Origin of the sequence: Nocardia sp. NPDC059228, assembly GCF_042754245.1 — a bacterium.
Taxonomy (GTDB): domain Bacteria; phylum Actinomycetota; class Actinomycetes; order Mycobacteriales; family Mycobacteriaceae; genus Nocardia.
Genome location: NZ_JBHZAL010000003.1, coordinates 152993 through 209467 on the forward strand (window position 1 = coordinate 152993; position 56475 = coordinate 209467).

Sequence of the window (56475 nt, forward strand, 5' to 3'; positions counted from 1 at the left end):
GGCCGACGCGGACGCGGGCATGTACGCCGAATTCGGTTACGCCCGTGACCTGTTCGACCAGGAGACGGTGGAGGGCTTCGCGCAGCGGTTCCTCCGCCTGCTCGGCGAGATCATCGCCGCGCCGCGCACCGCGGTCGGCGACCTGGAGATCCTGGCCGCCGACGAGCGCGCCGACCTGATCTCCCGCACGGGCGGTCCGGCCATCGAGCCGCGCGTGCTGCCCGAGCTGCTGGCCGAGGCCGTCGCCAACAACCCGGTCGGCGAGGCGGTCGTGTTCCAGGGCCAGGCCCTGGGCTACGCCGAACTCGACGCGGCCTCCTCGCGCCTGGCGCGCGTGCTCATCGAGCGCGGCGCCGGACCGGAAACCCGTGTCGCCGTGGCCATCCGGCGCTCCTTCGAATCGGTGCTGGCCATCTGGGCCGTCGCCAAGTCGGGTGCGGCCTTCGTGCCGGTCGATCCGTCCTACCCGGCGGACCGCATCGCGCACATGGTCAACGACTCCGGCGCGGTGCTCGGCCTCACGGTCGACGCCGAGCTCGAGGGGCTGCCGCCGGTCAAGAGCCTGGCGGGCTGGATCTCGCTCGACGATCCCATGGTGCAGGCCGAGATCGCCTCGCACTTCGCCGAACCCGTCACCGACGCGGAGCGGTGGGCGCCGGTCCGGCCGGACCACGTGGCCTACGTGATCTACACCTCGGGTACCACGGGCATGCCGAAGGGCGTCGTGGTGACGCACTCCGGTCTGGCCAACTTCGCGACCGAGCAGATCGTGCGCTACCACCTCGACTCCGGCTCGCGGGCACTGCATTTCGCGTCGCCGTCGTTCGACGCGTCGGTGCTGGAGTACCTGCTCGCCATCGGCGCGGGCGGCACCCTCGTGGTGGTCCCGCCGGGCGTCTACGGCGGCGAGGAACTGGCCGAGCTGATCAAGCGCGAGCGGGCCACGCACGCCTTCATCACCCCGGCCGCGCTCGCCACCCTCGACCCGAAGGGGCTGGACTCGCTGCGGGTGCTGGTCGCCGGTGGTGAGGCCGTGCCGGCCGATCTGGTCGAGAAGTGGGCGATTCCGTTGGAGAACCGCACGATTCGTGCGTTCCACAACGGCTACGGCCCCACCGAGACCACGATCATGACCAACATCAGCGATGCGCTGGTGCCGGGCGATCTGGTCACCATCGGCGGTCCGATCCGCGGCATGCAGGCCCTGATCCTGGACGCGCGCCTGCGTCCGGTGCCGGTGGGCGTCGCGGGTGAGCTGTACCTGTCGGGTATCCAGCTCTCGCGCGGCTACCACGACCGCCCGGGCCTGTCGGCCGAGCGGTTCGTCGCCAACCCGTTCGTGGCCGGCGAGCGCATGTACCGCTCCGGTGACGTGGTCCGCTGGACACCCACCGGCGAGGTGGAGTACGTGGGCCGCAACGACTTCCAGGTGAAGGTGCGCGGCTTCCGCATCGAGCTCGGTGAGATCGACGCCGCGCTGGCCTCGCACGAGACGGTCGACTTCGCGGTCACGGTCGGTCACAAGACCGACGCCGGGGCCACCATCCTGGCGGCCTACGTGCTGCCGGTGGCGGGCCGGACCATCGACATCCCGGCGCTGACCGAGCATGTCGCGGGCCGCCTGCCGGAATACATGGTGCCGACGGCGATCACGATCCTGGACGCCATCCCGCTGACCCCGGTCGGCAAGCTGGATCGCCGGGCGCTGCCCGAGCCGGTGTTCACCGCGCGGGACTTCCGCGCGCCGGTCACCGAACTGGAAGCGACCATCGCCGAGGTCTTCGCCGACGTGCTCGGCGTCGAGCAGGTGGGTGCGGACGACTCGTTCTTCGCGCTCGGCGGCGACTCGATCCTGTCCATCCAGCTGGTCTCGCGGGCCAAGGCGCGCGGCATCGTGTTCTCGCCGCGCGACGTGTTCGAGAAGCGGACCGTCGCCGGACTGGCCGAGGTCGCCACGCTGGGCGGGGATACCGCACAGGAGAAGCTGGCGGAACTGCCGGGCGGCGGGGTCGGCGACATTCCGCTGACGCCGATCATGCACGCGATCCTGTCGAGTGGGTCGTCCTACGAACGGTTCTCGCAGACCATGCCGCTGCGACTGCCGGACGGCATCACGCGGACGGTGCTGGTCGGGGCCATCGGCGCGCTGTTCGACCACCACGATGTGCTGCGGTCGCGACTCCTCGGAAACGCCACGGAGGGCTTCGAATTCGAGGCGCTGCCGCGCGGGGCCGTCGACGTCGACGCGCTGGTGCGCCGGGTCGAGCTGGCCGCGGACATCTCCGACGAGGAGCTGACCCGGGTCGGCAGCATCGAATTCGATGCGGCGCTGGGCCGTCTGGATCCGGCGAATGCCGCCATGGTGCAGTTCGTCTGGTTCGCCTTCGCCCCCGAGGGTTCCGACGAGGCACGCGTTCGCCGGGACGTGCTGCTCATCGTCGCGCACCACATGGTGGTCGACGGCGTCTCCTGGCGCATCCTGATTCCGGACCTGGGCCTGGCCTGGTCCCAGGTGGCGTTCGAGCAGCCGCTGGCGCTGCCCGAGACCGGCACCTCCATGCGGCGCTGGGCGCACGCCCTGGTCGAGGAGTCGCGCAGCGAGGCGCGGGTCGCGGAACTGCCGTTCTGGCAGCGGGTTACCGAGACTCCGGATCCGCTGCTCGGGTCGCGGGCGTTCGACCCGAAGGTCGACACCTTCGCCACCGTCGAGCGGATCGAGGTCACGGTGCCGGCATCGGTCACCGAGGCCGTGCTGACCGCCGTCCCGGGCCTGTACCGGGGTGGCGTCAACGACGGTCTGCTGTCGGCGCTGGCCCTGGCGGTCGCGCGCTGGCGCGGGGAGGCCACCGGCGGTTCGGCGTTGATCAAGCTCGAGGGCCACGGCCGTGAAGAGGAGATCGTTCCGGGCGCGGATCTTTCGCGCACGGTCGGCTGGTTCACCGCCGCCTTCCCGGTGCGACTGGACCTGAACGACGCGGATCTCGCCGATGCCTTCGAGGGCGGAAACGCCCTGGGCGACATCGTGAAATCGGTCAAGGAACAGCTGCTGGCGCTGCCCGACAAGGGTCTGGGCTGGGGTCTGCTGCGCTACCTCAACCCCGAAACCGCCACGCAGCTGCGCGATGTCGGCCAGATCAGCTTCAACTACCTGGGCCGGATGTCCGCGGGCGAGGTGCCCGAGGGCATGGCCGAACTGGGCTGGGTGCCGGTCGACGACCTGGGCCGCCTCGACGGCGACATGGACGCCGACATGCCCGCCAACGCCACCCTCGACATCAACGCCATCGTCACCGACGGCGCGGACGGCCCGGAGCTGGGCGCGGCCTTCTCCTACCCGAGTGGGCTGCTCGAGCGCGAACGGGTGCAGGAGTTCGCCGACCTGTTCGTGGCGGCGCTGACCGCGCTGGCCGCGCACGCCAAGCGGCCGGAGGCGGGCGGCTTCACGCCGTCCGACCTGCCGCTGGTGCGGGTGGACCAGTCCGATATCGAGGTGTGGGAGCGGACGTACCCGGCGCTGTCCGATGTGTGGCCGCTCTCGCCGCTGCAGTCGGGTCTGCTGTTCCACGCGCTGCTCACCCAGAACACGGTGGACGTCTACACCATTCAGACCGTGCTCGACCTGAGCGGTGTGGTGGACGCGGATCGGCTGAAGGTGGCCGCGCAGGCCATCCTGGACCGGTACCCGAGCCTGCGGACCGCGTTCGTCACCGACGCCGACGGCCAGGCCCACCAGGTGGTGCTGGACCATGTCGAGGCGCCGTTCACCGTCATCGATCTCACGGATCTGCCCGAGGCCGAACGCAATCCGCGCATGCGGGAGATGATCGAGGCCGATCGCGCCGATCACTTCGATCTGTCCGCGCCGCCGCTCATGCGGTTCACCGTGTTCCGGATCAGCGACGACCTGGTGCACCTGGTCATCACCACCCACCACATCCTGGTGGACGGCTGGTCCATGCCGCTGCTCATGCAGGACCTACTGGTGCTGTACGCGGTGCGCGGCGACATGTCGGTGCTGCCGCGGGTGCCGTCGTTCCGGAACTACCTGGCCTGGCTGGCCGGACGGAACCGGGACGAGTCGATCGAGGCGTGGAAGCGCGCCCTGGCCGGCGTCAGCGAGCCCACCCAGCTCGCGCCCGCCGCGACCCGGGACGAGAACTACGAAATCGGCCGCTACACACTGGATATCGACGCCGATCGGACCCGCGCGCTCACCAAGCGCGCCGGTGAACTCAACGTCACGCTGAACACGCTGATCCAGACCTCCTGGGCGGTGCTGATCGGCCGCCTCACCGGGCGCAGCGACGTGGTGTTCGGCGCGACCGTCTCCGGCCGCCCCGGCGACCTGCCGGGCGTCGAATCCATGGTGGGTCTGTTCATCAACACGGTGCCGGTGCGCATCCGCGTCGATGACCGTCTGACCATCGGCGGGCTGCTCCAGCGGGTCCAGCACGATCAGGCCGACCTGCTCGAGCACCACCACATCGGGCTCACCGAAATCCAGCAATTGGCCGGTGCCGGAGCGGAATTCGACACCATCATGGCGTTCGAGTCCTACCCGGTGGACAAGGACGCCATCGCCGCGGCCAGCTCCATCGACGGCATGTCCGTCAGCGGTGTGGGCATCAACGACAACACCCACTACCCGATGAGCCTGGTCATCATGGCGGGCGAGACCATCGACATCTCCATGCGCTACCTGGGCAGCCGGTTCACCGCCGACGAGGTCGCCATCCTCGCCGCGCGCTTCAACCGGATCCTGGACGCACTGGTCGGAGACGCCGATGGCCTGGTCGGTGACATCGACATCCTCGATGCCACCGAGCGCGCCCGCATCCTCGCCGAAAGCGCCGTCACGCCCGCCGATTCCGCGGCGGACGCGGCGCGCGTCGGCACCGCGACCGTGGCCAATGTGCTCGCCGAGGTCGTCGAAGAGGATCCGCAGGCGCCCGCCCTGCTGTCCGACGGCCAGGAGATCGCGTACGCCGTCCTGGACCGCCGCAGCTCCCAGCTGGCCCGCCTGCTCATCGAGCGGGGTGCGGGCCCCGGCGACGTCGTCGCCGTGGCTCTCCCGCACACGGTGGACGCGGTGGTCGCGGTCTGGGCCATCCACAAGGCGGGTGCCGCGGTGCTCTTCGCCGACGGCCTCTCGTTCGGCGACATCCTCGCCGCCGGAGCCGGTTTCGGCATCGCCCAGGAACCGGCCGCCAGCTCGATCCGCTGGCTGGTCCCGTCGGACCCGAAGGTCCAGTCCGACCTGGCCACCCGCCCCGCGCACCCGGTCTCCTACACCGACCGCGTCCGCCCCCTGTCCGAATCCGACCCCGCCTTCGTCTACCGCGACGGCGACACCTGGGCCACCCTCACCCAGTCCGAGGCCCTCGACCGCGCAGCCACCCTGCGCGCCGACAACGACGTCGACTACGAGTCCACGACGTACACCACCGCCTCCACCGACCAGCCCGCGATCGACGAATTCCTGGCCTCCGCCACCGCGGGCGCCCTCTCCGTCCTCCCCACCGGCCACACCCCCGCCGACCTGGAAGACGGCGAAGTCACCCACTGGTTCACAACCCCGGGCGACCCGAGAGACGAAGCAGGCGAAGGCATCCGCCTCATCGACTGACCCCCGCCCCGCCGGTGACGAACGTCCCGTTCGTCACCGGCGGCAAACGGCCTGTGGGTACGGTCGGGTTGTGGAGAGTGAGAGCGTCGCGGCGGCGGATGCTGGGGGCGAGGCGGCGTTCGCGGGGTTGGCTGAGCGTTACCGCTGGGAGTTGCGGGTGCACTGCTATCGGATGCTGGGCTCGTTCGACGAGGCCGAGGACCTGGTGCAGGAGACGTTGCTGCGGGCGTGGCGCTATCGAGGAAGTTTCCAGGGCCGCTCCACGTTTCGGGCGTGGCTGTATCGGATCGCGACGAACGCGTGCCTGGACTTCCTCGACCGGCACCCACGGCAGCCGGCGGCGGGTGAGGCCGGCGGACCGGCGGAGGTGGGATGGTTACAGCCGTTTCCGGATCGGTTGCTGGAGCCGCCGGCCGACCCGGAGGCGGAGCCGGAGGCCGTGGTGGTCGCGCGGGAGACCATCGAGCTGGCATTCCTGGTGGCGATCCAGCACTTGCCGGCTCGGCAGCGCGCGGTGTTGATCCTGCGAGACGTGCTCGGGTGGTCAGCGGCGGAGACCGGTGAGTTGCTGGGCATGAGCGTGGCCGCGGTGAAGAGCGCGTTGCAGCGGGCACGACCTGTGCTGAGGGCGCATCTGCCGCAACGCGGCTCCGGGCAGGCTCTGGTCCCGACTGCGCAAGAGCGGGAGTTGCTGCGGCGTTTCATGACCGCCCACGAGCGCGCCGATATCGCGGCGTTCGCGCAGCTGTTGAGCGCGGATGTGCGGCTGTCCATGCCGCCGTTGCCGTACTCCTTCGTCGGCCGTTCGGAGGTCGCCGCGTTCGCCGGGAACGCGCTGGGGCCGGGCTCGGCCTTGCATCAGGGGCGGTGGCGGGGCGTGCCGGTTCGGGCGAACCGGCAGCCGGCCATGGCCGGCTACCTCTGCCGACCGGATGAGCAGGTCTACCGGGCACAGGTGCTCAACGTGGTGCGTGTCGAGGACGGTCAGATCGTCGAGATCACCGCGTTCGGGCCCGAGGTGTTCGCCGCGTTCGGTCTGCCCGCGGCCCTGCCCTGATTCGGCTCCGATTCCTTTTTCGCGCACTGCCGGTCTCACAGGGGCACGACCGCGACCGGCGCGGTCGATGAGCCCGAGGAGCTGATTGTGCACATGTTGACGCGCGAGGAACTGGCGGCGCTGCCGCAAGGCGATATCCGCCTGCTGGACAGCGACATCGCACAGGACCTGCTGACCTCGACCGAGCTGGCGCGCGTGGCGTATGCGGCCGCCGACGGCACCCCACGCGTGTTTCCGATGCTGTTCCACTGGACCGGCCAGGAAGTGGTCCTGTCCACATTCGTCCCCGCCCGCAAGATCGAGGCACTGCGAACCAGACCCGACGTGGCGATCACGATCGACGCCGCCGGAACCCCACCGCGGGCGCTGCTGCTGCGCGGTCGTGCCGAGGTCACCGTGATCGACGGGATCGTGCCGGAGTACGGGCTGGCCCTACGCCGCTACGGAGGTGCCGAGCAGGCCGCGGCCCAGGTCGCGGCCGTCGACGTCCCCGGGGTACGGATGGCCCGGATCGCGGTGCGGCCGACCTGGGTGGGGGTGCTGGACTTCCAGGCCCGGTTCCCCGGCGGCTCCACAGCGGCCGAGTTCGCGCAGCGGGGGCAGGCGTGACCGAGTACGTGTTCATCCCCGGGGCCGGGTCCGATTCCTGGTACTGGCACCGGCTCGCGAGCGAGCTACGGTCCCGCGGCCACCGCGTGGCCACTCCCGACCTGCCCTGCGACGACGACGCGGCCGGGCTGCCCGAGTATGCCGACACCGTGGCCGCTGCCATCAGCGATCACACCGACACCGTGCTGGTTGCCCACTCCTTCGGCGGGTTCACCGCACCGCTGGTCTGCCGGCGCGTCCCGGTCCGGCGACTGGTGCTGTTGTCCGCGATGATCCCGCGGCCCGGAGAAGCCCCCGGTGAGTGGTGGGCCAATACCGGTTACGAGCACGCCCGCCGCCGGCAGGACGAATGCGACGGCCGACACCCCGACGACGAGGATGCTCTGTTCTTCCATGATGTCCCGCCCGAGTTGGCAGCCCAGGCCAGGGAACACAGCCGTCGGCAATCCGCCACGCCGTTCACCGAACCCTGGCCCCTGCCCACATGGCCGGCGACACCGACGACCTTCCTGCTCTGCCGCCATGACCGCTTCCTGCCCGCTGCCTTCATGCGCCGTATCGTCGCCGAACGCCTCGGCGTCGTTCCCCACGAGATCGACGGCGGCCACATGATCCCGCTCGCCCACCCCCGACAACTCGCAGATCAACTGGAGGCATCTCCCCACGAACTCGACACCACCGTGAACACCACGGGCTGCGATCGAGATCCTCGCCGTCCCGAGTAACCCGTGTCCTGTCCTGTTGCCGGATGGTTTGTGTACCAAGCCCTCTCATCCAGCTGGCCGCGATAGTCAGCGGCCAAGCCTTCGAGGAACTCGATTGATTCAAGATCAGGGAGCTCTGGGTGCGGGATTTTGTCCGGCGATCTCCCGCGCGGGGGCTCCCTGATCTTGTTCAACAGCGGGTTGGATCGTTGGTGGTGGATGGGCTGGGCGTTGTGGAGGTGTACTGAAGGAACGCGGTGGTGAACATGGTTCTCACCACCTTGCACGGCTGACCTCCGGGCGGTGCGGTGCGGGGAATAACGAATTGTCGTGATGTGGAGGGCCCCTCTTTATCGGAAAGCTCGATGTCATGAGCGACAACGGCATTCGCCCCTTCCGCATCGACATCCCGCAGGCCGAACTCGACGACCTGAACCAGCGCCTGACTCGCACCCGGTGGATCGACGAGGTGCCGGGCGCGGGCTGGGAACGCGGCGTTCCCACCTCGTACCTGCGTGAACTTGCCACCTACTGGGCCGAGAAGTTCGACTGGCGGGCCATCGAAGCCGCGTTGAACGCCCACCCGCAGTTCTCCACCACCATCGACGGGCAGCACCTGCACTTCCTGCACATTCGCTCCGAACGGGACGACGCGACACCGCTGCTGCTCATCCACGGCTGGCCCGGCACGCCTGCCGACTTCCTGGACATGATCGGCCCGCTGACCGATCCGGCCGCCCACGGCGAGGCCGACGCCCCGGCCTTCCACCTGGTCATCCCGACCCTGCCGGGGCACGGCTTCTCCGGGCCGCTGACCGAAACCGGTTGGGACGACGGGAAAGTCGCTGCCGCGCTGGCCGAGCTCATGACCCGGCTCGGGTATGAGCGGTTCGGGGTACACGGCGGAGACCACGGCGCATTCGTGGCGCCGCGTGTGGCCCGCGATTTCAGCGACCGGGTGATCGGGGTGCACGTCAATGCGCTGGTCACCTTCCCGACGGGCGACCCGGCCGACATGGCCGCGCTCACCGAGGCGGAACAGCAGCGATTGGCGGCGATGAAGCAGTTCCAGGACGACGGCTCCGCCTACATGAACCTGGCCGGGTCGCGACCGAACACGATCGCGCAGCTGCTGGCGGATTCGCCTGCGGGACAGCTGGGTTGGATCGTCGAGAAGTACAAGGAGTGGACCGACGCCGGCCACGAGCTGCCCGAGGACGCGATCGATCGGGACAAGATCCTGACCACCGTCGCGATCTACTGGCTCACCGACACCGCCCGCAGCGTCGCCAACTACTACTACGAACGCTTCCACGACTACACGATGTTCGCCCCGAAGCCGAGGGGCACGGTCCCGACCGGCGTCGCGGTGTTCACCACCGCGGACTTCGCCATCCGCCGCTTCGCGGAGAAGGCCCACAACATCGTGCACTGGTCGGAGTTCTACTCCGGCGGCCACTTCCCCGCCCTGGAAGTCCCCGACCTGCTCACCGGCGACATCCGCGAATTCTTCACCACCCTCACCCGCTGAACCCTGGTCGCGAGGCTCGACGCACTCTGCGCCGGGCCTCGCGAGGTGTCAAGGGTTTTCGAGGCCGCCCCGGGGAACGACCCAGCGGTGGTCGAGGTCGATGACGGAGGCGATCGTCTCGAAGTCCGCGTCGTAGTGGATCAGGACGAGTCGGTGCTGGCTTGCAAGGACGGCGGTCAAGAGGTCCGGCATGCCGACCGCGCGATGGCGGCCGGTGCGGGCCAATTCTCGCTGGATGGTGAACGCGCACTGCCAATGTTCGTCGTCGGTCGGGAGGTACTCGTAGGCGATACGTCGACGGGACTTGATCTGTTCGTACTCGGTGGGGGTCCTGGCGCTGAACAGAGCCTCGGCGTCCAGTGTGGCGCAGGTGGCTGCCAGGCCGTGCTCGATCAGTGGCTCGAGCTCGCGTGCTACGGCGGGATGCCTCATCCGGGCCGCGGCGCTTGTGTCGATGAGAAACCGCGCGGTCAGCGCCACACTTCGCCTCTCTTGTCCGGGTCGGCCATCGACTCCATGCCGCCGCCGACGAGCCATTCGATCTCGCGGAGCCGGGCGCCCTTCGCAACCGCGTCCCGCAGGGCCGCGCGCACGGTATCCGACACACCGGTCGTGCCCAGCTCACGCTGGGCTGAGTCGAGTAGCTCGTCATCGATCTCGATCAGTCGCTTTGTCATGTCAGCTCCTTATATCGACGGCGTTGTCGAGTATATATTCGCGCGCTTCGTTGCGTAGTCGAGTTCTGCGGCGATGACTCTTTGAACAGCGGGCTCGTACGTATCGTGGGCAAGGTGCCGCCGGAGCGCTTCAAGGAGGGGACATGATTACCAACGGGCAACTGGCGCTCGAGTTGGACGGGCTCTACAAGAAGTTCGGCGGGCCCTGGGTGGTCGAGGGGGTGAGCCTGGCGGTGCCGCCCGGGTCGTTCTTCGGGCTGGTGGGGCCGAACGGGGCGGGGAAGACGACGACCTTGTCGATGGCGGTGGGGTTGTTGCGCCCGGATCGTGGGGCGGCCCGGATCTTCGGGCACGAGGTGTGGGCGGATCCGGTGCGGGCGAAGACCGTGGTGGGGGTGTTGCCGGATGGGTTGGCATTGCCGGAGCGGCTCACCGGACGAGAGTTGTTGAACTTCACCGGGTTGCTGCGCGGGATGGACAAGGCGACCGTGGTCGGACGGGCGGACGAGCTGCTGCACGTGCTCGAGCTGGACGGCGCGGAAAACACTGTGGTGGTCGACTATTCGGCCGGTATGCGGAAGAAGATCGGCCTGGCCACCGCGCTGCTGCACGCACCGAAACTGCTGGTGCTGGACGAGCCGTTCGAGGCGGTGGACCCGGTGTCGGCGGGAACGATTCGAACGATCCTGCAGCGGTTCGTGGCCGCGGGCGGATCGGTGGTGCTGTCGAGTCATGTGATGGCACTGGTGGAATCCATCTGCGACCGGGTCGCCGTGATCCACCGGGGACGGGTGGTGGCGGGCGGGACGCTCACCGAGGTGCGCGGCGAGGGCAGCCTGGAGGAGGCCTTCGTGCGGCTGGTGGGCGGACGCGTGGGCGGCGAGGAGGGGCTGTCGTGGTTGGCGTCCTGATCCGCATGCGATTGCGCATCACCGCGCGGCAGATGCGGGAAGGCCGTGCGGCACTGAACTTCTGGACCGGCAGCATCTTCGGCCTGATCGCCGCGGTGGCCACCGCGCTCATCATCGCCGGCGCGCGCGAGCCCGTGCACGGGGGAGTGACGGTGGCGGCGGCGATCTTCGCGGCCTGGACCCTCGGCTGGATCTGCGGCCCGGTGCTCACCGGCAGTAGCGACGAGACCTTGCAACCCGAGCAATTCCGCCTGCTGCCCTTGACGACTCGGCAACTGGCCGCTGGGCTCGGCGCGGCGGCCTTCGTCGGGCCGGCGCCCATCGTCAACCTGATCGCCTTCGGCGGCCTGGTCCTGCTCGCCGCGCCGATCGGCCTGGGCGCCACCGCGATCGCGGCGCTCGGCGCGGTCCTGCAACTGGTATTCGTGGTCCTGCTGTCGCGGGTCGTGGTGGCCTGGCTCGGCGCGGCCATGCGGTCCCGGCGCGGCAAGGACCTGGGTGTGCTCTTCGCCGCCCTCATCGGCCTGGCGTATTACCCACTGAACCTGCTGGTTTCGGCCGTCGGCCCGAAACTGGAGGGCGACCACAGCGGTCTGTCGGTGACGCTGCGCGCGGTCCCGTCGGGCTGGGCGCCCTACGCCGTCGAGGCCGCGGCCCGCGGCGACTACCTGCTCGCCCTGCTGCCCCTGCTGGGCCTGGCGCTGCTGTCGCTGATCCTGTGGCAGTCCTGGGCGGTCCTGCTGGAACGCCGCCTCACCACCCCGGCCGCACCCGCCGGCCAGGTGGTCGACACCGGCGGCGGTCTGCTCGACCGTTTCATCCCCGCCACCGCGGTCGGCGCCGTGGTCGCCAAGGAACTGCGCACGTGGTGGCGCGACGGCCGTCGCCGCGCCGCCCTGCTGCCGCTGCTGATCATCGGTTTCGTGCTGCCGATCTTCCTGTCGCTCCGCACCGGCGGTAGCGGAACCATCCCGTTCTCGGGCGCTTTCGTGGTGTGGCTGGCCACCATGTCCAGCACCAACCTGTACGGATTCGATGGCACCGCGATCTGGCAAACGCTGGTGACGCCCGGCGCGCCACGCGCGGATGTGCGGGGCCGCGCCTATGCCTGGCTGCTCCTGGTCACCCCGCCGTCGGTGCTCGCCACCCTCATCCTGCCCGGCGCGCTCGGCCGGCCGTACCTGTACGTCTGGGCGCTGTCGACGCTGCCGGTGCTGGTCGGCGTCGGCGTGGGGGCCGTGGTGTTCCTGTCCACCCATGCCGCCTTCGCCCTGCCGCCGCAACGCGGCAACCCGTTCGCGGGTTCGGGCAATCCCGGCTGCCTGAAGATCCTCATGCAGCTCGCGGTGGGCCTGGTGCAGTTCCTGATGGCGGCCCCGGTGCTCGCGATACTGGGAACCGGTGTGGCACTCCACAACTCGCTACTCCAGTGGGCGGCACTGCCGATCGGCGTACTGCTCGGCGCGGTGGGCGCCGCACTCGGAATCCGCTGGGCGACCACCCGGTTGGAGGCCCGCGGACCCGAGCTGCTCGCCGAGGTCAAACCGCGCTGAACAGCGCCTTCGTCTCTCCTGAAGACCATTCGACCCCGCCCGCGCCCCAACCGGACCTGCCCTGACCCGCCGCCCCGGCCTCTTACCGGAAGGCCGGCGGCAGCGCGGTGAGATCCACCGCCTCCGCCATGGCCCGGGCCCCGTCGTCATTGAGATGCATGCCATCGCCGCTGTCGAACTCGGGCCGGATGAAGTCCGGATCCGCCGGATTCTCCACGGCCGCGGCCACATCGAAGACGGCGTCGAACACCGTGGTGGTGCGCAGCCACTCGTTCACCGCGCGCCGCACCGGAATGCCCTCGGCCACCGCCAGACCCGGGTAGATGGCCCCGCCGAACGGTCCGATGGTATTGGCGTAGATCGGCAGTCCGGCCGCGTGCGCCCGCTCGGCCAGCGCGGTGAAGCCGGCGATGAGGGCCTCGGCGGTCGCGGTGCCGGCCAGGATCAGGTCATTGATGCCGAAGTTGGCCCACACGGCCGCGATCCCCGGCACCGACGGCACGTCCCGCTCGAACCGGGCCAGCCCGTGCTCGCCGATCTCGTCGGTGAGCAGCCGGTTGCCGCCGATGCCCTGATTGACCGCCCATCCGGTGGTCAGCCGCTGGTTCAGCACATCCACCGACCGCCGGTTCGCGCCGTGGGTCGAGCCGAAGCCTTCGAACCACGAGTCGCCGAAGGCCACCAGCACCGGAACCTCGGAGTCGACAGCGACGTCGATTCCGGTGAGGAGGAACCGCGCCGCGGTCTCCTCGGCATCGGACGGAGCAGCGTCGCCCGTCCGATCGCCGGCACTGATCCAGCTGCTCTCGACCGGGAACTGCGCGAACGCGGGCAGCGCCGGCTCGGGCAGGTACACGCTCAGCGCGAGTTCGGTTCCCGCCTCGACGGCCAGGTCCACCGGGTCGCTGACGATATCGGCCCCGGCCGGGATCCGGATGGACCCGGACCCCGCGAACCGCACCGCGGTATCGGTCTCGGGCACGATCTCGGCACCCGTCTTGCGCACGGCGATCCGCGCCGCGCCGATCACCAGTTCGTCCGTGCCGTAGCGATTGGTCAGTCGCACGCGCAGCCGTGACCCGCCGCCGGCCACCCGCGCCACCTGTCGCACGGTCTCGCCGGCGAAGGCCCGCGGCTCGGCGAGCTTGATCTCCTCGGCCGGATTCACCAGTGGCGCACGGAATCCCGCCACCCAGCGCTCGGTCGTCATCGGAACCTCCATGTAGTTGCAGTGCGGAATATTGCGTCAGCAACAAGATATCGAAAATATTCCGCATGTCAACTATCCGCACTGAAAACGTCTGGTCTAGGCTGGTCACCGTGGATCCCAATCTCTTCGACGACCCCCGGCTGACCGCGATCGGCCTGCTCTACGAGGCTCACGATGGGCTCATCGCCCGGCTCGAAGAGACCTGGAAGCGCAATGGCCTGTCAGGACTCGACCTGAATGCCCTGCTGCGCCTGAGCCGTTCACCCGGCCGCAAGCTGCGCATGACGGATCTCGCCATCCAGACCAGCCTGTCCACCTCCGGTGTCACCCGGCTGGTGGACCGCCTGGAGCGCAATGGCTTCGTCCGCCGCGAGGCCGATCCCGCCGACCGGCGCAGCTCCTACGCGGTGCTCACCGCCGCCGGGGCCACCCGCGTGGCGCGCGTACTGCCCGTCTACCTCGACGGCGTGGACCGCTGGTTCACCGGCCTGCTCAGCCCTGAGCAACTCGACCAGCTCACCGCGAGCCTGCGCATCATTCGCGACGCCACCAATCCCGACGCGACGCACGTCTCGGAATGAGAGGTGGAAATCGAGCCATAGCCGCCGCTCCGGCGGCCTAGCCGGTAGTTTGCGTACCGCAGGGTGTCTTTCTCAGCGGGTAGGAAAGTGAGTGCGGGTATGACGACGGAACGTGCGCTGGTGATCGGCGGCGGCGGGGTGGCCGGGATCTCCTGGGCGACGGGCATTCTCGCCGGGCTGGCGGATGCGGGCGCCGACGTGACCGGCGCGGATCTGCTGCTCGGCACCTCCGCCGGGTCCAATGTGGCCGCCCAGGTGGGCAGCGGGCTCGACCTCGCGGAACTGGTTCGGCGGCAGGTGGATCCGGCGGTGCAGAGCCGCGAGATCGTGCCCTCGATGGAGAAGTTCGCCGGGCTCTGGGAGACGCTGGCCGCCATTATCGAGGAACTGCAGGTGGATTCGGTCGAGCGCCGGCAGCGCATCGGCGCGCTCGCGCTGCGCGCGGAGTCGGTTCCGGAGCCGGAGCGGCGGGCCGTCATCGAGACCCGGCTGCCCGTGCACGAATGGTCCGATCGGGATGTCCGGATCACCGCGGTGAACGCCGAGACGGGCGAGCTGCGGGTCTTCGACAAGAATTCCGGTGTCGCACTGGTCGACGCGGTGACCGCCAGCTCCGCGGTGCCCATGGTGTGGCCCTGCGCCACGGTCGACGGCGCGCGCTACACCGATGGCGGCGTCCGGACGTCGGTGAACGCCGATCTCGCCACCGGCTGCGCCCGGGTGCTGGTGATCGCGCCCATGCCGGACGCGGAACTCGAGGCCCAGGTGGCGGGCCTGGTCGCGGCCGGCGCCCGGGTCGAGGTGATCGCCCCGGACGAGGCGGCCACCGCGGCCTTCGGCCTCAACCCGCTCGACACCGCCACCCGCGTCCCGTCCCTGGAAGCCGGCCGGGCGCAGGGCAAGGCGGACGCGGACCGCGTCCTGGCGCTCTGGCAGAACTGACGGACCGTCAGCTCACCGCCCCGGCCGCCAGCGCCGCGCGCCAGCCACCGTATTCGCTGATGTCCTTGGCGGATTCGGCGGCCGCGCCCGTGCAGCCGAACCCGGTGTGCCAGGTGCCGTCGGCGAGTTCGACCGCGCCCAGCTGCATGGGCGCGGGCAGGGCCGCGAGGAAGCGGCCGAGGGCGGCGGGTGAGAGCAGCCAGCGTTCCCCGGCCACCGCGACACCGGATTCCATTGCGGGGACCCGGGTTACGGCCGGTTTGGGCGGCACCGTGTCCAGCGCGCCCAGGCGGTAGTGCGGAGCGGTCTCGACCGGGCCGCACCAGCGCGCGCCCAGGCCGGTCAGCTGGTGTTCGAGGGGCTGGCCGCGCAGGTGCGCGCCGAAGACGATCAGATCGTGCGCGGCCGCGGCCGTCGCGGGCCAGCCCGGCTCGCCGGGGTCGAGCGGGGCGCCGGTGATCAGAGCGGCGATATCGAGCGCCACGGCGTCCTCGAAGGCGCGGGCCAGCACGGTCACGCCGAAATATGGCTCATCCGTGGGGATTGCGACCGCACACAGGTCGAAGAGATTGCAGAAGTTGGTGTAGGTGCCGAGCCGGGCATTCACGGCAACGGGATCGGCGGCGACCTCGGCAATGGTCGGGTGGGCCGGCGCGGTCGGGGTCAGCAGCGCGTCCACTCCCGCGAGGCTCGCCATGGCGGTGGCGCGCAGACGTTCGAGCGCGGCCAGATCGGTGACCAGCCGATGCGCGGGTAGCTCGCGGGCGGCACGGATGATGGATCCGACCGTGGGATCGGCCGATTCGGGGTGTGCGTCGATGAATTCGCCCACCGCCGCGTAGCGTTCGGCGACCAGCGCGCCGTCGTACAGCAGTCTGGCGGCGGCCAGGAAAGGCTCCGGATCGACGTCCACGATGGTCGCGCCCCGATCGCGCAGTGCCGCGACCGTCCGATCGAAGGCGCTGTGCCACTGCGGATCCAGCTCCGGCAGCGCGCTGAAAACCGCGATCACCGGCTGCGGCGGCGCGGCCAGCCGGACGTCGGCGGGCCACGCCCGGCCCGGCGCACCCGCCGCCATGACGCCCATGGCCCGATCGGCCAGGCGCAGATCGGCGGCGAAGATCGTCACGCAGTCATAGGAGCGGCAGGCGGGGACGACGCCCTCGGTGGAGATCACGCCGACGGTGGGCTTGATACCGGCCAGGCCGTGGAACGCGGCCGGAACGCGCCCGGACCCGGCCGTGTCGGTGCCGATGGCGATATCCGCCTGCCCGGTCGCGACCGCGACCGCCGACCCGGAACTCGAACCGCCCGAGACATATCCGGGTCGCAGCGCGTTCTCCACGACGCCGTAGGGCGAGCGGGTGCCGACCAATCCGGTGGCGAACTGGTCGAGATTGGTCTTCCCGACCACCACCGCACCGGCCGCGCGCAGCGCGGCGACCGCCGGTGCGTCCCGATCCGGCGTATACGCGAAGTCGGGACAGGCGGCGGTCGTCGGCAGGCCGGCGACATCCACATTGTCCTTGACGGCGAGACGCAGACCCGCCAGAGCGCCTGCGGCGGTGGCGATTTCGGCGTCCACCTCGGCGTCCGGGCGGTGGTGGATCCACACGGTCATGGGGTCTCCTAGATCTGGGATGGGAGCGAACAGGCCGAGGCGCTCAGGGTGTTTCGGCGAGTTCGCCCGCCTCGCGCCAGGAATTGCGTTCCGCGGCGAAGGCGTCGGCCTGCCGGGCGCGGAACTCGTCGATGGATGCGGCATTGTCCGACAGGAACTTCCGGTAGTCGACGAGACGGAACTCGCCGTCCTCGGCCAGCAGCTCGCCGCGGCCCGCGGCGGTGTCGGCGCGCAGGTCGAGCAGTTCCTCGGCGCTCACCGGATACCAGCTGATGCGGTCGAAATACCGCAGCAGCCACGGGTCTTCGCCGACGCCGCTGGAGCGGTGGTTCCACACCTGGGTGGTGCGCCCGACGAACTGGTAGCCGCCGGGACCCTCCATGCCGTAGATGCAGAGGTAGGCGCCGCCGATGCCGACCGCGTTCTCCGGCGTCCAGGTGCGGGCCGGGTTGTATTTGGTGGTGACCAGCCGATGCCGTGGATCGGTCGGCGTGGCCACGGGCGCGCCCAGGTACACGTCGCCGAGGCCGAGGACCAGGTATTCGGCCGCGAACACGGTGTCGAAAACCTCGTCCACGCAGGCCAATCCGTTCATCCGGCGGATGAACTCGATATTCCACGGGCACCACGGGGCATCCGCGCGGACGCCGTGCATGTAGCGGGTGATGGCCTCGCGGGTGGACGGATCGTCCCACGACAGTGGCAGCCGCACGGTGCGGCTGGGGACCACCAGCTCGTCGGCGGGCGGCAGCTCGGTCTCCACCTCGGCGAGCAGGCCCAGCAGCGTGCGGGTCGGCAGCCGGCCGGGATCATGGCGCACCTGCAGCGATCGCACGCCCGGGGTGAGTTCGGTGATCCCCGGTTCGGACCGTTCCAGCAGCGCCTGGTGCAGGGCGTGCACGCGGGCGCGCAGCTCCAGATCCAGTGTCATGTCCCCGTATTCGACGAGCAGGCCGTCATTGCCCGCGCGCCGGTAGGTGACCGCGGTGTCCGCGCCGTCGCGGCGGGCCAGGACGCCGTCGTCGCCGTCGCCGCCCGTGGACAGCACGACCGGCCAGGCGGCCCGGCGCTCGGCCCCGAGCTCCCGCAGCGAGGCCGCGTGGTCGGCGCGGACCGGGACGAAGCGCACGCGGTCGCCCGGCGTGAGCTGACCCAGCTTCCAGCGCTCGGCCGCCACCACGGTGACCGGGCAGACGAAGCCGCCCAGGCTGGGGCCGTCCGGGCCGAGCAGGATCGGGGTGTCACCCGTGAAGTCCAGTGCGCCAACGGAATACGCGTTGTCGTGGATGTTGGACGGGTGCAGTCCCGCCTCGCCGCCGTCCCGCCGCGCCCATTGGGGTTTCGGGCCGATGAGCCGCACCCCGGTCCGATCGGAGTTGAAGTGCACCTCGTAGTCGGTGCCGATGATGGTGTCGAAATCGCCGCGGGTGAAGAACTCCGGCGCGCCGTGCGGTCCCTCGGTGACCGCCAGCTCCCAGCGCCGGGTCAGCACGGGCTGATCGTCGCCGGTCACCCCGGCCGTTACCCGCCCGGGCGCGCCGAGCCCGAACTCATCGCCCGCCGCCAGGGCTCGGCCGGTGCCGCCGCCGAACTTGCCGAGGGTGAAAGTCGCACGGCTGCCCAGGTATTCGGGCACCTCGATACCGCCGGCCACCAGCAGGTAGCACCGCATTCCCGGCCCGCGCACCATGCCGATGTCCAGCACGCCGCCCGCCGGCACCAGCACACTGCGCCACTGTCGCACCGCGCGGCCGTTCACGGTCACGGGCACCGGCGCACCGGTGACGCACACCCAGGTGGCGGCGTCGAAGCGCAGGGCCGGTCCGCCCAGGGTGCACTCCAGCCCGGCCGCGCCCTCCGGATTGCCGAGCGCCCGATTGCCCAGCCGGAACGACAGGTCGTCCATCGGGCCGGACGGCGGCACCCCGACATGCCAGTAGCCCACCCGGCCCGGCCAATCCTGCACGGTCGTCTGCATGCCCGGCCGGATCACCTGGAATGTCGCGGCGGGGGACGAGTGCTCGGGTGCGGTGAGGTCCGGCAGCACGGCGGTCATCGGGTCACCACCATGCGCACCGGGGTGGGGTCGAAGCCATTGCAGGGGTTGTTGATCTGCGGGCAGTTGGAGACCAGCACCAGGGTGTCGATCTCGGCGCGCAGCGTGAGCTTCTTGCCCGGCGCGGAGAGCCCGTCCACGATGCCGAGCGTGCCGTCCGCCTCGACGGGAACGTTCATGAACCAGTTGATGTTCGAGACCAGATCGCGCTTGCCCAGCCCCCACTTCAGGCCCTCGGCCAGGAAGTTCTCCACACAGGCGTGCTGGTGGCGGGTGTGGTGGCCGTAGCGCAGGGTATTGGACTCCTGCGAGCACGCCCCGGCCACGGTGTCGTGATTGCCGACTTCGTCGGCGACCACCGTCATGAGCGGGGTGCCCGCCTCGGTCAGCAGGACGCTGCCGGTGGTCAGGAAGATATTGCGCTGGGTCGTGATCGTCGTCTGCGCGCTGTACCGGTCGGTGTGATCGGCGGCATTGTAGAGCAGGCAGTCCACCGCCTGATTGCCGTGCAGATCGATGATGTCCAGCTGGTCTCCCGCGCGCACCACGGCCGACCAGGGGGCGCGGGCGGGGACGGTCTCGTCGAGTACGACGGTGCGGGCGGTGGTGATCATGCGCGGGCCTCCAGAGTGCGTGCGTGCCAGTCCTGTTCGGTGTTCTCCACCGCGCGCAGGTATTCCGGGTCGGTACCGTGCGCGAGTGCGAGCTCTTCCGGGGCGGACCACGCCACGAGGTCGAGCTCGGTCGGGGGAGTGGGGTCGAGCGGGTGTTCGGCATTGGCGACCAGCAGGGTCACCGGCAGCTGCACGAGCAGGTCGACCGCCGTGCCCGCCGCCGCGCCGCCCGTGATCGTCAGCGCGCCATCGGATTCCACGCGCACACCCCGGAAGAACGACACCGTCGGGCCGATATCCCGTGGCTCGAGCCCCTGCTTGACCCCGGCCAGCCGCAGGCTCTGCCGCGCGGCAGGTGAGGGACCGCACAGGGTGTCATGGCGGCCGGAGGAGTCCGCGATCACCGTGGCCAGCACTCGCCCCTGATCGGAGAGCAGCGGGTGGCCGACGCCCAGATACGCCTGCCACGGCACCTTCACCGTGTCGGCGACATTCAGCCGTTCCCAGGGCGATTCGGCCCGCAGCAGCAACAGATGCGCACACGCCGCGCCGAACGGATCCGACAGCCGTACCCGGGTACCGCGCGCGAGCACCACATTCGCGTATCCACCCGACGGAATCCGCTGGGCGAAAGTGATGTTCGCGATGTCGACGGCCACGGGGAGCTCGGGCGCGACGCGTTCGGCGGCGGCCGCCTGCGAGCGGGCATGAACCCGCGCGCCGGTGGTGTTGGCTGTGCTCATTGCTACTCCGTTTCTCGGGGATCGCCGGAGACTCGGCCGGCGGTGCAGGCGTTGGCCGGGCTCCGGCGATATCATCGGAATGTCGTGTGGATCAGGCGATTTGGGGAATTGGATCGGTGACTACCCCGCGCGCGGGGGTCACCATCCGGTGCACCACCGCGCCGACCGCCACCGTGAGCAGCACGAACAGCGGTGCGGCCCAGAGCATCCACCAGCCACCGCCGGTCGGGGTGTAGACCGCGGCGCGCGGCCAGGCCAGGTTCACCGCCATGGCGATGCCCCAGATCACGGCGAGCGCATTGATCGCAATGCCATAGCGGCCCAGCGCGAACAGTTTCGTGCCCGCGGCGTCACCGGCGATATCGGCGGGCCAGCCCTTGACCCGGCGCACCAGCAGCGGGATGGTCACCAGCAGGTACGCGAGGTAGAGCATGACGATGCAGACACTGGCCAGCGTCGCGAAGATGGCGGCATTGCCCAGGTTCACCACCAGCAGGCCGATTCCCAGCACGCCGATCACCACGGCGGGCCACACCGGAGTGCCGAAGCGCGGATGCACCGTCGACAGCGGTTTGGCGAACGGCAGCCGCCCGTCGCGAGCCATCGAGAACAGCAGGCGCGAACCGGCCGTCTGAATCGCCAGGGTGCACACCGTGATCGCGCACGCCACGCAGGCCAGCACCACCTTGCCGGGAACGCTGGTCAGCTTGGCCTCGATCACGTACGCCAGCCCGCCGCTGGCCAGCGAGCCGTCGGACAGGCTCGGTGCGGCCATGAGCGCGCCCAGCAGGATGAGCCCGCCGCCCAGCGCGGACACGGCCAGCGCCGACAGAATGGTGCGCGGCGCGACGTGCCGCGGATTTCTGGTCTCCTCGGAAAGCTCACCGGCGGAATCGAATCCGACCATGACGTAGGCGGCCATCAATCCGGAGGCCAGGAAGGCGGCCCAGTACGGCCCGGCCGCGGCCTGATCGGTGTGCGTGACCACGCCCGGCCCGCGGTCGGTGTGGGTGAAGAACACCGCGATCACCGCGATCACACCGATGATCTCGATGGTCACCCCGAGCGAGTTGATGCGCGCCATCCAGTCGATGCCCACCACATTGATGAGGGTGGTGATCACCAGCAGCACGCTGCCCAGCAGCACCGCGTTCGACGCCCCGTCGCGGGAGGTGAGATCGCTGTTCGTGCCGATGAGCTGGAATCCGGACCAGATGGTCGGCAGCACCACCTGCAGCGCGATCGCGGCCGCCGCGGCGGTGACGATCTGGGCGATGATCATCATCCAGCCCGCGAACCAGCCGACGACCTCGCCGGCCAGCCGGCGCGACCACTGATAGATGCAGCCCGAGATCGGGTAGCGGGCGGCCAGTTCCGCGAAGTTCAGCGCCACCAGGAACTGGCCCGCGAACACGATCGGCCAGGTCCAGAAGAAGGCCGCGCCTCCGAAGGAGTAGCCGAAGCCGAAGAACTGGAAGATCGTGGTCAGGATGGAGACGAAGGAGAATCCGGCCGCGAAGGAGGCGTAGCGGCCGAGCTTGCGGTGCAGCACCGGCTGATAGCCGAAGCGCGCGAGATCGGCGCTGTCCGAGCTGGTTTCGGCGGTGACCGGTGGGGGCTGGGGAATGATGGCGTCGGCGGAGGCAACCATGGCGGTGAGTCTTTCGCGAGGCGAATATCTATCGCTTGAAAGTTTTCCGGTCGCGATCGCGGCTCAGGTGACGCCGCTGTATCGGTCGGATGGCCCGCCGTAACTTCTGTATTGCCGGTATTTCTGTCAAATGACAGGAACCTCACTGTGCAGGTCGGCCGCTCGGGTAGGCGGGCCGGCCATGCGCGTAGACAGGCCGATGGTGCGGGTAGGACAGAATGGCAGGGTGACCCAACTCGGACCCGGCCGTCCTCGTCTCGAACCGCGCCGGCGCGCAGGCCAGACGCCGCGCGCCGAAATCCTCGACGCCGCCGCCGAGTTGTTCACCAGTCACGGCTACGGCAATACCTCCACCCGCGCGGTCGCCGACGCCGTCGGCATCCGGCAGGCCTCGCTGTATCACCACTTCGCCGCCAAGGACGATATTCTCGACGCCCTGCTCGCCGAAACGGTCACCACGCCACTGGAATTGGCGAGCGTGCTGGCCGGGCGGACCGAGCCCGCGGCCGTGCGGTTGTACGCGCTGGCCTGGTACGACGTCAGCCAGCTGTGCGCCAGCCGCTGGAATCTCGGCGCGCTCTACCTGCTGCCGGAACTGCGCAGTGAACGCTTCGCCCGCTTCCGGGAACGTCGCGACGAGCTGCGCGGCCACTACGAGACGCTGTCCGCCGCCGTCATCGCCGAGGCCGGGTCCGTCATCGCCGCGGCCGGTGCGGGCGCGGTGGCCGGGGCCGAACTGCTGCCGTTCCGGCTGGTGGAGTCGGTCATCAATATGCGCTCCGATGAGGGCGCGGCGCCGGAGTACGCCGAGCAGCTCATTCCCGACGCCATCCTGCGGCTGCTCTGCTGGCCCGGTTCGCTGGCCGAAACCCGGGTCGCCGCACTGGAATTGGCGCGGCGACTCGCTCCGGAGTGATCCGCGTCAGGACTTGCCCTTCGAGGTGCCCCACTTGAGGCCCCAGCCGTAGGCCTGATCCACCGCCAGCTTGCCCCAGAACCGGCGACCCTCCGGCGGGCGCACGAACCGGCCCTCGCGCCGCACCACCAGCTCGCCGTGCACATTCTCGATCAGCGCCAGTACCATCTCGCGCGAATCATCTTGGCAGCCGCCGACTTCCATCTCGATCGGCGGCGTATTGCGGGGGAACAGGGTCGCGGTGGCGTGCACGCCACGGAAATCCTGCGCGCCCTCGTAGAGCGAGGCGAATACCAGGATGCGGCGGAAATCCGCGATGTGATCGAGGTTGATGGACAGGTTCTCGCCGGTCGCGCTGCCGCCGGTGCGATCGTCGCGGTCCAGCGCGATGAACGGCGGCTTGTGCAGATCGCCGAAGGTGTCCAGCGCGCTGACGCAGCCCCTCGACCCGTCGGCCAGCTCCCAGAACGCGCACAGATCCAGGTCGAGCCCGCCGTTCGCCCGCTTGCGCCCGAACAGACCGCCCGAACTCGGCACCGACCAGTTCAGGTTGACCCGCATGATTCCGCCGGTCGCGCCCTGCTTGGTCAGCGAGACCGCCGGGGCCTCCTTGGTCAGCGAGATCTTGCCGGTATTCGGCCGGGGCGCAGGCGTCGGCGGCGGCCCGAAGGTGTGCTGCTGCGCCGGCATCGGCGGCGGGGGAGCGATCGGCGGTCGGGCGGCCGCGGGCTGGGGCGAGGTGACCGGCTGCGGGGGCGTGAGGGGCTGCGAAGGGGCGACGGGCTGCGGTGTATTCGGCTGCGGGGCAGGCGCTTCATCGACGGAGATGCCGAAATCTGTTGCCAGCCCGGCCAGTCCGGAGTCGTAGCCCTGACCGACGGCGCGGAACTTCCAGCCGCCGTCGCGGCGATACAGCTCGCCGAGCACGAAGGCGGTCTCCGAGGTGGCGTCGGTGCTGTCGAAGCGGGCCAGCTCCACGCCGCCCATATCCACCAAACGCACGTGCAGGCCCTGGAATTGGGCGAAGGTGCCGCCGTCGGCCGAGGCGGCGAGCACGATGGCGTCGATCTGCGGTTCCACCCGGCCCAGGTGCACCGAGAGGGCGTCCACGATCACCGGTCCCGTCTGCTTGCCGTGGTGGCGGACCGCGCCCGAGGCGTGCTGCGGCTGGTTGTAGAAGACGAAATCGGCGTCCGAGCGCACCCGGCCGCTCGACAGCAGCAGGGCGGAGGCGTCGGCGTCGGGAACCCCGGGTCCCGACTGCCACCCCAGTTCGATCCGAATCTCGGACGTCACCACCGGAACGTTGGAACCCTTCAGCATCGACACACGATTCAAGGTATCCGATCCGGACATCCGCCGTTCAGAGGTCACCTGTCGGCAAATATTCGGCTGCCCAGCCGCCTCGACATACACTGTTGAACGGACAATTGGCGCATAGGCGGCTAACGGATAATCGGACTCTTCGGACGGCTGTTCAGCGGCGGGAGCGACGAATGACGGAAACGCAGCTCGACCTGGGTCGCAACAAATGGATCACCCTCGGTGTCCTGGCGCTGGGACTGTCCATGGTGGTGCTGGACGGCACCATCGTCGCGGTCTCCCTGCCCGTCATCATCGACCAATTGCAGTTGAATTTCACTCAGGCGCAATGGATCAACAGCATCTACGCGGTCGTGCTGGCCGCGCTGCTGATCACCAGCGGCCGCCTCGGCGACCGGCTCGGACGGCGCAGGATGTTCGCCCTGGGCGTGGTGATCTTCGTACTCGGCAGCGTGCTCTCCGCAGCGGCGCAGAGCGCCTGGCCCCTGCTCCTCGGACGCACCGTACAGGGCATCGGCGCGGCCGGTGTCCTGCCCGGCACGCTGGCCACCATGAACGCCCTCTTCCGGGGCCGTGACCGGGTGATCGCCTTCGCGGTCTGGGGCTCGGTCGTCTCCGGTGTCGCCGCCATCGGCCCGCTGCTGGGCGGCTGGCTCACCACCTACTTCACCTGGCCGTGGATCTTCCTGGTGAACCTGCCGCTGGGCGCGGTGGTGCTGGTCGGGCTGGTGCTGTACGTCCCGGAGACCCGCATGGGCAAGGCCGCGCCGGGCCTGGACGTGGACGGATTCCTGCTCAGCGCAGCGGGTTTCGCGCTGCTGGTGTTCGCGCTCATCGAGGGTCAGACCTACGGCTGGGGGAAGCCGCTGCGGGAATTCCCGCTCGTCGGGTGGAACTGGCCGGCCAGCGCGCCGGTCTCACTGATCCCGATCCTGCTGGTGCTCGGGGTGGTGGCGCTGTACCTGTTCATCCGCTGGGAGCAGCACCGCCGTCTGATCGGCCGCTCGGCGCTGCTGGATCCCGCGCTGTTCCGGATCCCCAGCTTCCGCTGGGGCAATATCACCGCGTTCCTGGTGGCGCTGGGCGAATTCGGCCTGCTGTTCGTGCTGCCGCTGTTCATGGTGAACGTGCTCGGGCTGTCCACCCTCGGCGCGGGCTATGTGCTGGCCGCCATGGCGGTCGGCGCGTTCCTGGCCGCGGGGCTCGCCGAGGGACTGGTGCGCCGGTTCGGACCGGTGCGGGTGGTGCAGCTGGGCCTCGTCTTCGAGGCCGTCGCCGTGGTGCTGGCCGCGCTGTTCGTCACCCCGCACATTTCCGGCTGGTGGCTGGCGGTGCTGCTGATCGGGTACGGCATCGGGCTGGGGATGGCTTCGGCGCAGCTGACCGGGACCGTGCTCGCCGATGTGCCGCCGGAGTATTCGGGCCAGGGATCGGCCGCCCAGTCCACGGTGCGGCAGATCGGCTCGGCCTTCGGTACCGCGGTCATCGGTGCGCTGCTGTCGGCGGCGCTGGCCCACGATCTGCCCAAACGGCTCGCACACGTGCCCGATCTGCAGAAGCCGGCCGCCGACACCCTCGCCACCGCGACCCGGCAGTCGGCCGGTGGGGCCATCAGCGGGTTGCGGGAGCACCACGGCGCCGCGGCCATCGTGGACGCGCTGAGCCGGGCCTTCACCGACTCCACCCGGACCGCGCTGCTGGCCGCGGCACTGTTCCTGCTCGTCGGCCTGGCCTCGGCCGCCCTCATCCCGAACCAGCCCTACCCGGCGTCGGACGAGGACGAGGACGCTCAGAGCAGCTGACCGTCGAGGCACATCCCGGACGAGCGGGTGGACGTCTTCGGTTGCACCACACCGGGGTCGAAGGTCCACTGTGAGACCGGGCCCGCCGACTTCCACAGCAGGCCGCCGCTGGTCGGCACCGCCTCGAAGACGTCCCCGACACCGGGGATGAGCTGATCGCCGACGCAGTAGTCGTCGTAATCGGTGCCGGGCTGGCGTGCCCCCGCGCTGAAGCGGCCCGCCGGATTGGCATCCGCCCCGGGATTCGGCACGGTGCTCCCGCTCGCCGCGCCGCTCCGGTACCAGTGCGGACCGGCCGCGTCGCCGCCACAGGTGAAGGCCGAGCCGCCCGCCACCACCTGCGACCCCTGCGGGTGCGTGCCGCCCGCCCACAGGCAGTCGGCGCCGGAGTCGAAACGGGTGTCCGCCACGGTACCGAAGCCGAGGCCACCCGCGGCCATTACGGCCGTCGCGAGCAGAGTAAGCGGTTTGATCACTGCAATCACCCTTGATTCGGTGCGATCCGGAATCCGGAACGGCGCATCTCGGGGCGCGGATCCGGTTGGCGTAGTTGCCATTCAGGAATAGCGCGGGTGGTTACAGTGCGAGGGTCAGTCGATCAGGCCGAGCGCGTGCAGCCGCCGGAAGACCAGCAGCGAGCCGGGGGCGACCGCGTACATGGCGGCGTATTCACCGAGGGTGAACCAGCGCAGTTCGGCGATCTCCCCGGAGGGGCGCGGCTCGTCGGTCAGCTCGCCGAGGAAGCAGGTCATGTGCAGGCGGGTGCCGGGCGCGTGCCCGTAGGCCTCCGCCTCGAACACGCCCAGCTCGCTGACGCCGGTGGCGGCCACCCCGAGTTCCTCGTGAATCTCCCTGTGCAGGGCCATCTCCGGGGTCTCGCCCGGATCGATCTTGCCGCCCGCCATATAGAAGACGTCCTTGCCGGTGGACCGGGTCTGCAACATGCGACGATCCCGGATATGCGCCAGTGCCGCGGTGCGAATCACCCGCCCCACCCTAGCCAGCCGCGGTAGCGCGGGGGGCGCGGGCGCCCTTGTCATCGCGGGCGCCCGCGTTGTCGGCCCGGTGTCAGCAGGCCACGGTCCGCAGGCGCGCCCGGTCGCCGGCCGCGACGGCGCGCACGGCCGCGGCGATGGCGACCACCGGCGGCACCCAGCGCGCCTCGTGGGGCATGACGCTCCACGCGGTCCCGCGGCCCGGCTGCGGCAGCGGCACCCGGTCACCGTCGGTGTGCACGATCGCCCCCGCGGCGCGCAGGCTCTCGATGGCCCGCGCGGCCTTGGCCACGCCGACGACCAGATGGATTTCCCGCCGCTGCGGACCCGGGACCTCGATGACCGGGCCGGAGAGGTTGTTGGCGCGCAGGTACCGGCGCACCCCGGCAGCGACGGACCCGGTGAGTTCGATGGCCGCGATCTGCTCGCCGGTGATCAAGTCGACGCCGTCGCCGGTCGTCTCGATCGTCCATCCATGCTGGCGGAAGTCCTCCGCCACAACGCTCAACGCCACGATCATCACCCTCACACCTGCGGCTGTGCATTCGTTCCGCCGTGGCTGTGAGGTTCCGTAGAGGACGCTGCGATCACCAGCCACACCAAGGATTCTCGGGCCGTGACCGGGGTGGATGCATCGTCCTGCGGTCGCCGGTCGCTCAGGGAGATCCCCTAGGTGTGCGGGCTCAGTGGGTGGGCGGGGCGATCTTCCAGTGCCGCTGCAGGGCATTGGCGATCTCCGGCAGGATGGTCACCGGAATCCGCCTGTGCCGCAACATGGTTCGAATCTCGTCGACCTGTTCACGCTTGCGCATGTCGTAGGCGCTGGCAATGGGCCGCCGCACCGGCGGAATGGACAGCAGCACCAGTTCCCGATGCGGCTCGTCGCCGCCGTTGAGATCCAGTGCGAGGGTCCAGCGGCCCTTCTCGTCCAGCGCGAACCGTCCGGCCACCACCCGATCCCACGCCACCGCCGAGGCGCCCCACGGCGTCCGCCGCACGATCGCATCCTCGGTCAGCTCCACCCGGTCCCGCCCGAACAGCGCGACCATCAGCCCCACGGCGGCGGCCGCGCCGAAGAACAGCCCGGTGAACACTCGATTCAGCCCGAACACCCCGACCGTGCCGGCGCAGACGACGGCCACCACGAGTATCCCCGCGGCCACGTACCCGGCCATGCGCCGCCCCGGCACCACGCCCGCGCGCACCATCGTCATTACGCCTCCCGAAACCGACTGCCGGTCACCGTACCCGCCGGTGCGCGTCGTCGATGAATTCGACGCGGACGGATCGTCTTCATCCGCATGACGCCATCGACCTTCACCGCCGTCGTCAATATCGCGGTGCCCGTGACCGATCAGGACCGGACCAAGGCGCTGCTCGAGCGGCTCGGGCTGGCGACCCGCATGGACGCCGAACTGCAGCCGGGCTTCCGCTGGATAGAGATGTCGCTGCCCGGCGGGACGGCCGCCTTGGCGCTGGTGCGCGCGTCCGCGGAACTGCCCGCCGGCATCGACACCGGGATCCGGCTGGCGACCACGGATGCCCGTGCCGCCCATGCCACACTCGCCGGCCTCGGCCTCACCGTCGGCGCGCTGCTGGACTGGGATTCCGCGCCGCTCATGTTCGCCTTCCAGGACCCCGACGGTAACCGCTTCTACGTCATGCAGATGGACTCCTGAGGCGGTCGAAACCGGAGGATTCCCAGCCGATCTCGACATGGACGCCCTTGTCGACCTACCGTGCCTCTGCCACCGCCCACCGGTGGTCCCGCAGTACCCGAAGGAGCGACCGATGCCGCACGCCGTCGACCTCGAGCGCCGACTGACCGACTCGATCGAGGAGCACGGAGTCCCCGGCGCGCAAGTGGCGGTGCTGGTCGGCGGCGAGATCACGGACGCGGCGGCCGGGGTGCTGAACACCGCGACCGGTGTTGCGGCGACCACGGATTCGGTGTTCCAGATCGGCTCGGTCACCAAGGCGTGGACCGCGACGCTGATCATGCAGCTTGCCGCCGAGGGGCTGATCGAGCTGGACGCCCCGGTGCGCCGGTACCTGCCCGAGTTCCAGGTGCGCGACGGGGCGGCCGCGGCCGTCATCACTGTCCGGCAGCTGCTCGGCCATACCTCGGGCATCGACGGCGACTTGTTCCTCGACACCGGGCGCGGCGCGGACGCGGTGGAGAAGTTCGTGCCCGCCATCGCGGACGCCGGGCAGGTGCACCGCCCCGGCGACATGTTCTCCTACTGCAACAGCGGCTACGTGCTGCTCGGCCGAATCCTGGAAGTCTTGCGCGGCAAGCCTTTCGACGCGGTGTTGCGGGAGTGGCTGGTGACCCCGCTCGGGCTGACCCGGGTGGCCACCGACGCCGACGAGGCCATCCTGTTCCGCGCCGCGGTAGGGCATATCGGATCCGCGCCGGGCGTGCGCCCGGAACCCACGCCGGTCTGGGCGCTCCCGGCCTCCAACGCTCCGGCCGGCGCGAGGCTGGCGATGTCCGCGCGCGATCTGCTGGGATTCGCCCGGCTGCACCTGTCCGGCGGTCGCACCGTGGAGGGCGTCCCCGTCCTCCCCGAGACCGCGGTACAGGCGATGACCCGGCCGCACGTCGAGGTGCCCGATATCGGCTACGGCACCCACTGGGGTCTGGGCTGGCAGCTGTTCGATCCCGCCGGAACCGGATTGTTCGGGCATGATGGCAGCACCATCGGCCAGAACGCCTTCCTGCGCATCGCGCCCGCCGCCGGCGTGGCAATCGCCTTGCTGGCCAATGGCGGTGACGCGTTCGCGCTCTACCAGGATCTGGTCGCGGACCTGCTGTGGGTGCACGCGGGTATCCGATTGCCCGCCCGGCCCGTGCCGCCCGCGCGGCCCGAACCGGTGGATGCGGCGCGGGTCAGCGGCCGGTACCGCTCGGTCATGTACGAGCACGCCATCGACGTCGACCCCGACGGCCGGGCGTGGCTGTCCACGATTCCCTTGACGGCGGAAGCGGCCCTGGTCTCCGCCCCGGACCGCATGGAGCTTCTGCACCTCCGCTCCGACGCCCTGATCGCCGCGCGCCCCGTCCGTGGCCGGCACGCCGTCTACGGCCTGATCGACGGAGACGGTGACGCCGCTGCCCGCTACCTGCACACCAGCCGCGCGATGCCCCGCCAGCCCTGACGCGATACCCGGACGGCTGGGGTCAATTCAGCTCGGCGGCGGAGGCCACGACGACACCGTAGAGATCGGCGATGGTGGCCAGGGCGCTGTCGTGCAGTTGTGCGGCGGTCACCTCGCCGACGGCCGACTCGAGGGGGCGGGTGGCGCAGGCATCGGCCACGACGGTGGGGTGGTTGCCGCGCAGGAAGGCGCCCTCGGCGGTGAAGGTGACGCACATATGGGTCATGAAGCCGGCGATGATCAGGTTCTCGTTGCCCGCGGCGTCCACCTGGGCGGCCAGGTCGGTGTCGTGGAAGCCGTTCGGAACCTGTTTGACGACAACGGGTTCGCTGTCGGCCGGGGCCACGGCGGGGTGGATCGCGCCGATGTCGGCGGTGATGTCGTAGGGGGTGCCGGGGCCGCCGTCGTTGACGATGTGGATGATCGCCGAGCCGGCCCGGCGGGCGCGGGCCAGCAGGTCGGCGGCGGCGTCGAGGGCGGGCTGCCAGCCGGTCAGCTCCATCACGCCGCGGGTGTAGGTGTTCTGGTAGTCGACGAGGATCAGGGTCGCGTCGGCCAGGGTGGCCGGGGTCTGATCGAAGCCGCTGAGGTCACGCAGGGTCTGCGCGGGCATGGAGATCCTCCTGGGTTTGCACATCCGAACCGCCCTGTGCGGTGGACGTTTTCCACGCTATGGGCCGGCGGGCATGTCGGAAATGTCATGTAGCCTGCAGATTCGGACATAGCGAGGGAGGGGGAACCGTGGGTGCACCGGCGCGATTCGTCGTCATCGTGCTGTTCGACCGGGTCGATCTGCTGGATGTGACCGGGCCGCCGGAGGTTTTCGCGCTGCTCCAGCGAGAGATGAACGGGGACACCGGATATCAGGTGGCGCTGGCCGCCGGGACCCTCGACCCCGTCACCACCTCCGCCGGGGTCCGAGTGCTGCCCGACATCACCTTCGCCGACCTCGCCGGGCGCGCGATCGACACGCTGGTGGTGCCCGGCTCGGTGGAGGTGGACGGCGACGGCCGGGTGCGCGCGCTCAGCGACCCGCGGGTGGTGGCGTGGGTGGCGAAGCTGGCCGCCGCCAGCCGCCGCGTCGCCTCGGTCTGCGTCGGCGCGCACATTCTCGCCGACGCCGGGCTGCTGGACGGCAAGCGCGCCACCACCCACTGGTCCACCGCACAGCAGCTCGCGGCGGAACATCCGGCCGTCACCGTGGACGCCGATCCGATCTTCATTCGCGACCAGAACATCTGGACCGGTGCGGGACTCACCGCCTGCCTGGATCTGGCCCTGGCACTGGTCGCCGACGATTTCGGCGACGCCCTCGCACTGCGCGTGGCGCGGCAGCTGGTCATGTTCCTGAAAAGGCCCGGCGGACAGAGCCAGTTCAGCGTGTCACTCGAACCCCTCTCGACCACGCGCCGGATCGACGACCTGCGCCACTACATCGCCCGCCATCTCGCCGAGCCATTGACGGTCGCGGACCTGGCGGCGCGGGCCCATGTCAGCGAACGGCAGCTGACCCGCATCTTCAAGACCGATCTCGGCGCCACTCCGGCGGCCTATATCGAGTCCGCCCGAGTCGAATTCGCGCGCAACCAGCTCGAGACGACCGATCACACGCTCGAGCGGGTGGCGACCCTGAGCGGTTTCAACACCACCGACACCCTCACCCGGGCCTTCCGGCGCGTCCTGGACACCACGCCGACGGAGTATCGAAACCGCTTCCGGCTCACCTAGTCTCGCCTCGGATCAGCTGGTCACGCCTCGAGCGGGACCGCCGCCTCGGCCGTGTACACCAGGAACGTCAGGCTCTCCTGGAAGTACAGCTGCACCGTCTCGGCATCGTGCGAGAGATAGCCGATGGACAGATCCTGGCCGATCTGCAGATCGAAATCGCCGCCGCGCGTGGACAGGACGAACGCGCCGTCGATGGCCGGCGCCCAGATGATGTCACCGTCGATGAGCCGCTCGATATGGGTGCGGATCGGGTGCCCGTGATCGGAGGTCTCGCTCACCGCGGTGTACAGATCCGCCGACAGCAGCACCGAGTACGGCCCGTCCACACCCGCCAGCCGCAGCTTGCTCAGCGCCTGCGCCACCGCCTCCGGAGCCAGGCGCGGGTCGCCGGGCAGCTTCACCGGCTCGCACGAGGTGGAAGCCCGGACGCCGATGATCCCGGCCGCCGGATAGCCCTCGAAAATGGCGCGGTCCTCGGCGAAGGCGATCTTCTTGGCCGCCGTCTTCACCGGATCCAGATCGGCGTCGTGCGCGCCGCGCTCGATATTGTCCAGCTCCTCGCGGGAGAGCGTGAACGGCACCCGCAGCTCCACGAGCGGCAGCACCACGCGCTGGCGGGCCTGCACACCATCACCGGGGGAGGTGATGGTGGAGGTGCGGCCCAGTCCGGCGGCGGAGTAGTCGGTGCCGTGCGGGCCGGACAGATCGACCACGCGGCGACCGGCGATGTGCCGCTTGAAGGTTCGCGTCGCCTCCTCCTCGATGGCCGACCAGGCCTCCGAGGTGATGGGCGCGAGTTCGCGATGCAGGTTGTTCATGCGTCAGCTCCGTTCGGTTCAACGATTCCGTAGCGCCGGTTCAGCGATTGCGTAGGGCTCCGATGCCGAGGGATCCATCCCCGGGCACAACGCCATTGCCGTCCGGGGATTCCCGCTGGGTGGCCGCCGCCGGCGCCGGTGCGTCCGGCAGCGCGTCGAAGAACCCTGCGGGCGGGGCGAAGAAGGAGGTGCCGGTGACCGCGGTGGAGAAATCCAGGATGCGGTCGTAGGCGGCGTCGGCCGTGCCCAGGAACATGCGGACCAGCATGTTCTCGGTGATGGCGGGGTCGTCGGCGTAGGCGATGTAGTAGGTGCCGAATTCGCCGTCCTGGATCGAGCCGAACGGCATATTGGCACGCACGATATTGCCGATCTCGTCCTGATCGTTCACGGCCACATGCGAATTCGCGGGCTTGTCGGCGTCGGACAGTTCGAAGTCGTCGAGTTTCGTTCGCCCGATGACCTTTTCCTGTTCGGTGGTGGACAGCGCCTTCCACGAGTCCAGATCGTGCAGGTACTTCTGCACGATGACGTAACTGCCACCGGCGAACTCGGGATCCTCGTCGCCGACCAGCGCGGCGGTGGCGGCGAGCTGTCCCTCCGGATTCTCGGTGCCGTCCACGAATCCGAGCAGATCGCGCTGCTCGAAATAGCGGAAGCCGACCGTCTGATCCACGATGGTGGCCGCGCCGGACAGCCGCTCGGCGATCTTCATCGCCAATTCGAAACAGGCGTCCTGGGTTTCGGCCTTGAGGTGGAACAGCAGGTCGCCCGGCGTGGCCGGGGCCTGGTGCCGCTCACCGATGAAACCCGGAAACTCATGCAGCTGTGCGGGTTTCGGCCCGGAGAACAGGCGGTCCCAGGCGGCGGACCCGATGCTGGTGATGCACGCGAGGCCGGATCCGGGCACCCGGAATCCGACGGAGCGGCGCAACCCGGGCAGATCTGCGAGCAAATCCCGCGCCACCGTCTCGCCACCCTCGTCGATGGTGACGACGAGGAAGATCGCGGCCGGTGTGAGCGGGTCGAGGATCGGCTGTGGCTCACCCATGGGCACCACCTTATGCGCTGCGGCCGACCGCCGACCCGTCCGGTATGCCCGCGTCTCCCGGACTACTTGGCGACGGTCAGCAGAAATGCCACGTCATCGACGGCTTTCACGCTGTGGCGGGCGTTGGGGATCACAATCAGGTCACCCGCCGAACCCTTCCACTCGTTGGTGCCGCTGATCACCACCAGCACCCCGCTCAGCACCACGAGGGTCGCCTCGCCCGGATTCTCGTGCTCGGCCAGCGTCTGTCCGGCCGTCATCGCGATGACCGTCTGGCGCAGGGTGTGGGTGTGGCCGCCATAGATGGTCAACGAACTGCGCCCGCTCGAGGCGGTGGCCGCCAGCTTCAGTTGCTGGCGAGCAACCGCGGTCAGCGATTTCTTGTCCATGGACTGCCTTTCGCCGGAATATCGCTGAGTATGCCGGACGCGCCCGGACCGATCGGCGGTTTCGAGGCGGTGTTTGCAGGAATTGCCGGACTAGGAATACAGGCGTTACCGCAAGCCCGGGGTGGCGCGGCGATAACGGCGGAAGCGATACCGCAGACCCGTCGACGACTCGCGCCAGTCGGCCGCATCCGTCTGCCACGCGTGATCGATGGCCGGCGCCAGGGTGTCGCCGTCGATGTCCGCGTCGATCTCGGTGACCATCAGCTCGGTCGCGAAAGGCATTGCGGCGCGGTAGATCTCGCCGCCGCCCATGATCCACACCGACTTCTCGCCGGTCATGTGCAGGGCCTCGGCCAGCGAGCCCGCCCGCTCCGCCCCGGCCTCGGACCAGTCCGCCTGCCGGGTCACGACGATATTGCGGCGGCCGTCGAGCGGACGGAAGCGCACCGGCAGCGAATCCCAGGTCTTGCGGCCCATGATCACCGGATGCCCGAAGGTGACGTCCTTGAAGTGCGCCATGTCCTCGGGCACGCGCCACGGAATCGTATTGTCCCGCCCGATGATTCCCCGCGGCGTCTGGGCCCAGATCAGCCCGATGGTCCGGTTCACACCGCCACCGGCGCCTTGATGGCCGGATGATGCTGGTAGCCCTGGATTTCCACGTCCGCGTACGAGTAGTCGAACAGCGTGGGCGCGGGCCGCAGGTGCAGCTGCGGGAACGGGTAGGGCTCGCGGGTCAGCTGCTCGCGCACCTGGGCCACGTGATTGTCGTAGATGTGCACATCGCCGCCGGTCCAGATGAAGTCACCGGGCAGCAGCTCGGTCTGCTGGGCCACCATGTGGGTCAGCAGCGCGTAGCTGGCGATATTGAACGGGACGCCCAGGAACAGGTCCGCGCTGCGCTGGTACAGCTGGCACGACAGCTTGCCGTCGGCCACATAGAACTGGAAGAAGGCGTGGCAGGGGGCCAGCGCCATCTTGTTCAGCTCGGCCACGTTCCACGCCGAGACCATGATGCGCCGCGAATCCGGATCGGTGCGCAGCGTCTGCAGCACCTGCGAGATCTGATCGATGTGGGTGCCGTCCGGGGTCGGCCAGGACCGCCACTGCACGCCGTAGACCGGGCCCAATTCGCCCTGCGCGTCGGCCCATTCGTCCCAGATGGTGACGCCGTGCTCCTGCAGCCACCGCACATTGGAGTCACCGCGCAGGAACCACAGCAACTCGTAGACGATCGACTTGAGGTGCACCTTCTTGGTGGTGATCAGGGGAAAGCCCTGCGACAGGTCGTAGCGCAGCTGATGCCCGAAAATGCTGCGGGTGCCGGTTCCGGTCCGATCCGCCTTGGGGGTGCCGGATTCCAGCACCAGTCGGAGCAGGTCCTCGTACTGGGTATCTCGGGCGCTCTCCACGCCTGGCAAGCTTACGCACCGTGCGGAAGTTGTTTGTGATCGGAATCGGGGCGGGGGACCCGGACCAGGTGACGGTGCAGGCCATCAAGGCGATGTGCCAGGTAAACGTGTTTTTTCTCATCGGCAAGGGGGCCGAGAAGCAGGAGCTCACGGACGTGCGGTCGGCCATTCTGGCCGAGTACGCGCGCCAGCCGCACTCGATAGTAGAGATCATCGACCCGCCGCGCGACCGGGGCGTGCCCGCCAGCGGCGCGGACGCCGTCTACCAGGGCGCGGTCGCGGACTGGCACGAGGCGCGGGCCGAGCTGCTGGAGCGGGCCTTCGCCGAAACCGACGGGGTGGGCGGCATTCTCGTGTGGGGCGACCCGTCGCTGTACGACAGCACGCTGCGCATCGTCGAGCGGGTGCTCGAACGCGAGCGCATCCAGTTCGAGTACGAGGTGATTCCGGGCGTCACCAGCGCGCAGGCGCTGGCCGCCGCGCACCGCATCGTGCTGCACGAGATCGGCGAGCCGCTGCACATCACCACCGGGCGGCGGCTGCGCGAGGAGGGGCTGGTCCCGGGGCAGTCCACGCTGGTGATGCTGGACGGTGAGTGCTCGTTCACGCAGGTGCCGGGCGACGACGTCTACATCTGGTGGGGCGCGTACCTGGGCATGCCCGACGAGGTGATCGTGGAGGGCCCGCTGCGCGTGGTCGAGGGCCGCATCGCCCGCCGGCGGGCGGCTCTGCGCGAGGCCAAGGGCTGGATCATGGACATCTACCTGCTGCGGCAGGCGGGCGCCGCGCGCTGAATCCGCCGGGTGTCGGGGTGTGCGGTTAGGGTGGACGACGGAAATGGTCGCCCATTGGAGGAGATCCGTTGCCCGAACTACCGGAGATTGTGGCGCTCGAGCAGTTCCTGGCCGAGCATGCGGTGGGGGCGGTGGTCGGGCGGGTCGACGTGGCGGCCCTGAGTGTGCTGAAGACCTTCGATCCGCCGGTGACCGCGCTGTCGGGGCGCGACGTGACCGGGGTGGGGCACTGGGGCAAGCACCTCGGATTGGATTGCGACGGGCTGTGGTTGATCACGCACCTGTCGCGCGGCGGCTGGCTGCGGTGGATCGACGAGCCCGGGGTCAATCCGCCCAAGCCCGGCAAGGGACCGCTGGCCCTGCGCGTGCACTTCTTCACTCCTGAAGGCGCCACCCCCGCTTTCGATCTCACCGAGGCCGGCACCAAGAAGCGGCTGGCCGTATGGGTCACCGGTGATCCGCTCTCGGTGCCCGGCATCGCGCGGCTGGGGCCCGACGCCCTGGCCGTGAGCGAACCGGAATTCGCCGAGATCCTGTGCGGCACCTCGCAGCGCGTGAAGAACGCGCTCACCGATCAGAGCCTGCTGGCCGGCATCGGCAATGCCTACTCCGACGAAATCCTGCACACGGCAAGGCTTTCGCCGTTCGCCACCTCCGGTTCGCTGGACGCCGGACAGGTGGCGCGCCTGTATGCGGCCATGCGTGCCACGCTGTCCGACGCCATCCTGCGCTCGGTGGGCCAGGACGCCGCCCGCCTCAAGGGCGAGAAGCGTTCCGGTTTCCAGGTGCACGCCCGCACCGGCCTGCCGTGTCCGGTCTGCGGCGATACCGTCCGCGAGGTCTCCTACGCGGACAAGTCGTTCCAGTACTGCCCGACCTGCCAGACCGGCGGCAAGATCCTGGCCGACCGCCGCATGTCCCGGCTGCTGAAGTAGCCCCTAGACCACGGCCACCGGATCGGTGCGGCGGTCCAGCACGTGTGCCGGAATCTCCACCCCCGCTTCCAGATCCGCGGCCGGGATCGGGGCGTCGAAGACCTGACGCAGCGGCAGGACGCCGGCCCAGACGCCACCGGTGTCGATATCGGCCTGCTCGTCGCGCGGGCCGCCGGTGCGGACTTTGACCGAGGCCTCGGTGAGGTCGAGGGCCAGGACCATGGTCGCGGCCATCTCCTTCTTGTTCGGCGAGCGGACCGCGTCCCACGCGCCGGGTGCGGCCTGTTCGACGATGACGCGCAGCGCGTGCATGCGCTCGTCCGGGTCGGTCAGCTCGACCGGCCGGGCGTGGATGACCGCCGAGCGGTAGTTCATGGAGAAGTGCATGGCGGAGCGGGCATAGACGATGCCGTCCACATGCGTCACGGTCAGCGAGACGTCGCCGGTCATGGCGGCCCGCAGATTGCCGGAGCCGGTGGATCCGTGCAGGTACAGCGTGTCGCCGTCGCGGCCGTAGATGGTCGGGATGACCACCGGGCTGCCGTTCAGGACCACGCCCAGGTGGCAGATGAGCCCGGCGTCGAGGACCGCGTCCAGTTCGGCGCGGTCGGTGCGACCCCGCTCCTTGGACCGGGTGAGGCTGCTGCGCGGGGTCGGTGACAATGCGGTCCGGTTCGAAGCTGTCTCACTCATAGGACCAGTGTCGAAGGGGAAATGGCGTTCCTGAATAGCCAATTCTCCGCAAGATCTACAGACCACTTCGGGGGAGATCCATGCCCTTCACGCTCGTACACTGCGTGCGGCACGTGCTGGTCTGTGCAATCACCAGCGCTGTAACGGGTTTCGTGGTGTAGGCGCTCGTTTCCACGGTAGCTTCGGCCGTCAAGGGACATCGTCGATCGCACTGTCGTGGGCGGGGTGGCATTCTGATATCCATCAGTTGTCGGATGATCAGGAGGCCACTTGCGGGTGAATCGGCTGGTCGACGACGATCTGCCGTTCGTCGTCGAACGCGACAGCGGCGTGCCGCTGGCCGTTCAGGTGGCCGATGGACTGCGCCGGGCCGCGACCACCGGCGCGCTGCGCGGTGGTGATCGGCTGCCGTCCTCCCGTGAGCTGGCCGATCGGCTGGGGGTGAGCCGGACCGTCGTCACCGCCGCCTACGACCAGTTGCACGCCGAGGGCTGGCTGGACGGGCGGCACGGCTCGGGCACCTACCTGACGGCCGCGCCCGCACCGGTGGGCGCGCAGACCCGCGGGCCCGACCTGCCCGAACCGCTGGCGGGACTGCTGGATCTCGGCGCGGGCGCGCCGTCCATCGAGGCCATCGACCCGGCCGCCTGGCGGCGGGCGTGGCGGGCCGCCTCGGATCGAATGCCGTTGATCCGCAAGGACCGACGCGGAGAGACCGACTATCGGGAGGCCGTCGCCGAACACCTGCTGCGGCATCGCGGGCTGGGCGCGGGCAGCGGGACCACGGTGCTCGCGACCGCCGGAACCAGTGCGGCCGCGGGCGAACTCGCGGCGGCGCTGCTGCGGCCCGGCGACGTGGTGGCCATCGAGGATCCCGGCTATCAGCGGGCGGCCGGGGCGTTCCGGGCGGCGGGTATGCGGCCGGTCCCGGTGCCCGTGGACGCCGAGGGCCTGCGGGTGGACCTGCTGCCGGAGGATGCGGGCCTGGTGTATTGCACTCCCGCGCACCAGTTTCCGCTCGGCGCGCGCATGCCCGCCGCCCGCCGGGTCGAGCTCATCGAATTCGCCCGCCGCAGCGGCGCACTCGTGGTCGAGGACGACTACGACGGCGAATTGCGGTACGACACCGCGCCGCTGCCACTGCTGGCCACCCTGGCTCCCGATGTGGTCGTGCATCTGGGCACCACCAGCAAGATCCTCACGCCCACCCTCGGCATCGGCTGGCTGGTGGCGGATCCGGCCGTCGCCGCGGCGGTGCTCGCCCATCGCGAACTCACCGGCACCGGTCCGGCCCCGGCGGGTCAGCAGGTGGTGGCCGAACTGGCCCGGCACGGTGACCTGGCCCGCCATCTGCGCCGCCTGCGCCGCGACATGCCCGCCCGCCGCGCCCTGGTGGTGGACGAGCTGCGCGGCCGCGGCCTGGACGTGCGTGGCGACGACGCCGGATCACACGTCTTCGTGCCGCTCGCCACCCCGGAGCAGGAGGACCGCGCGGTGGCCGCCGCCCGCGAGCTCGGCGTCCACCTCGACGCGCTGGCCCGTCACCATCTGGGCGCCCGGCGCACCTTCGGCGTCGCCCTCGGATATGCCGCCCTGCCTGCGGCGGAGCTGCCCCGCGCGGTTCGGTCGGCGGGGGCGGCGCTGGCCCGGGTCGTAGAGTGGTCCGCATGACCGAAAAGGACATCCACGCGCGCATCAAGGAACTCGTGGATCGTGAGCACGAGCTCCGGGCCAAGACCACCGGTGGCGAACTCGACCCCGAGGCCGAGCGCCGCCAGCTGGCCGAGATCGAGGTCCAGCTGGACCAGTGCTGGGACCTGCTGCGTCAGCGCCGCGCCCGCATGGACCAGGGGCGCAACCCCGACGAGGCCCAGGTCAACCCCGCCCGCCAGGTCGAGGGCTACCTGCAGTAACCGACCACCCGCCGTCCGGCCGTTCCCGCCGGCCGGCGGGTCGGCCGTTCCCGCCACCTTCGGAGTCCGCGGTCCGAGACCCTGGGAGCCCCCGAGAGTTGGGACTACCCTTTGTGAATGGTGGCAACGACAGACATCACGACCGCGGACGGCACGGTTCGCGGACTCCGGGGCCGCCGCGTTTCACGCTGGCGGTCCATTCCTTTCGCGGCGGCTCCGATCGGGGAGTTCCGTTTCCGGGCGCCGCGGCCGGTGCAACCGTGGAGCGGGGTGCGTGACGCCACCGACTTCGGTTGTGCCGCAATGCAACACCGGGACGGCGCGCGGATCGGGCCGCGGCAGGCGCAGCTGACCGGCGAGGATTGCCTCACGCTGAACGTGACCGCGCCGAACGCGCCGTCGGTCACGCCCCGCCCGGTCATGGTGTTCATCCACGGCGGCGGCTACATGATCGGAACCTCCGCGCTGCGGCTGTATTCCGGCGCCCGGCTGGCGCTCCGCGGCGACGTCATCGTGGTGTCGGTCAACTACCGGCTCGGCGCCTTCGGTTACGTCGACTTCGGTGAATACTCCACGCCCGACAGCCGATTCGACTCCAACCTGGGCCTGCGCGATCAGGTCGCGGCCCTGGAATGGGTGCAGCGCAATATCGCCGCGTTCGGCGGCGACCCGGACAATGTCACCATCTTCGGCGAATCGGCCGGGGCGCACGCGGTGCTGGCCCTCATGGCCACCCCCGCCGCGGCCGGGCTGTTCCACCGCGGCATCGCCCAGAGCCCGCCCTCGGACTGGGCTCCCAGTCAGGCCGAGGCCCGGCTGTTCGCCCGCCGTTGCCTCGATGACCTCGGCATCGCCCCCGGGGACGCCGGCAAGGCGTTGCGCACCGCCGGTGCGAACGATATCCGCAAGGCCGTCGATCACGCGGTCGCCCGGATCATGCACGAGCAGCCGGGGCTGTTCCCGGTGGCCCCGGTGGTGGACGGCGAATTCCTGCCCGCCGCACCACTGGCCGCGTTCGCCGCCGGCACCGCGCACCGGGTGCCGCTCATCATCGGGACCAACCGGGACGAGGCCACCCTGTTCGTGCGCTTCGACGACACCCTGCCCACCACCCCCGATCGCATGCGCTGGCTGCTGCGCCACGTGGACCAGGCCCTGGGCGAGGGCGGCGACAGCCCCGTCTTCACCAAACTCGGCCAGTCCATGCCGACCTCGCAGGAGCGGCTGCACGAGACGCTGGCCGAGTTCGGCGCGGCCGTCGAATCCCGGGTCACCGCGGCCTATCCCGGTTTTCCGGGCAAGCGGGCCGCCGTCCGCATGGGCGGCGACTTCACCTTCTGGCGGCCCTCGGTCCGCGTCATGGAGGCGCACAGCCGGTATGCGCCGACCTACGCGTACCGCTACGACTTCGCCCCGCGCGCAATGCATTTGAGTGGTTTCGGCGCCACGCACGCCCTGGATCTGATCCCCGTCTTCGGCGCGGTCGATTCGTCCTTCGGCCGTGCCATGACCACGCTCGGCGGCCACCGCGGCTTCCGTGAGGTGTCGAGCCAGTTCCAGGACAACTGGCTGGCCTTCGCCCGCACCGGAACTCCGCTGTCGGCCTGGCCCGCCTACACCGAGGAGCAGCGCGCGACGCTGATCATCGATTCGCCCGGCCGCGTCGAACTCGACCCGGACCGCACCAAACGCCTGGCGTGGCAGGGGGTTCGGATCCCCGCCCTCACCTGAGCGGCGGTCACCAGGCCGTACAGGACAGGCCGAGCGCGGACAGTTCCGTCTCGGCCAGCGCGGTGAGCGCGGCGGAGGTCGGGATGGCGTCCGGATCCAGGCCGATCAGCGACAGCGTGTAGGTGTCGGCGATCCGGGTCAGGTACCCCGAGAGCCGGGTCCGGGGCAGGGCGTCGAGCCGGAGCCCGGGGTGGATGGCGCGGGCCGCCACCCCGGTGCACGAGTGTGGACCCAGCGCCAGCAGCGACTCGGGCAGGTTGCCGATATTGGAGCACAGGACGTCCCGCTCGCCCGCGCCCCGCGCCAGCCGATACGCCCACCGGTCGGGCATGACCTGGAGGATCTCCTCGGGGATGCCGCCCGGGCTGGTCATGCGGTGCTCGTAGGCCGCACGGGCCTTGCGGCGCAGGGTCGCCGGGGTGTCGTCGCGGGTGATGGCGACCTCGGTCATGGACATGTCGTTGTCCACGCGCGGCTCGTCGCGGGTGTCGACCGGGAGGCTGGCGGCAATGGTGTCGGCGGGAAAACCGCTGGACCACAGCATCTTCGCGATCAGATGGACGAACAGGCTGTTGGCGGTGCCCGCGTGCGCGACCGCGACACGGTTCCAGTCCCGGGCCGGGATCTCGAGCACCGTCCCGCAGGTGGTGGCGGTTCCGGGCAGGGCATTCGCGGTGCCCGGCACCACTTTTCGCGCCTCGGGTGCGGCCGGGCGTGCGGGAATGCCGCGCCGCAGCGCGCGAGCGGTCCCACCCAGGACCGTGGCCCACATGTGCCGGGCATCGGCCCAATCCGAATGTCCCGCACGGGGCGCCGCGAGTGGGATACCGGACAGTGCGTTGTCGATGGCCAGGGTCAGCGCGCGGCCGTCGGCCAGCGCGTGCGAACAGGTCAGCGCGACCAGGCAGCCGCCGTCGTCGAGGCGTGCCGCCGACAGCCGCCAGCCCGGCCCGGCCTCGGGATCGAGGTCCGCGCCCTGGCGGTCGGCCCAATCCAGTACGGCCGCACGCGGAATCGGCTCCGGCGTCATGGTGAACGGGTGCGCGGTCTGGTTCGGCTGCCAGCGTGGGCGCGCCCCGGGCACCCGCGAGCGCACCACCCGGCGGCCGAGCGGCCCGGTGCGCAGATCGCGGTGCACCCGCCAGAGCAGGGCCGGATGGACCGGTTCGGCGGTACGCCAGAGCCCCTGCAGGACGATCGGGGTACCCATGCCCCGATGCGACCGCAGGAAGATCTCGTCCAGCACGCTCAGCCGATCCATCGAACGGCTAGCGTACCGATCGGTTCGATGGGGTGCTGCCGCGCGTATTCGGGGCTTTCGCGCGATCGATCGAACCGGAGCCCGGATCAGGCGGGGCGGCCGTGGCGGCCCTCGCCCGAGGCGAAGCGCTGCGCCCCGTCCAATGCGCCGTCCATCAGGGCCTTCGTGCCGTGGCGCAGCTCGTTGGCGATGGCCTCGGACTCCTCCAGGCCGTTCTGCTCCAGCACCGACATGCGGTCCGAGCGCAGGCAGGTCTGCGGCAGCGTGGCCAGCTCGAGCGCGAGTTCCTCGGCGGCGCGGCGGGAGTCGCCGTTCGGCACCACCCGGTTGACCAGCCCGATCTGCAGCGCCTCGGTGGCGCCGACGGCCCGGCCGGTGAGAATCAGGTCCATGGCGCGGCCCTCGCCGATGACGCGGGGCAGCCGCACGGTGCCGCCGTCGATGAGCGGCACGCCCCAGCGGCGGCAGAACACGCCGAAGGTGCTGTCCTGCTCCGCGATTCGCAGATCGCACCAGAGCGCCAACTCGATGCCGCCCGCGACCGCGTACCCCGAGACCGCGGCGATGACGGGCTTGGACAGCTTCATGCGGGTCGGGCCCATGGGCCCGTCACCGTCCTCGGTGACCTGATTGGAGCGTTCGGTGCCGAGGGCCTTGAGGTCGGCGCCGGCACAGAAGGTGCCGCCGTCGCCCCACAGCACGGCGACCGCGGCGGTGGGGTCGGCGTCGAAGTCGCGGAAGGCGTCGGCCAGGGCTTTCGCGGTGGGGCCGTCGACCGCGTTGCGGGCTTCGGGGCGGTGCAGGATCACGGTGTAGACGGGGCCGTTGCGCTCCACTCGTACTGTCACAGCGCCGACAGTACGCCGTAAACCGGGGCTTGCGTCAAGAAATGAATCGGTGGTTCACTTCTTGTATGGCCTATCGCAGAACCCCCGCTGTCCAGGCCCGCCTGGATGCTCAGGCGGGGTCGATCGTGCGTGCCGCCATGACCGTGCTGTCCCGGGACGGGTTCGCCGGACTGTCCATGGCCGCCGTCGCCGCCGAGGCCGGGGTCGCCACCGGGACGGTGTACAAGAACTTCAGCGGCAAGGCCGAACTCGTCACCGCCGTCTTCCGTGAGGTCGTCACCCGCGAGGTCGACGCCGTCGCCGCCGCCGGGGCGGCGGGGGAGGGGCGCACCGCCCCGGACCGGGTCACCGCCGCGGTCGAGACCTTCGCCGGCCGCGCCCTCAAGAACCCCAAACTCGCCTACGTGCTGCTCGCCGAACCGGTGGACGCCGCCGTCGACGCCGAACGCCTGCGCTTCCGCCGGGCATTCGCCGAGACCTACGTGTCCGCCATCTCCGACGGCATCGCCACCGGTCAACTGCCCCCGCAGGATCCGCGCACCTCCGCGACCGCGCTGGTCGGGGCCATCGGCGAGGTGCTCGTCGGCCCGCTCTCCGAACAACTCCAGAGCGAATCGGTGCTGCCGGAACTGGTCGCCTTCGCCCTGCGCGCCCTCGGTGTCCAGCCGGACGCCTCCGGCGACCACCCCGAATCTCGCGGCGTCCCACACGAATAGGAGTCACCCGCAATGCACACGCACGACGTCTTCAACCAGGTGCCGCCCATCGTCCCCTTCGACAATTCGCGCAATCCCGCGCTGCTCGAGGGCTTGCACCGGGAAGGTGCGGGCTGGGCCGAGGCCGAGGTGCGGGAGTTGGGCGTGCTCGCGGGCGGCGCGGCCGCGCAGGAGTGGGGCCGGCTGGCCAACGAGAACCCGCCGATCCTGCACACCCACGACCGCTACGGCAACCGCATCGACGAGGTGGAGTTCCACCCGTACTGGCACAACCTCATGGACACCGCGGTGTCGCACGGTCTGCACGGTTCGCCCTGGCAGGACGACCGGTCCGGCGCGCACGTGGCCCGCGCCGCCAAGTTCTTCACCTGGGGTCTGGCCGACGCCGGGCACATGTGCCCCATCTCCATGACCTACGCCGTGGTGCCGGCGCTGCGCCACAATCCCGAACTGGCCGCGAAGTTCGAGCCGCTGCTGGCCTCTCGCGTCTACGACTTCGGCCTGCGCGAGCCGTCCAGCAAGGCCGGTCTCATCGCGGGCATGTCCATGACCGAGAAGCAGGGCGGCTCCGACGTCCGCGCCAACACCACCACGGCCACCCCGCTGGCCGACGGCACCTACCGCATCGTCGGCCACAAGTGGTTCACCTCGCACCCCATGGGCGACCTGTTCCTGACCCTGGCCCAGGCGCCGGGCGGCCTGTCCTGCTTCCTGCTGCCCCGGGTGCTGCCCGACGGCACCCGCAACGCGCTGCGCATCCAGCGGCTCAAGGACAAGCTGGGCAACAAGTCCAACGCCTCCTCGGAGCTGGAGTACGAGAACGCCATCGGCTGGCTGGTCGGCGCGGAGGGCGCGGGCGTGAAGACCATTATCGAAATGGTCAATATGACCCGGCTGGACTGCGTGATCGGCTCGGCCACCGGTATGCGCGCGGGGGCCGTCTACGCCACCCACCACGCCCGGCATCGCCAGGTGTTCGGCAAGCACCTGGTCGACCAGCCCGCCATGCGGAATGTGCTGGCGGACCTGGTGATCGAATCCGATGCCGCGACCACCGTCATGATGCGCCTGGCCGGTGCCACCGACCGCGCCGACGTCGATCCCGCCGAGGCGGCGCTGCGCCGCATCGCGCTGGCGGTCACCAAGTACTGGGTGTGCAAGCGCGCCCCCGCGCACGCGGCCGAGGCGCTGGAATGCTTCGGCGGCAACGGTTATGCCGAGGAGTCCGGCATGCCGCGGCTGTACCGCGAGGCCCCGCTCATGTCCATCTGGGAGGGCTCGGGCAATGTGGCCGCGCTGGACGCGCTGCGCGCCATGGGCCGGCAGCCGGAGACGGTCGAGGCGTTCTTCACCGAGGTGAACCTGTCCCGCGGCGCCGACCGCCGCCTGGACGAGGCCATCGACCGAATCGGCAAGGAGCTCACCGATTTCGCCGATATCGAGTACCGCGCCCGCCGCGTGGTGGAACTGATGGCGCTGGTCCTGCAGGGCGCGCAGCTGGTCCGGCACGGCCACCAGGCCGTCGCGGACGCCTTCTGCGCCACCAGGTTCGGCGGCGACTGGGGCATCGCCTTCGGCACGCTGCCCACCGGCGTGGACACCGAGGCGATCATCCAGCGCGCCTACGTCGACACCCAGACCAGCATCGGCTGACACTCGCCCCGCGGGCTGCGACCCCACGCTTCCCGCCGCAGCCCAAGGCGCGGGGGTGTGATCCGGGACAACTCCTCGATCCAGGTGTCACGTTTCGGCCCGCTCCGGCGTCTCATGTTCATGAACGCCACCGCGAACCGCGCCGATGCCGCCGACCAGCGGTATCACCTGGCCGCGGGCCTGAAACGCTCCATCAACAAGGTCTTCCCGACCCACTGGTCGTTCCTGCTCGGGGAGATCGCGCTCTACAGCTTCATCATTCTGCTGCTGTCCGGGGTCTACCTGACGCTCTACTTCGAGCCGTCCATGACCGAGGTGACCTACAACGGCAGCTACCAGCCGCTGCGCGGCGTCCAGATGTCGGCCGCCTACCGCAGCGTTCTGGACATCTCCTTCGACGTGCGCGGCGGGCTGTTCGTGCGGCAGGTCCACCACTGGGCCGCCCTGCTGTTCGCGGCGTCGATCATCATCCACATGTTCCGGGTGTTCTTCACCGGCGCCTTCCGCAAACCCCGCGAGGCCACCTGGGTGATCGGCGCGGTCCTGTTGATCCTGGCCATGTTCGAGGGCTACTTCGGTTACTCGCTGCCCGACGACCTGCTCTCCGGCACCGGCCTGCGGTCACCGCTGGGCGGCATCACCATGGCGGTCCCGGTGGTGGGCACCTGGATCCACTTCTTCCTCTTCGGCGGGGAATTCCCCGGCACCGTCCTGATCCCGCGGCTCTACATCACCCACGTGCTGCTGTTCCCGGGAATCATGCTGGCGCTCATCGGCGCTCACATCGCACTCGTCTGGTACCAGAAGCACACCCAGTTCCCCGGGCCCGCCCGCACCGAGCGAAATGTGGTGGGCGCGCGCATCGTTCCGGTGTTCTCCCTGGACCAGGGCGCGTTCTTCGCCTTCACCCTGGCCACCGTCGCGCTCATGGGCGGGCTCTTCCAGATCAACCCGATCTGGAATCTGGGGCCCTACAACCCGGCCCAGGTGTCGGCCGGATCCCAGCCCGACTTCTACATGATGTGGACCGACGGCCTGGCCCGGCTCATGCCGCCCTGGGAGATCTACCTGGGCCGCTACACCATTCCCGCGCCCTTCTGGGTGGCGGTGGTGATGGGCATCGTGCTGGCGGTGATCCCGCTGTACCCGTGGATCGAGAAGCGGCTGACCAAGGACACCGCGCACCACAATCTGCTGCAGCGGCCGCGAGATGTGCCGGTGCGCACCGCGATCGGAGCCATGGCCATCGCCTTCTACCTGGTGCTCACCGTCGCCTGCGTGAACGACATCATCGCGCTGAAGTTCGACGTCTCCCTCAACGCGACCACCTGGTTCTTCCGGATCGCGCTGCTGACCCTGCCGCCGCTGGCCTACGCCGTGGCCTACCGGTTCTGCCTGGGCCTGCAGCGCAGCGACCGGGCGGTGCTCGAGCACGGCATCGAGACCGGCATCATCAAACGGCTGCCGCACGGCGAGTACATCGAGGTGCACCAGTCGCTCGGTCCGGTGGACCGGCACGGCCATCCGATTCCCCTGGAGTACCAGGGCGCGGCCGTCCCCAAGAAGATGAGCAAGCTCGGCTCCGCGGGCAAACCCGGACCCGGCGGGTTCCTCACCGCCGACCCACCCGGGGAGCGCGCGCTCCTCGCCGCCCAGCATCATGATGAGGAGCACGCACAGCTCACCATGCTGAAAGCCAAGCAGGACAACGGGAGTCGAGGATGAAACTCCGGACACGCACCGACGGCGAGGAATACGGGCTGCTGGTGCCCGCCGCCACCGTCTACGACATGCAGTCCGCGCGCGCCGTCCGGCAGCTGCTGCACACCCACGGGGTGCGCGCCACCATGGGCCGGGCGCGCATCCACCGCTGGCGAAACCTCCAGGACCGCTTCCGGATCCTGGTCTTTCCCGAGGACGCCGTGCGCGCCTACGACGTCCTCAGCCGCCACACCAGCTGATCAGAGCTTGGTCAGGGTCCGGCTGTACTGCGGGATCAGCCGGATCTTGCCGGCCGTGCCGAAGTCGATGGTGACCGTCGCCAGCGAGCCGAAGCCCTCGGCGGCGATCACCCGGCCCAGGCCGTACTTGTCGTCGTTGACCCGGTCGCCGACGGCCAGCACCAGACCGGTGTTGTTGCGCTTGACCCCCGCGGCGGCCGGCGCGGGCCGCCGCTCGCCGCGATCGCGCAGACCGGGGCGCGGCTCCGACCAGCCGTCACCGCGGGTCCAATCCCGTTCCAGCCCTTCGTCTTCGCCACGCCGGCGGAAACCGCGCGAGGTATGCGACGGGGCCGGCTCCAGCCGCCGCCAATCCATCAGATGGCCCGGAATCTCCTGCAGGAAGCGGGATTCCGGATTGGAGACCGGCTGCCCCCACCCCGAACGGACCACGGCCCGGGTCAGATACAGGCGCTTGCGGGCGCGCGTGATGCCCACATACGCCAGCCGGCGCTCCTCCTGCAGCTCCGTCGGATCGCCCAGGGCGCGCATGTGCGGGAACTGGCCGTCCTCCCAGCCGGTCACGAACACGACCGGGAACTCCAGGCCCTTGGCGGTGTGCAGGGTCATCAACGTGACCACGCCGGAACCCTCTTCGGGAATCTGGTCCGCGTCGGCCACCAGCGAGACGCGCTCCAGGAACGCCGCCAGCGAACCCGGCTCCGGTTCGCCCTCGGCCTGCTCGGGCAGCATGCCCTCGGCCCGCGCGGCCTCCACATTGTTGCGCGCCTCGGAACTGAATTCGCGTGCGACGCTGACCAATTCGTTGAGATTGTCCAGGCGCGCGCCGTCCTGCGGATCGTCGGAGGCCTCCAGCTCGGCGCGATAGCCGGTGCGGTCCAGCACCGCCTCCACCACCGAACCCACGTCCGGGAAGTCCATGTCGGCCTGCGTGCCCGCCGCCCGGATCTCCTCCAGCAGCTCCAGGAATCCGGCGATGGCCCGCTGCGAGCGGCTGTTGAGCAGAGCCACCTTGCCCGCGGCCGCGTCCCGGAGCGCCTGCGCGAAGCCGATATTCCGCTGCTCGGCGTGCACGGCCACGCACGCCTCCGCGCGGTCGCCGATGCCGCGGCGCGGGGTGTTGAGTACCCGCCGCAGGCTCACCGCGTCATCCGGGTTCTCCAGGACGCGCAGGTAGGCCACGATGTCGCGAACCTCCTTGCGCTCGTAGAAGCGCACCCCGCCGACCACCTTGTAGGGCAGCCCCATGCGGATGAAGATCTCCTCCAGCGCCCGCGAATTGTTGTTGGTGCGGTAGAAGACCGCCACATCCGCGTAGTTGGCGTCGCCCTGGTCCACCAGCCTGTCGATCTCGCGGGCCACGAACGAGGCCTCGTCGTGCTCGTTGTCGGCCACATAGCCGACGATCAGATCGCCGTCGCCCTGATCGGTCCACAGCTTCTTCTCGCGCCGGCCCTCGTTGCGGGCGATCACCGCGTTGGCGGCGGTCAGAATGTACTGGGTGGAGCGGTAGTTCTGTTCCAGCAGAATGGTTTCCGCATCCGGGAAATCGCGCTCGAACTCCTCGATATTGCGGATGGTGGCGCCGCGGAAGGCATAGATGGACTGGTCCGCGTCACCCACCACGCACAGTTCCGAGGGCGGCACCCGATCCTCGGCTGCGGCATCGTCGCCCCGCCCGCCCCGATGGTGGCCCACCAGCTCACGCACCAGCACGTACTGCGCGTGGTTGGTGTCCTGGTACTCGTCGACCAGCACGTGCCGGAAGCGCCGCCGGTAGTACTCGGCCACCTGCGGATGCCGCTGCAGCAGCGACACCGTCTCACCGATCAGATCGTCGAAGTCGAGGGCATTGGCCGCGCGCAGCCGCCGCTGGTACTCGTCGTAGACCCGGGCCACGATGCGCGGCAGCTCGCCGTCCTCGGTCTCGGCGTCGGCCGCGGCCTGCGGCGGGTCGATGAGCTCGTTCTTGAGGTTCGAGATGGCGGTGGCCAGCAGGCGCGGCGAGTACTTCTTCGCATCGATCTCGAAGTCGCGAATGATCATGCCCAGCAGCCGCCGGGAATCGTCGGCGTCGTAGATGGAGAAGTTGGAGTTCAGCCCCGCCAGCAGCGACGCCTGGGTACGCAGGATGCGCACGCAGCTGGAGTGGAAGGTGGACACCCACATGCCGGCCGCGCGCGGGCCGACCAGCCCGGCCACCCGCTCGCGCATCTCGGCGGCGGCCTTGTTGGTGAACGTGATGGCCAGCACCTCGCCGGGCCGCACCCCGCGAGCGTCCAGCAGATAGGCGATGCGACGGGTGAGGACAGCGGTCTTCCCGGACCCGGCCCCGGCCACGATCAGCAGCGGGGTGCCGGTGTGCATCACCGCGGCGCGCTGTTGCGGATTCAATCCCTCGAGCAACCGCTCGGTCTTCTGCTCGTCCTGTGCCACCGTCGTATTCATCGCCCATCCACGCTACCGGCGCGCACCGACAGGCGGCGGGGCGGACCGCGCAGGTGTCCGATAAGTGCCGGTCCGGCGAACATCCGGTGAACCGCACCCGGTCGGGAAACTCAGGAGATTCACAAACGTACCTGTTTTGCATAGGTCCCTATGCATGGCACACTCGTCGCATGACCGGCTCCGAGGCGACGCATTGCACCTGAGCCCGATCCCGGGGGGACAATGTGGTGCGGTCCCAGGGGGACAATGTATGGCCAACAGGTCTGATTCTTGGTGAAGAACCGATCGGTAACAGGTTGGGTCCACCCGCCGATCGACGTTCTGGACCACGAGGAGTTGAAGAATGAGCATCTCGACGACGGGACATTCCGAGTCTGCCACCGGCTCGGACTCCGCCCTGCCCTCCGAGGCTGAGATCGACAAGCTGCGCTTGGAAATCGACAAGCTGGACGCCGAAATCCTCGCCGCTATCAAGCGCCGCACCGAGGTCTCGCGCATCATCGGGCGAACGCGTATGGCGAACGGCGGGCCCAAGCTCGTCCACTCCCGCGAGATGAAGGTGCTCGAGCGATTCAGCGAGCTGGGCCAGGAGGGCCACACCCTGGCGATGTTGCTGCTGCGCCTGGGTCGCGGCCGCCTCGGACACTGACAACTCTCGTAGCCCCCCGAAACCCCCGAAACCTCGGCCCTGTCGCCTTCGGCAGGGCCCGTTAACGCCGGGCATCGCGTGCTCGATACAACATGCGGTGCGCCGCGAAGTGCGGCCCTACACAGACCGCGCTGCATGCGCGCCACGGATGCAGCTTCCCCAGACCGCCCCGGGTGTTTCGACCCCGGGGCGGTTTTGTCTTATCCGGAGCTCAGCCGCCGATGACGAGCAGGCTGGTCGAGGCCGTGGCCACCGTTTTGCCCTCCGCCGAGCGGATGTCCGCCTCCGCGAACGCGATCCGCGAGCCCGGCTTGACCACCCAGCCGTGCACCAGCAGTTCGTCGCCGGCGCGCACCGCGCGCAGGTAGCTCACCTTGATCTCGATTGTGGTGAAGCCGACCCCCGCGGGCAGCGTGCTGTGCACCGCGGCCGATGCGGCCGAGTCGAGCAGCATGCTGATCAGCCCGCCGTGCACCACGCCGATCGGATTGAGGAACGATTCGTCGGCGACGCAGCGCATGAGCACGTCGCCGGGTTCGATACGGACCGCCTCCATTCCGGCGGTCGACACGATCGGTGAGGACGGCAGCCTCCCCTCGGCCATGGCGGTCAGGTACTCGGAACCGCTCATCGAAAGCCCAAGCGCCACCGTGGCCCCGGGGTCGTGCCAGGTCACCGTGCGTTCGCGCAGTTCACCCCAGGTTTCGGGGTCGCCGAGCGCGGCCGTTCGCTGCTGTTGTCCCATTGCTGCTCTCCTCATGGACGGGTGTGTCCGATGCCGACGAGCAGAACGTAACACTGTTTCGAAACACTGTCCCGATTAATGGCAGGAATCGTGACGCTGTTTCGATAGGCTGGTCGCCGTGCCCCGCGCCAAACAGCGAACCCCCGAGCTTCGCGAGCAGCTCCTGACCGCCGCCGTCGGACTGCTCGCTCGGGACGGCGTCGCCGGGTTCACCGCCCGGACCATCGCAAACCAGGCGGGGACTTCCACCCCCGCGCTGTACGAACTATTCGGTGACAAGGCCGGATTGGTGCGCGCGGTGTACTTCGAAGGCTTCCGCCTGCTGCGTGCGCACCTGGACGAGGTCTCCCGGACCACTGATCCACGAGCCGATCTCGAGGCCGTCATGCATGCCTACCGGGAATGGATGCTCGACAACCGGGAACTCGCCGAGATCATGTTCGCGCGGCCGTTCACGGACTTCGACCCCGGCCCCGAGGAGCTGAAACGCAGTGCCGCACTGCGGGTTTTCATAGTGGACCTGGTGCAACGCTGCGTGGACGCGGGCGTGGTGCGCGGCGACGCCACCGACATCGCCCACGTGGTGGTGGCGCTGGTACAGGGCATGGCGGCCGCCGAGGCAGCGCGACGCCTCGGCGGCACCACCGAATCCGTGGACCGGCGCTGGGCGCTGGCGCTGAACTCGGTGCTGAACGGTCTCGCGCCGGCCGGCTAGGGCAGGGCGATGTACTTGGTGTCGAGGTATTCCTCGATGCCCTCGAAGCCGCCCTCCCGGCCGAAACCGGATTCCTTCACGCCGCCGAAGGGCGCGGCCGGGTCGGAGATGACGCCCCGATTGACTCCGACCATGCCGCTCTCCAGGCCCTCGGCCACCCGCAGCGCCCGGTCCAGACTGCGCGTGTACACGTATGCGACCAGGCCGAATTCGGTGTTGTTGGCCGCGGCCAGGCCCTGCTCCTCGGTGTCGAAGCCGACGATCGGGGCGACCGGGCCGAACACCTCCTCGCGCAGGATGCGGGCCTGCGCCGGGATATCGGTGAGCACCGTGGCCGGATAGAACCAGCCCGGGCCGCCGGGGGCCTTGCCGCCCAGCTTCACCTGCGCGCCCGCCGACACCGCGTCGTCGACCAGCTCGTTCACGGTGTCGAGCTGGTTCTCGTTGACGAGCGGGCCCAGCGTGGTATCCGGGTCCACGCCATTGCCGAGCCGGTACTCCGCCATGGCCGCCACCAGCTTGTCGGTGAATTCCTGGCGAACCGAATTCTGGACATGGAAGCGGTTGGCCGCGGTGCACGCCTCGCCGCCATTGCGCAGTTTGGCCAGCAGCGCGCCCTGCACGGCGGCATCCACGTCGGCATCGTCGAAGACCACGAACGGGGCATTGCCGCCGAGCTCCATCGAGGTGCGCAGCAGGCCGTGCGCGGACTGCTCGACCAGCTTCTTGCCGACCGGCGTGGAACCGGTGAAGGTCAGCTTGCGCAGCCGCGGGTCGTTCAGCAGCGGCGCGGTGACCGCACCCGAGTGCGAGGTGGTGATGACCGACAGCACGCCGTCGGGCAGGCCGGCCTCGCTGCAGAGCTGGGCCAGCAGCAGCATGGTCAGCGGGGTCTCACCCGCGGGCTTCACGATCATGGTGCAGCCCGCCGCCAGCGCCGGGCCGATCTTGCGGGTGCCCATGGCCAGCGGGAAGTTCCAGGGCGTGATGGCCAGGCACGGGCCGACGGGCTGCTTGTGCACCAGGATTCGCCCGGTCCCGGCCGGGGCGGGCTGGTAGCGGCCGTGAATGCGGACCGCCTCCTCGCTGAACCAGCGGAAGAACTCCGCGCCGTAGCGGACCTCATTGCGGCTCTCCGGCAGGGCCTTACCCATTTCGAGGGTCATCAGGAGGGCGAACTCCTCGGCCCGCGCCGTGATCGCCTCGAACACCGCGCGCAGGATCTCCCCGCGCTGCCGGGCCGGGGTAGCGGCCCATTCGGCCTGCACGGCCGCGGCCGCGTCGAGGGCGCGCACCGCGTCCTCGGGTGTCGCGTCGGCGACCTGGGCGATGACCTCACCCGTCGCCGGATTGTGCACCGGGAAGGTCGCGCCACCGGTGGCATCCACCGGTCCGCCGATCCAAAGTCGCGTGGGAATGGACGAGAGTAGGGCGCTTTCGGTCACCATGAGACGAGCCTAGGCGCGTGTGCGCCCGAGCCGCCGGAGTCCGTGGAATCCGCACCCCCGCTGCCGGCCGAAAATCGCTCTGCGCTGGGAGAATCCCGCGAACGACGTCTTGTTACCTGCGCGTCGCAAGGTGAAGGTTGTAACCTCGGCGATCGTGAGCAGCGACATCACCGCATCGGCGGTCTGGCGGAAACTGCACGATCACCACGCCTCTCTCGCCGGGCGGCATCTGCGTGAGTTCTTCGCCGAGGATCCCGAGCGTGGTCGTGAGCTGACCGTGCAGGTCGCCGACCTGCACATCGACTACTCCAAGCATCGGGTGACACGCGAAACCCTGGACCTGCTGGCCGAATTGGCGCAGACCGCCGGGGTCGAGCAGCGCCGCGACGCCATGTTCGCGGGCGAGCGCATCAACACCTCCGAGGACCGCTCGGTCGGGCACGTGTGGTTGCGCCGGCCCGCCGGCGATCCGCTCACGGTGGACGGCCAGGACGTCGAGACCGACGTGCACGAAGTGCTGCGGCGCATGGGCGAATTCACCGACCAGGTGCGCTCCGGGCAGTGGCGCGGCGCCACCGGCGAGCGCATCGCCACGGTGGTGAACATCGGCATCGGCGGCTCGGATCTGGGCCCGGCCATGGTGACGCTGGGCCTGCGGCACTACGCGGACGCGGGCATCTCGGCGCGGTTCGTCTCGAATGTCGATCCGTCGGATCTGGTGGCGAAGCTGGACGGCCTGAACCCGGCCACCACGCTGTTCATCGTCGCCTCCAAGACCTTCTCCACCCTGGAGACGCTCACCAATGCCACCGCGGCCCGCCGCTGGCTGGTGGCCGCGCTCGGCGAGGACGCTGTCGCAAAGCATTTCGTCGCGGTGTCCACCCACGCGCAGCGGGTGGCGGACTTCGGTATCGACACCGCCAACATGTTCGGCTTCTGGGACTGGGTCGGCGGCCGCTACTCGGTGGACTCGGCCATCGGCCTGTCGGTCATGGCGGTCATCGGCAAGGAGCGCTTCGCCGAGTTCCTGGCCGGAATGCACGCCGTGGACGAGCATTTCGCGCATGCGCCGCTGGCGGAGAACGGCCCGATCCTGCTCGGGCTGCTGGGCGTCTGGTACTCGAACTTCTTCGGCGCGCAGTCCCGCGCGGTGCTGCCGTACTCCAACGACCTGGCCCGTTTCCCGGCCTACCTGCAGCAGCTGACCATGGAGTCCAACGGCAAGTCCGTGCACGCCGACGGCACCCCGGTCACCACCTCCACCGGCGAGATCTTCTGGGGCGAGCCCGGCACCAATGGCCAGCACGCCTTCTACCAGCTGCTGCACCAGGGCACCCGGCTGGTGCCCGCCGACTTCATCGGATTCGCCCGTCCTGTCAGCGATCTGCCCACCATGGACGGCTCGGGCAGCATGCACGACATCCTGATGAGCAACCTCTTCGCCCAGACCAAGGTGCTGGCCTTCGGCAAGACCGCCGAGGAGATCGCGGCCGAGGGCACCGCCCCGAATCTGGTGCCGCACAAGGTGATGCCCGGCAACCGGCCGTCCACGGCCATCCTGGCTCCGCAGCTGACCCCGTCGGTACTGGGCCAGCTGATCGCCCTCTACGAGCACCAGGTGTTCACCGAGGGCGCGATCTGGGGCATCGACAGCTTCGACCAGTGGGGCGTGGAACTGGGCAAGCAGCAGGCGCTGGCCCTGGAGCCGCTGCTGACCGCGGCGGAAGAGCCCGCGCCGCAATCGGATTCGTCCACCGACGCGCTGATCCGCTGGTACCGCTCCAACCGCGGCTGATCGGGCCCGGACCGCGCTGCTCGGGTCTCACCGGCCGGCGCGGCCGGTCTGCCGGCCCGAGCAGAGCAGGTCGGGGTGTCGATTCGTCGCCGCCACCCCGTTCGACCCGGCGGGGCGGACGATGCCCCGCGGCGTCCAGAACCTCCCCTACCGCAACGGGATCCAATCACCCCGAGTGACCTCGGCGCGCGGCAGCCGGACTCGCTCCGGGGCCGTCAGGGCCGCGCGATGGGGCCGGTCCGCGACGACGCCTCCGCGTCGATCGGTACGGTCCGCATGACGGGTTCGATCCGGTCGCCGGTCCGCCCGATTTCGCCGGGAGCCGCCCGGAATGCCGAAAGGCGCGCCCTGCCGGGCGCGCCTTTCGGATCGGGTTCGGTTGCGGGTCAGTCCCGTTCGGGGCCGAGCGAGATGCCGCGCGAGGCCAGCCAGGGCAGCGGGTCGATCTTGTCGACGCCGTTCAGCCAGACCTCGAAGTGGCAGTGCGG

52 protein-coding genes (2 of these 52 only partly in view) are annotated in these 56475 nt (G+C 69.8%); 26 read left to right on the forward strand and 26 right to left on the reverse strand.

What is annotated here, in order from left to right:
* From ACFXKA_RS06760 to ACFXKA_RS06780, 5 genes are all read left to right on the forward strand, one after another.
* Positions 1-5626: the end of a non-ribosomal peptide synthase/polyketide synthase gene (locus ACFXKA_RS06760; protein WP_379426415.1), read on the forward strand. The gene continues 38654 nt to the left of window position 1, outside the view; only the last 5626 of its 44280 coding nucleotides appear in the window; the start codon falls outside the window, past its left edge; its stop codon occupies positions 5624-5626.
* Positions 5627-5696: 70 nt separating this feature from the next.
* Positions 5697-6683, forward strand: a complete 987-nt coding sequence (locus ACFXKA_RS06765) for an RNA polymerase subunit sigma-70 (RefSeq protein WP_379426416.1) — start codon at positions 5697-5699, stop codon at positions 6681-6683.
* 93 nt (positions 6684-6776) lie between these two features.
* Positions 6777-7292 carry a pyridoxamine 5'-phosphate oxidase family protein gene (locus ACFXKA_RS06770; RefSeq protein WP_379426616.1) on the forward strand — a complete coding sequence of 172 codons (516 nt, stop codon included), beginning with the start codon at positions 6777-6779 and terminating at the stop codon, positions 7290-7292.
* Positions 7289-8017, forward strand: coding sequence for an alpha/beta fold hydrolase (locus tag ACFXKA_RS06775; protein WP_379426417.1), 729 nt, complete (start codon positions 7289-7291; stop codon positions 8015-8017). Before ACFXKA_RS06770 ends, ACFXKA_RS06775 begins: the two co-directional genes overlap by 4 nt.
* Before the next feature lie 349 nt (positions 8018-8366).
* Complete coding sequence (locus tag ACFXKA_RS06780; protein WP_379426418.1) at positions 8367-9527, forward strand: epoxide hydrolase family protein; 1161 nt, start codon at positions 8367-8369, stop codon at positions 9525-9527.
* A 48-nt stretch (positions 9528-9575) separates the two neighbouring features.
* Here the strand turns inward: ACFXKA_RS06780 and ACFXKA_RS06785 are convergent, their stop codons facing one another.
* The gene (locus tag ACFXKA_RS06785; protein WP_379426419.1) at positions 9576-10007 is read right to left on the reverse strand and encodes a PIN domain nuclease; all 432 of its coding nucleotides are present in this window, start codon (positions 10005-10007) and stop codon (positions 9576-9578) included.
* Positions 9998-10204, reverse strand: a complete 207-nt coding sequence (locus ACFXKA_RS06790) for a type II toxin-antitoxin system VapB family antitoxin (RefSeq protein WP_354836393.1) — start codon at positions 10202-10204, stop codon at positions 9998-10000. Before ACFXKA_RS06790 ends, ACFXKA_RS06785 begins: the two co-directional genes overlap by 10 nt.
* 143 nt (positions 10205-10347) lie before the next feature.
* On the opposite strand from ACFXKA_RS06790, the gene ACFXKA_RS06795 reads away from it, so the two are divergent.
* Positions 10348-11115, forward strand: a complete 768-nt coding sequence (locus ACFXKA_RS06795; RefSeq protein WP_379426420.1) for an ABC transporter ATP-binding protein — start codon at positions 10348-10350, stop codon at positions 11113-11115.
* Complete coding sequence (locus tag ACFXKA_RS06800; protein WP_379426421.1) at positions 11100-12668, forward strand: hypothetical protein; 1569 nt, start codon at positions 11100-11102, stop codon at positions 12666-12668. The genes ACFXKA_RS06795 and ACFXKA_RS06800 overlap by 16 nt, the downstream gene beginning before the upstream one ends.
* A gap of 82 nt (positions 12669-12750) precedes the next feature.
* On the opposite strand, the gene ACFXKA_RS06805 is transcribed toward ACFXKA_RS06800, so the two are convergent.
* Positions 12751-13878, reverse strand: coding sequence for a GDSL-type esterase/lipase family protein (locus ACFXKA_RS06805; RefSeq protein WP_379426422.1), 1128 nt, complete (start codon positions 13876-13878; stop codon positions 12751-12753).
* 110 nt (positions 13879-13988) lie between these two features.
* On the opposite strand from ACFXKA_RS06805, the gene ACFXKA_RS06810 reads away from it, so the two are divergent.
* Together ACFXKA_RS06810 and ACFXKA_RS06815 are read left to right on the forward strand one after the other, a co-directional pair.
* Positions 13989-14459, forward strand: a complete 471-nt coding sequence (locus tag ACFXKA_RS06810; RefSeq protein ID WP_354836385.1) for a MarR family transcriptional regulator — start codon at positions 13989-13991, stop codon at positions 14457-14459.
* A 99-nt stretch (positions 14460-14558) separates the two neighbouring features.
* Entirely contained in the window at positions 14559-15401 is an 843-nt protein-coding gene (locus tag ACFXKA_RS06815) for a patatin-like phospholipase family protein (protein ID WP_379426423.1), read from the forward strand.
* Positions 15402-15408: 7 nt separating this feature from the next.
* Here the strand turns inward: ACFXKA_RS06815 and atzF are convergent, their stop codons facing one another.
* From atzF to ACFXKA_RS06840, 5 genes are all read right to left on the reverse strand, one after another.
* The gene (gene atzF / locus ACFXKA_RS06820) at positions 15409-17022 is read right to left on the reverse strand and encodes an allophanate hydrolase (protein WP_379426424.1); all 1614 of its coding nucleotides are present in this window, start codon (positions 17020-17022) and stop codon (positions 15409-15411) included.
* Between the two features lie 43 nt (positions 17023-17065).
* A complete protein-coding gene (locus ACFXKA_RS06825; RefSeq protein ID WP_379426617.1) occupies positions 17066-19000 on the reverse strand; it encodes a 5-oxoprolinase/urea amidolyase family protein in 1935 nt (644 codons plus the stop codon).
* Between the two features lie 74 nt (positions 19001-19074).
* The gene (locus tag ACFXKA_RS06830) at positions 19075-19692 is read right to left on the reverse strand and encodes an urea amidolyase associated protein UAAP2 (protein ID WP_379426425.1); all 618 of its coding nucleotides are present in this window, start codon (positions 19690-19692) and stop codon (positions 19075-19077) included.
* Positions 19689-20435, reverse strand: coding sequence for a DUF1989 domain-containing protein (locus tag ACFXKA_RS06835; RefSeq protein ID WP_379426426.1), 747 nt, complete (start codon positions 20433-20435; stop codon positions 19689-19691). The genes ACFXKA_RS06830 and ACFXKA_RS06835 overlap by 4 nt, the downstream gene beginning before the upstream one ends.
* Positions 20436-20526: 91 nt before the next feature.
* Complete coding sequence (locus ACFXKA_RS06840) at positions 20527-22086, reverse strand: amino acid permease (RefSeq protein WP_379426427.1); 1560 nt, start codon at positions 22084-22086, stop codon at positions 20527-20529.
* Positions 22087-22312: 226 nt separating this feature from the next.
* Here ACFXKA_RS06840 and ACFXKA_RS06845 point away from each other — a divergent pair, with 226 nt between their 5' ends.
* Entirely contained in the window at positions 22313-23002 is a 690-nt protein-coding gene (locus ACFXKA_RS06845) for a helix-turn-helix domain-containing protein (protein ID WP_354836371.1), read from the forward strand.
* A gap of 6 nt (positions 23003-23008) precedes the next feature.
* Here the strand turns inward: ACFXKA_RS06845 and ACFXKA_RS06850 are convergent, their stop codons facing one another.
* Positions 23009-24325 carry a TerD family protein gene (locus ACFXKA_RS06850; RefSeq protein WP_379426618.1) on the reverse strand — a complete coding sequence of 439 codons (1317 nt, stop codon included), beginning with the start codon at positions 24323-24325 and terminating at the stop codon, positions 23009-23011.
* A gap of 173 nt (positions 24326-24498) precedes the next feature.
* Between ACFXKA_RS06850 and ACFXKA_RS06855 the strand changes: the two genes are divergently transcribed.
* Positions 24499-26127 carry an MFS transporter gene (locus ACFXKA_RS06855; protein WP_354836367.1) on the forward strand — a complete coding sequence of 543 codons (1629 nt, stop codon included), beginning with the start codon at positions 24499-24501 and terminating at the stop codon, positions 26125-26127.
* Here ACFXKA_RS06855 and ACFXKA_RS06860 read toward each other — a convergent pair.
* The 4 genes from ACFXKA_RS06860 to ACFXKA_RS06875 form a co-directional block, all read right to left on the reverse strand.
* On the reverse strand, positions 26115-26603 hold the full coding sequence (locus ACFXKA_RS06860; protein WP_379426428.1) for a hypothetical protein: 489 nt from the start codon (positions 26601-26603) through the stop codon (positions 26115-26117). The two genes, ACFXKA_RS06855 and ACFXKA_RS06860, sit on opposite strands and share 13 nt — an antisense overlap.
* Before the next feature lie 114 nt (positions 26604-26717).
* Positions 26718-27167 carry an NUDIX domain-containing protein gene (locus tag ACFXKA_RS06865; protein WP_379426429.1) on the reverse strand — a complete coding sequence of 150 codons (450 nt, stop codon included), beginning with the start codon at positions 27165-27167 and terminating at the stop codon, positions 26718-26720.
* A gap of 28 nt (positions 27168-27195) precedes the next feature.
* Positions 27196-27642, reverse strand: a complete 447-nt coding sequence (locus tag ACFXKA_RS06870; protein WP_379426430.1) for a hypothetical protein — start codon at positions 27640-27642, stop codon at positions 27196-27198.
* 163 nt (positions 27643-27805) lie between these two features.
* Positions 27806-28336 (reverse strand): hypothetical protein, encoded by a 531-nt coding sequence (locus tag ACFXKA_RS06875; RefSeq protein WP_379426431.1) that lies wholly within the window; start codon positions 28334-28336, stop codon positions 27806-27808.
* Positions 28337-28423: 87 nt separating this feature from the next.
* Between ACFXKA_RS06875 and ACFXKA_RS06880 the strand changes: the two genes are divergently transcribed.
* Both ACFXKA_RS06880 and ACFXKA_RS06885 read left to right on the forward strand, forming a co-directional pair.
* A complete protein-coding gene (locus ACFXKA_RS06880) occupies positions 28424-28801 on the forward strand; it encodes a VOC family protein (protein ID WP_379426432.1) in 378 nt (125 codons plus the stop codon).
* A gap of 112 nt (positions 28802-28913) precedes the next feature.
* Positions 28914-30284, forward strand: coding sequence for a serine hydrolase domain-containing protein (locus ACFXKA_RS06885; RefSeq protein WP_379426433.1), 1371 nt, complete (start codon positions 28914-28916; stop codon positions 30282-30284).
* Positions 30285-30306: 22 nt separating this feature from the next.
* Here the strand turns inward: ACFXKA_RS06885 and ACFXKA_RS06890 are convergent, their stop codons facing one another.
* On the reverse strand, positions 30307-30897 hold the full coding sequence (locus ACFXKA_RS06890) for an isochorismatase family protein (RefSeq protein ID WP_379426434.1): 591 nt from the start codon (positions 30895-30897) through the stop codon (positions 30307-30309).
* A gap of 128 nt (positions 30898-31025) precedes the next feature.
* Here ACFXKA_RS06890 and ACFXKA_RS06895 point away from each other — a divergent pair, with 128 nt between their 5' ends.
* Positions 31026-32012: a GlxA family transcriptional regulator gene (locus ACFXKA_RS06895; protein ID WP_379426435.1), complete on the forward strand. Its 987-nt coding sequence runs from the start codon at positions 31026-31028 to the stop codon at positions 32010-32012.
* 20 nt (positions 32013-32032) lie between these two features.
* On the opposite strand, the gene ACFXKA_RS06900 is transcribed toward ACFXKA_RS06895, so the two are convergent.
* From ACFXKA_RS06900 to ACFXKA_RS06920, 5 genes are all read right to left on the reverse strand, one after another.
* Positions 32033-32830, reverse strand: coding sequence for a family 1 encapsulin nanocompartment shell protein (locus ACFXKA_RS06900; RefSeq protein ID WP_354836349.1), 798 nt, complete (start codon positions 32828-32830; stop codon positions 32033-32035).
* A gap of 40 nt (positions 32831-32870) precedes the next feature.
* Positions 32871-33881 (reverse strand): Dyp-type peroxidase, encoded by a 1011-nt coding sequence (locus tag ACFXKA_RS06905; protein ID WP_379426436.1) that lies wholly within the window; start codon positions 33879-33881, stop codon positions 32871-32873.
* Positions 33882-33943: 62 nt separating this feature from the next.
* Positions 33944-34270, reverse strand: coding sequence for a cupin domain-containing protein (locus ACFXKA_RS06910; protein ID WP_379426437.1), 327 nt, complete (start codon positions 34268-34270; stop codon positions 33944-33946).
* Positions 34271-34375: 105 nt separating this feature from the next.
* The gene (locus ACFXKA_RS06915; protein ID WP_379426438.1) at positions 34376-34879 is read right to left on the reverse strand and encodes a dihydrofolate reductase; all 504 of its coding nucleotides are present in this window, start codon (positions 34877-34879) and stop codon (positions 34376-34378) included.
* Positions 34876-35682 (reverse strand): thymidylate synthase, encoded by an 807-nt coding sequence (locus tag ACFXKA_RS06920; protein ID WP_354836341.1) that lies wholly within the window; start codon positions 35680-35682, stop codon positions 34876-34878. Before ACFXKA_RS06920 ends, ACFXKA_RS06915 begins: the two co-directional genes overlap by 4 nt.
* Positions 35683-35702: 20 nt before the next feature.
* On the opposite strand from ACFXKA_RS06920, the gene cobF reads away from it, so the two are divergent.
* Entirely contained in the window at positions 35703-36476 is a 774-nt protein-coding gene (gene cobF / locus ACFXKA_RS06925) for a precorrin-6A synthase (deacetylating) (RefSeq protein WP_379426439.1), read from the forward strand.
* A gap of 68 nt (positions 36477-36544) precedes the next feature.
* Positions 36545-37411 carry a DNA-formamidopyrimidine glycosylase family protein gene (locus ACFXKA_RS06930; protein ID WP_354836337.1) on the forward strand — a complete coding sequence of 289 codons (867 nt, stop codon included), beginning with the start codon at positions 36545-36547 and terminating at the stop codon, positions 37409-37411.
* 3 nt (positions 37412-37414) lie between these two features.
* On the opposite strand, the gene ACFXKA_RS06935 is transcribed toward ACFXKA_RS06930, so the two are convergent.
* Positions 37415-38104 carry a pyridoxamine 5'-phosphate oxidase family protein gene (locus ACFXKA_RS06935; RefSeq protein WP_379426440.1) on the reverse strand — a complete coding sequence of 230 codons (690 nt, stop codon included), beginning with the start codon at positions 38102-38104 and terminating at the stop codon, positions 37415-37417.
* A 276-nt stretch (positions 38105-38380) separates the two neighbouring features.
* Here ACFXKA_RS06935 and ACFXKA_RS06940 point away from each other — a divergent pair, with 276 nt between their 5' ends.
* The 3 genes from ACFXKA_RS06940 (at position 38381) to ACFXKA_RS06950 (ending at position 41748) form a co-directional block, all read left to right on the forward strand.
* Positions 38381-39775 carry a PLP-dependent aminotransferase family protein gene (locus ACFXKA_RS06940; protein ID WP_379426619.1) on the forward strand — a complete coding sequence of 465 codons (1395 nt, stop codon included), beginning with the start codon at positions 38381-38383 and terminating at the stop codon, positions 39773-39775.
* Complete coding sequence (locus tag ACFXKA_RS06945) at positions 39772-40017, forward strand: DUF2630 family protein (RefSeq protein WP_354836333.1); 246 nt, start codon at positions 39772-39774, stop codon at positions 40015-40017. The genes ACFXKA_RS06940 and ACFXKA_RS06945 overlap by 4 nt, the downstream gene beginning before the upstream one ends.
* Before the next feature lie 117 nt (positions 40018-40134).
* A complete protein-coding gene (locus tag ACFXKA_RS06950) occupies positions 40135-41748 on the forward strand; it encodes a carboxylesterase/lipase family protein (RefSeq protein WP_379426441.1) in 1614 nt (537 codons plus the stop codon).
* A 7-nt stretch (positions 41749-41755) separates the two neighbouring features.
* Here the strand turns inward: ACFXKA_RS06950 and ACFXKA_RS06955 are convergent, their stop codons facing one another.
* A complete protein-coding gene (locus ACFXKA_RS06955; protein WP_379426442.1) occupies positions 41756-43009 on the reverse strand; it encodes a hypothetical protein in 1254 nt (417 codons plus the stop codon).
* Between the two features lie 86 nt (positions 43010-43095).
* A complete protein-coding gene (locus ACFXKA_RS06960; RefSeq protein ID WP_354836327.1) occupies positions 43096-43857 on the reverse strand; it encodes a crotonase/enoyl-CoA hydratase family protein in 762 nt (253 codons plus the stop codon).
* Positions 43858-43922: 65 nt separating this feature from the next.
* Here ACFXKA_RS06960 and ACFXKA_RS06965 point away from each other — a divergent pair, with 65 nt between their 5' ends.
* The 4 genes from ACFXKA_RS06965 to ACFXKA_RS06980 all read left to right on the forward strand — a co-directional run bounded on the left by ACFXKA_RS06965 (position 43923) and on the right by ACFXKA_RS06980 (position 48187).
* A complete protein-coding gene (locus ACFXKA_RS06965; protein ID WP_354836325.1) occupies positions 43923-44573 on the forward strand; it encodes a TetR/AcrR family transcriptional regulator in 651 nt (216 codons plus the stop codon).
* A 12-nt stretch (positions 44574-44585) separates the two neighbouring features.
* Positions 44586-46226: an acyl-CoA dehydrogenase family protein gene (locus tag ACFXKA_RS06970; protein WP_379426443.1), complete on the forward strand. Its 1641-nt coding sequence runs from the start codon at positions 44586-44588 to the stop codon at positions 46224-46226.
* Positions 46227-46346: 120 nt separating this feature from the next.
* Positions 46347-47951 (forward strand): cytochrome bc complex cytochrome b subunit, encoded by a 1605-nt coding sequence (locus tag ACFXKA_RS06975; protein WP_379426620.1) that lies wholly within the window; start codon positions 46347-46349, stop codon positions 47949-47951.
* On the forward strand, positions 47948-48187 hold the full coding sequence (locus ACFXKA_RS06980) for a hypothetical protein (RefSeq protein WP_354836321.1): 240 nt from the start codon (positions 47948-47950) through the stop codon (positions 48185-48187). Before ACFXKA_RS06975 ends, ACFXKA_RS06980 begins: the two co-directional genes overlap by 4 nt.
* Here ACFXKA_RS06980 and pcrA read toward each other — a convergent pair whose 3' ends face one another.
* Positions 48188-50635 (reverse strand): DNA helicase PcrA, encoded by a 2448-nt coding sequence (gene pcrA / locus ACFXKA_RS06985; protein ID WP_379426444.1) that lies wholly within the window; start codon positions 50633-50635, stop codon positions 48188-48190.
* A 343-nt stretch (positions 50636-50978) separates the two neighbouring features.
* On the opposite strand from pcrA, the gene ACFXKA_RS06990 reads away from it, so the two are divergent.
* A complete protein-coding gene (locus tag ACFXKA_RS06990; protein WP_354836317.1) occupies positions 50979-51284 on the forward strand; it encodes a chorismate mutase in 306 nt (101 codons plus the stop codon).
* 211 nt (positions 51285-51495) lie between these two features.
* On the opposite strand, the gene ACFXKA_RS06995 is transcribed toward ACFXKA_RS06990, so the two are convergent.
* Positions 51496-52029, reverse strand: coding sequence for a PaaI family thioesterase (locus ACFXKA_RS06995; protein ID WP_379426445.1), 534 nt, complete (start codon positions 52027-52029; stop codon positions 51496-51498).
* Positions 52030-52147: 118 nt separating this feature from the next.
* Here ACFXKA_RS06995 and ACFXKA_RS07000 point away from each other — a divergent pair, with 118 nt between their 5' ends.
* Positions 52148-52744, forward strand: a complete 597-nt coding sequence (locus ACFXKA_RS07000; protein ID WP_379426446.1) for a TetR/AcrR family transcriptional regulator — start codon at positions 52148-52150, stop codon at positions 52742-52744.
* Here the strand turns inward: ACFXKA_RS07000 and ACFXKA_RS07005 are convergent.
* Complete coding sequence (locus ACFXKA_RS07005; protein WP_379426447.1) at positions 52741-54192, reverse strand: NAD-dependent succinate-semialdehyde dehydrogenase; 1452 nt, start codon at positions 54190-54192, stop codon at positions 52741-52743. The two genes, ACFXKA_RS07000 and ACFXKA_RS07005, sit on opposite strands and share 4 nt — an antisense overlap.
* A 154-nt stretch (positions 54193-54346) precedes the next feature.
* Here ACFXKA_RS07005 and pgi point away from each other — a divergent pair, with 154 nt between their 5' ends.
* Positions 54347-55987 carry a glucose-6-phosphate isomerase gene (pgi, locus tag ACFXKA_RS07010; protein ID WP_379426448.1) on the forward strand — a complete coding sequence of 547 codons (1641 nt, stop codon included), beginning with the start codon at positions 54347-54349 and terminating at the stop codon, positions 55985-55987.
* 386 nt (positions 55988-56373) lie between these two features.
* Here pgi and ACFXKA_RS07015 read toward each other — a convergent pair whose 3' ends face one another.
* On the reverse strand, positions 56374-56475 hold the 3' portion of the coding sequence (locus tag ACFXKA_RS07015; RefSeq protein ID WP_379426621.1) for a M23 family metallopeptidase. Its footprint extends 879 nt past the window's final position; 102 of the gene's 981 nt are visible here — the last part of the coding sequence; its start codon lies beyond the right edge, outside the window; the stop codon is at positions 56374-56376.

Excerpts from the sequence above, each read along its gene's own strand:
- ACFXKA_RS06770 (WP_379426616.1), top strand. The coding sequence starts at position 6,777 with ATGTTGACGCGCGAGGAACTGGCGGCGCTGCCGCAAGGCGATATCCGC.
- ACFXKA_RS06780 (WP_379426418.1), top strand. The coding sequence starts at position 8,367 with ATGAGCGACAACGGCATTCGCCCCTTCCGCATCGACATCCCGCAGGCC.
- ACFXKA_RS06790 (WP_354836393.1), bottom strand. The coding sequence starts at position 10,204 with ATGACAAAGCGACTGATCGAGATCGATGACGAGCTACTCGACTCAGCC.
- ACFXKA_RS06795 (WP_379426420.1), top strand. The coding sequence starts at position 10,348 with ATGATTACCAACGGGCAACTGGCGCTCGAGTTGGACGGGCTCTACAAG.
- ACFXKA_RS06805 (WP_379426422.1), bottom strand. The coding sequence starts at position 13,878 with ATGACGACCGAGCGCTGGGTGGCGGGATTCCGTGCGCCACTGGTGAAT.
- ACFXKA_RS06815 (WP_379426423.1), top strand. The coding sequence starts at position 14,559 with ATGACGACGGAACGTGCGCTGGTGATCGGCGGCGGCGGGGTGGCCGGG.
- atzF (WP_379426424.1), bottom strand. The coding sequence starts at position 17,022 with ATGACCGTGTGGATCCACCACCGCCCGGACGCCGAGGTGGACGCCGAA.
- ACFXKA_RS06825 (WP_379426617.1), bottom strand. The coding sequence starts at position 19,000 with ATGCAGACGACCGTGCAGGATTGGCCGGGCCGGGTGGGCTACTGGCAT.
- ACFXKA_RS06830 (WP_379426425.1), bottom strand. The coding sequence starts at position 19,692 with ATGATCACCACCGCCCGCACCGTCGTACTCGACGAGACCGTCCCCGCC.
- ACFXKA_RS06835 (WP_379426426.1), bottom strand. The coding sequence starts at position 20,435 with ATGAGCACAGCCAACACCACCGGCGCGCGGGTTCATGCCCGCTCGCAG.
- ACFXKA_RS06840 (WP_379426427.1), bottom strand. The coding sequence starts at position 22,086 with ATGGTTGCCTCCGCCGACGCCATCATTCCCCAGCCCCCACCGGTCACC.
- ACFXKA_RS06850 (WP_379426618.1), bottom strand. The coding sequence starts at position 24,325 with ATGCTGAAGGGTTCCAACGTTCCGGTGGTGACGTCCGAGATTCGGATC.
- ACFXKA_RS06855 (WP_354836367.1), top strand. The coding sequence starts at position 24,499 with ATGACGGAAACGCAGCTCGACCTGGGTCGCAACAAATGGATCACCCTC.
- ACFXKA_RS06865 (WP_379426429.1), bottom strand. The coding sequence starts at position 27,167 with ATGACAAGGGCGCCCGCGCCCCCCGCGCTACCGCGGCTGGCTAGGGTG.
- ACFXKA_RS06870 (WP_379426430.1), bottom strand. The coding sequence starts at position 27,642 with ATGATCGTGGCGTTGAGCGTTGTGGCGGAGGACTTCCGCCAGCATGGA.
- ACFXKA_RS06875 (WP_379426431.1), bottom strand. The coding sequence starts at position 28,336 with ATGACGATGGTGCGCGCGGGCGTGGTGCCGGGGCGGCGCATGGCCGGG.
- ACFXKA_RS06880 (WP_379426432.1), top strand. The coding sequence starts at position 28,424 with ATGACGCCATCGACCTTCACCGCCGTCGTCAATATCGCGGTGCCCGTG.
- ACFXKA_RS06885 (WP_379426433.1), top strand. The coding sequence starts at position 28,914 with ATGCCGCACGCCGTCGACCTCGAGCGCCGACTGACCGACTCGATCGAG.
- ACFXKA_RS06890 (WP_379426434.1), bottom strand. The coding sequence starts at position 30,897 with ATGCCCGCGCAGACCCTGCGTGACCTCAGCGGCTTCGATCAGACCCCG.
- ACFXKA_RS06900 (WP_354836349.1), bottom strand. The coding sequence starts at position 32,830 with ATGAACAACCTGCATCGCGAACTCGCGCCCATCACCTCGGAGGCCTGG.
- ACFXKA_RS06905 (WP_379426436.1), bottom strand. The coding sequence starts at position 33,881 with ATGGGTGAGCCACAGCCGATCCTCGACCCGCTCACACCGGCCGCGATC.
- ACFXKA_RS06910 (WP_379426437.1), bottom strand. The coding sequence starts at position 34,270 with ATGGACAAGAAATCGCTGACCGCGGTTGCTCGCCAGCAACTGAAGCTG.
- ACFXKA_RS06935 (WP_379426440.1), bottom strand. The coding sequence starts at position 38,104 with ATGAGTGAGACAGCTTCGAACCGGACCGCATTGTCACCGACCCCGCGC.
- ACFXKA_RS06945 (WP_354836333.1), top strand. The coding sequence starts at position 39,772 with ATGACCGAAAAGGACATCCACGCGCGCATCAAGGAACTCGTGGATCGT.
- ACFXKA_RS06950 (WP_379426441.1), top strand. The coding sequence starts at position 40,135 with ATGGTGGCAACGACAGACATCACGACCGCGGACGGCACGGTTCGCGGA.
- ACFXKA_RS06955 (WP_379426442.1), bottom strand. The coding sequence starts at position 43,009 with ATGGATCGGCTGAGCGTGCTGGACGAGATCTTCCTGCGGTCGCATCGG.
- ACFXKA_RS06965 (WP_354836325.1), top strand. The coding sequence starts at position 43,923 with ATGGCCTATCGCAGAACCCCCGCTGTCCAGGCCCGCCTGGATGCTCAG.
- ACFXKA_RS06970 (WP_379426443.1), top strand. The coding sequence starts at position 44,586 with ATGCACACGCACGACGTCTTCAACCAGGTGCCGCCCATCGTCCCCTTC.
- ACFXKA_RS06975 (WP_379426620.1), top strand. The coding sequence starts at position 46,347 with ATGAACGCCACCGCGAACCGCGCCGATGCCGCCGACCAGCGGTATCAC.
- ACFXKA_RS06980 (WP_354836321.1), top strand. The coding sequence starts at position 47,948 with ATGAAACTCCGGACACGCACCGACGGCGAGGAATACGGGCTGCTGGTG.
- pcrA (WP_379426444.1), bottom strand. The coding sequence starts at position 50,635 with ATGAATACGACGGTGGCACAGGACGAGCAGAAGACCGAGCGGTTGCTC.
- ACFXKA_RS06990 (WP_354836317.1), top strand. The coding sequence starts at position 50,979 with ATGAGCATCTCGACGACGGGACATTCCGAGTCTGCCACCGGCTCGGAC.
- ACFXKA_RS06995 (WP_379426445.1), bottom strand. The coding sequence starts at position 52,029 with ATGGGACAACAGCAGCGAACGGCCGCGCTCGGCGACCCCGAAACCTGG.
- ACFXKA_RS07005 (WP_379426447.1), bottom strand. The coding sequence starts at position 54,192 with ATGGTGACCGAAAGCGCCCTACTCTCGTCCATTCCCACGCGACTTTGG.